The organism is Myxococcales bacterium (genome assembly GCA_016720545.1).
Classification (GTDB): domain Bacteria; phylum Myxococcota_A; class Polyangia; order Polyangiales; family Polyangiaceae; genus JAAFHV01.
Window position 1 is genome coordinate 1 of sequence record JADKKK010000033.1, and the last position, 57671, is coordinate 57671.

The 57671-nt window shown below is 72.6% G+C and carries 36 protein-coding genes and 1 tRNA gene (1 of these 37 running past the window's edge); 19 read left to right on the forward strand and 18 right to left on the reverse strand.

The genetic code is table 11. The features are described from left to right. Window positions 1–2113: 2113 nt before the first annotated feature. Window positions 2114–2458, forward strand: coding sequence for a hypothetical protein (locus IPQ09_26500; protein ID MBL0197699.1), 345 nt, complete (start codon window positions 2114–2116; stop codon window positions 2456–2458). Between the two features lie 2658 nt (window positions 2459–5116). Here IPQ09_26500 and IPQ09_26505 read toward each other — a convergent pair. The 4 genes from IPQ09_26505 to IPQ09_26520 all read right to left on the reverse strand — a co-directional run bounded on the left by IPQ09_26505 (window position 5117) and on the right by IPQ09_26520 (window position 13109). After that, the gene (locus tag IPQ09_26505) at window positions 5117–6214 is read right to left on the reverse strand and encodes a phosphatidylserine decarboxylase (protein MBL0197700.1); all 1098 of its coding nucleotides are present in this window, start codon (window positions 6212–6214) and stop codon (window positions 5117–5119) included. A gap of 3780 nt (window positions 6215–9994) precedes the next feature. Next, the gene (locus IPQ09_26510; protein MBL0197701.1) at window positions 9995–10840 is read right to left on the reverse strand and encodes a hypothetical protein; all 846 of its coding nucleotides are present in this window, start codon (window positions 10838–10840) and stop codon (window positions 9995–9997) included. Window positions 10841–11818: 978 nt separating this feature from the next. Then, complete coding sequence (locus IPQ09_26515) at window positions 11819–12391, reverse strand: serine/threonine protein kinase (GenBank protein ID MBL0197702.1); 573 nt, start codon at window positions 12389–12391, stop codon at window positions 11819–11821. 373 nt (window positions 12392–12764) lie between these two features. Next, a complete protein-coding gene (locus IPQ09_26520) occupies window positions 12765–13109 on the reverse strand; it encodes a hypothetical protein (GenBank protein ID MBL0197703.1) in 345 nt (114 codons plus the stop codon). A gap of 939 nt (window positions 13110–14048) precedes the next feature. Between IPQ09_26520 and IPQ09_26525 the strand changes: the two genes are divergently transcribed. Beyond that, window positions 14049–14363, forward strand: a complete 315-nt coding sequence (locus IPQ09_26525; protein ID MBL0197704.1) for an Rrf2 family transcriptional regulator — start codon at window positions 14049–14051, stop codon at window positions 14361–14363. Beyond that, window positions 14311–14460, forward strand: a complete 150-nt coding sequence (locus tag IPQ09_26530; protein MBL0197705.1) for a hypothetical protein — start codon at window positions 14311–14313, stop codon at window positions 14458–14460. The genes IPQ09_26525 and IPQ09_26530 overlap by 53 nt, the downstream gene beginning before the upstream one ends. Here the strand turns inward: IPQ09_26530 and IPQ09_26535 are convergent. Further along, entirely contained in the window at window positions 14422–15033 is a 612-nt protein-coding gene (locus IPQ09_26535) for a Crp/Fnr family transcriptional regulator (GenBank protein ID MBL0197706.1), read from the reverse strand. The genes IPQ09_26530 and IPQ09_26535 overlap by 39 nt on opposite strands. Window positions 15034–15343: 310 nt before the next feature. On the opposite strand from IPQ09_26535, the gene IPQ09_26540 reads away from it, so the two are divergent. After that, window positions 15344–17425, forward strand: coding sequence for a DUF2071 domain-containing protein (locus IPQ09_26540; GenBank protein MBL0197707.1), 2082 nt, complete (start codon window positions 15344–15346; stop codon window positions 17423–17425). Between the two features lie 19 nt (window positions 17426–17444). Here the strand turns inward: IPQ09_26540 and IPQ09_26545 are convergent, their stop codons facing one another. After that, a complete protein-coding gene (locus IPQ09_26545; GenBank protein MBL0197708.1) occupies window positions 17445–18257 on the reverse strand; it encodes a hypothetical protein in 813 nt (270 codons plus the stop codon). Between the two features lie 201 nt (window positions 18258–18458). Here IPQ09_26545 and IPQ09_26550 point away from each other — a divergent pair, with 201 nt between their 5' ends. Further along, complete coding sequence (locus IPQ09_26550) at window positions 18459–20063, forward strand: hypothetical protein (GenBank protein MBL0197709.1); 1605 nt, start codon at window positions 18459–18461, stop codon at window positions 20061–20063. A 68-nt stretch (window positions 20064–20131) separates the two neighbouring features. On the opposite strand, the gene IPQ09_26555 is transcribed toward IPQ09_26550, so the two are convergent. The 4 genes from IPQ09_26555 to IPQ09_26570 form a co-directional block, all read right to left on the reverse strand. After that, on the reverse strand, window positions 20132–21478 hold the full coding sequence (locus tag IPQ09_26555; GenBank protein MBL0197710.1) for an alpha/beta hydrolase: 1347 nt from the start codon (window positions 21476–21478) through the stop codon (window positions 20132–20134). 117 nt (window positions 21479–21595) lie between these two features. Next, window positions 21596–23035: a DEAD/DEAH box helicase gene (locus IPQ09_26560; GenBank protein MBL0197711.1), complete on the reverse strand. Its 1440-nt coding sequence runs from the start codon at window positions 23033–23035 to the stop codon at window positions 21596–21598. A 249-nt stretch (window positions 23036–23284) separates the two neighbouring features. Further along, window positions 23285–24934 (reverse strand): glycoside hydrolase family 44 protein, encoded by a 1650-nt coding sequence (locus tag IPQ09_26565; GenBank protein ID MBL0197712.1) that lies wholly within the window; start codon window positions 24932–24934, stop codon window positions 23285–23287. Between the two features lie 183 nt (window positions 24935–25117). After that, window positions 25118–27718 (reverse strand): metallophosphoesterase, encoded by a 2601-nt coding sequence (locus IPQ09_26570; protein ID MBL0197713.1) that lies wholly within the window; start codon window positions 27716–27718, stop codon window positions 25118–25120. Between the two features lie 110 nt (window positions 27719–27828). Between IPQ09_26570 and IPQ09_26575 the strand changes: the two genes are divergently transcribed. After that, window positions 27829–28302, forward strand: a complete 474-nt coding sequence (locus tag IPQ09_26575) for a hypothetical protein (protein ID MBL0197714.1) — start codon at window positions 27829–27831, stop codon at window positions 28300–28302. Between the two features lie 46 nt (window positions 28303–28348). Then, the gene (locus IPQ09_26580; GenBank protein ID MBL0197715.1) at window positions 28349–28759 is read left to right on the forward strand and encodes an OsmC family protein; all 411 of its coding nucleotides are present in this window, start codon (window positions 28349–28351) and stop codon (window positions 28757–28759) included. A gap of 206 nt (window positions 28760–28965) precedes the next feature. Here IPQ09_26580 and IPQ09_26585 read toward each other — a convergent pair whose 3' ends face one another. The 3 genes from IPQ09_26585 to IPQ09_26595 form a co-directional block, all read right to left on the reverse strand. After that, window positions 28966–30354, reverse strand: coding sequence for a hypothetical protein (locus IPQ09_26585; GenBank protein MBL0197716.1), 1389 nt, complete (start codon window positions 30352–30354; stop codon window positions 28966–28968). Between the two features lie 299 nt (window positions 30355–30653). Then, window positions 30654–30736 (reverse strand) — tRNA-Leu (locus IPQ09_26590). 12 nt (window positions 30737–30748) lie between these two features. After that, window positions 30749–31930, reverse strand: coding sequence for a hypothetical protein (locus IPQ09_26595; protein ID MBL0197717.1), 1182 nt, complete (start codon window positions 31928–31930; stop codon window positions 30749–30751). Between the two features lie 136 nt (window positions 31931–32066). On the opposite strand from IPQ09_26595, the gene IPQ09_26600 reads away from it, so the two are divergent. Continuing rightward, window positions 32067–32987, forward strand: coding sequence for an NAD-dependent protein deacetylase (locus tag IPQ09_26600; protein ID MBL0197718.1), 921 nt, complete (start codon window positions 32067–32069; stop codon window positions 32985–32987). 6 nt (window positions 32988–32993) lie between these two features. On the opposite strand, the gene IPQ09_26605 is transcribed toward IPQ09_26600, so the two are convergent. Further along, entirely contained in the window at window positions 32994–34487 is a 1494-nt protein-coding gene (locus tag IPQ09_26605; GenBank protein ID MBL0197719.1) for a serine/threonine protein kinase, read from the reverse strand. 222 nt (window positions 34488–34709) lie between these two features. On the opposite strand from IPQ09_26605, the gene polA reads away from it, so the two are divergent. Then, on the forward strand, window positions 34710–37484 hold the full coding sequence (gene polA / locus IPQ09_26610) for a DNA polymerase I (protein ID MBL0197720.1): 2775 nt from the start codon (window positions 34710–34712) through the stop codon (window positions 37482–37484). After that, window positions 37481–39772, forward strand: a complete 2292-nt coding sequence (locus IPQ09_26615; GenBank protein ID MBL0197721.1) for a hypothetical protein — start codon at window positions 37481–37483, stop codon at window positions 39770–39772. The genes polA and IPQ09_26615 overlap by 4 nt, the downstream gene beginning before the upstream one ends. 271 nt (window positions 39773–40043) lie before the next feature. Here the strand turns inward: IPQ09_26615 and boxA are convergent, their stop codons facing one another. Both boxA and boxB read right to left on the reverse strand, forming a co-directional pair. After that, window positions 40044–41270 carry a benzoyl-CoA 2,3-epoxidase subunit BoxA gene (gene boxA / locus IPQ09_26620; GenBank protein MBL0197722.1) on the reverse strand — a complete coding sequence of 409 codons (1227 nt, stop codon included), beginning with the start codon at window positions 41268–41270 and terminating at the stop codon, window positions 40044–40046. 53 nt (window positions 41271–41323) lie between these two features. After that, a complete protein-coding gene (gene boxB, locus IPQ09_26625; GenBank protein ID MBL0197723.1) occupies window positions 41324–42748 on the reverse strand; it encodes a benzoyl-CoA 2,3-epoxidase subunit BoxB in 1425 nt (474 codons plus the stop codon). A gap of 227 nt (window positions 42749–42975) precedes the next feature. On the opposite strand from boxB, the gene IPQ09_26630 reads away from it, so the two are divergent. From IPQ09_26630 to IPQ09_26650, 5 genes are all read left to right on the forward strand, one after another. Further along, complete coding sequence (locus IPQ09_26630) at window positions 42976–44532, forward strand: 4-alpha-glucanotransferase (GenBank protein ID MBL0197724.1); 1557 nt, start codon at window positions 42976–42978, stop codon at window positions 44530–44532. Window positions 44533–44562: 30 nt separating this feature from the next. Then, window positions 44563–46728, forward strand: coding sequence for a glycogen debranching protein GlgX (glgX, locus tag IPQ09_26635; GenBank protein MBL0197725.1), 2166 nt, complete (start codon window positions 44563–44565; stop codon window positions 46726–46728). Between the two features lie 38 nt (window positions 46729–46766). Beyond that, complete coding sequence (locus IPQ09_26640; GenBank protein ID MBL0197726.1) at window positions 46767–47000, forward strand: hypothetical protein; 234 nt, start codon at window positions 46767–46769, stop codon at window positions 46998–47000. A gap of 66 nt (window positions 47001–47066) precedes the next feature. Further along, window positions 47067–48806 carry a hypothetical protein gene (locus tag IPQ09_26645; protein MBL0197727.1) on the forward strand — a complete coding sequence of 580 codons (1740 nt, stop codon included), beginning with the start codon at window positions 47067–47069 and terminating at the stop codon, window positions 48804–48806. Between the two features lie 288 nt (window positions 48807–49094). Next, window positions 49095–49838 carry a sulfite exporter TauE/SafE family protein gene (locus tag IPQ09_26650; protein MBL0197728.1) on the forward strand — a complete coding sequence of 248 codons (744 nt, stop codon included), beginning with the start codon at window positions 49095–49097 and terminating at the stop codon, window positions 49836–49838. A 167-nt stretch (window positions 49839–50005) separates the two neighbouring features. On the opposite strand, the gene IPQ09_26655 is transcribed toward IPQ09_26650, so the two are convergent. Together IPQ09_26655 and IPQ09_26660 are read right to left on the reverse strand one after the other, a co-directional pair. Further along, window positions 50006–50944: a hypothetical protein gene (locus IPQ09_26655; GenBank protein MBL0197729.1), complete on the reverse strand. Its 939-nt coding sequence runs from the start codon at window positions 50942–50944 to the stop codon at window positions 50006–50008. Window positions 50945–51003: 59 nt separating this feature from the next. After that, window positions 51004–52281, reverse strand: coding sequence for a serine hydroxymethyltransferase (locus IPQ09_26660; GenBank protein MBL0197730.1), 1278 nt, complete (start codon window positions 52279–52281; stop codon window positions 51004–51006). Between the two features lie 573 nt (window positions 52282–52854). Here IPQ09_26660 and IPQ09_26665 point away from each other — a divergent pair. The 4 genes from IPQ09_26665 to IPQ09_26680 form a co-directional block, all read left to right on the forward strand. Further along, window positions 52855–53532, forward strand: a complete 678-nt coding sequence (locus IPQ09_26665; protein ID MBL0197731.1) for a hypothetical protein — start codon at window positions 52855–52857, stop codon at window positions 53530–53532. Window positions 53533–53583: 51 nt separating this feature from the next. Continuing rightward, window positions 53584–56103 (forward strand): protein kinase, encoded by a 2520-nt coding sequence (locus IPQ09_26670; protein MBL0197732.1) that lies wholly within the window; start codon window positions 53584–53586, stop codon window positions 56101–56103. A gap of 40 nt (window positions 56104–56143) precedes the next feature. Further along, window positions 56144–57427: a glutamate-1-semialdehyde 2,1-aminomutase gene (hemL, locus tag IPQ09_26675; protein ID MBL0197733.1), complete on the forward strand. Its 1284-nt coding sequence runs from the start codon at window positions 56144–56146 to the stop codon at window positions 57425–57427. A gap of 115 nt (window positions 57428–57542) precedes the next feature. After that, a protein-coding gene (locus IPQ09_26680; protein ID MBL0197734.1) for an NAD(P)H-binding protein crosses the window boundary here: on the forward strand, window positions 57543–57671 show its 5' end (the start). It continues 858 nt past the right edge of the window; the window shows 129 of its 987 coding nt (coding positions 1–129); its start codon is at window positions 57543–57545; the stop codon falls past the right edge of the window.

Here is a 57671-nt window from a genome sequence, read left to right on the forward strand (position 1 = left end):
ACGGCGGGAAACGAAAACACCACGTGGCGGTGGCTGTCAGGGTGGGTCTCCGAACGAACAGGCGGGTGCGTTACCCCGTCATGCCGCCACCCGAGGATTCTTCACACGGCCCCAGACCGAGCAAGCGGTATACTGCATGAAATCAACAGAATGAGCGTTATCGTGCGCTGCACGTTGCGCGGCGCGCGTGTCAGCGCAACTGGTCGGCCCCTCCGGGCGCGAACTACGCTCGCCCATGCCCGCGAAGGCCCCCGAGGCGCGCCGCGTCGTCGCGCGCGCTGTTGCGCTCGGCGCCGAGAGTCCGCCAGCCGCGCCGCGCCGAAGGCGCCACGTTGGCAGGTCGCGGCGCCTCCTGGGCCCTCTGCCCGGTTCCCACCAACGTCCTCTCGCTCGAAGGGGCCTCGGCAACATCTCGGTGGTGCGCCCATACTCGCCCTCGCGCGCGCTGGGGTCGCCGCCGCCGAGCGTCGTGGACACCGCCAAAACCTTTCAAATCCAGGCCCGCGGGTGGTGTCGCTCGTGGGCCTCCGCGGCGCCAGGAAGACCAGCCACCATCGGCGCGGCCCTCGCGCCGCGCGCTGCGCGTCCCGTTCGTCGAGGCTCGACGTACGCATCGCCAAGCGCGCGGCGATGAGCCTCAACATAGTCTTAAAGATGCACGGCGGGGCGTCGTTTCGCAGGCTCAGGCGAGAGGTGCTCACCGACTTCCTCGCGGAGGGCCATACCTGCCTCGCCACAGGGCGGCTCCTCGCTGACCGCACAGAGACACCACCGCCACCCTGCTTTGGGAGACCTTACGCCGTGGCTCACGCGCGCCTGGAGACCACTTTCATGGCATGGTGGCCCAGGGCGTTGGGCGCCCCATGAAGGGCCGGGACGACGCGATGAACGAGGCTCGGCGCTCCTGCGTGAGCGCGCTCCGCTGTAGGGCCGCCGAGGCGCCCGGTCGGCACCGCCAGAGCGCGACGCGAGCGCCGTGACCGCGCTGCTCGTCCCAGCGCGCTTCCCGAGCCTCCGCGCGGCGTCGGCGGCCCCGCCCGCGCTTTCGGTCGTTGACGGGCCACGCCGCCCTGCTCTACCCACGCCGCTGACCGGCTCAGCGTTATCTCTCCGGCGCGTGGACATGCAGCTCCAGGCGGCGGGGCAAAGCGGCGCTCCTGGGCCCTCCGCGAAAGAGGTGGTCGCGACCGCGTCGACCGAGGGCCTCCATTTCGGCGCGCGCTGCCCACGCCCGCGACGAGGGCGGCCGCGCTGCCTCCGCGCGATGTCGTTCGCCGAGCGCGGCAGGGCTCCCTCCGCGCGATGCTCGAAGGCCATCTCCCTCAGAGAGCGCGGCAGAAACCATCAGAATCACGATGACCAGCGGCGGGAGCTTCCAGTCCGACGCAAAGTTCGACATCGACGGCGCCACTAGGACGCTCTCCTTTTGCGCCGATCTCAGGAAGCGGGGCGACGCCCGCCCGCCAGCCGACGGCGACGGCGTACTATCCCAGGCGCAGCGCTCGGCTGTTTGGCGCGCATGTACACCCCGCCGCAGCATCGCCGTGCACGTAGACGCGTTCAACTTCGCCACCAGACCTCTCGCGGAGAAGGCCGCCACCGCGCTGCTCGCGGGGATGCCTGCTCATTACAGCCCGCGACCAGCGCGGCGCTCCGTCGCGCACATCACCGGCTGCTCATCCAGGTCAGCGCGCTCCCCACCGACGCATTCTCGCTCCCTCATGGGCAGCGCGGGCGCCCTTCCACCTCACCTCGAGGCGCAAGACGTAACTCGCGTTCACCGGCAGCAGCAGCACCGCGCGCTCCGCGCCGAGGCCTCGGTCATCGACCACGCGGTATGCGCCTGAACGTCGAGGCCGACAGCCTGAACGCAGCCAGTCCTCAGGCCCGACATCAGCTCGGCTCAAATCTCGAGACCTCTTCCCGACCGACATCGCGCGCGACATCAGCAGCAGAAGACCGGGCAGAAGTGCACGGCCGTTCGGCGCGTCTGCGTGCCGCGAGCCGCCTCACCAAGGATCGCCCGATCTCCTCGCCAAAACGCTCGCACCATCAAAGGTCAGCGTGCCGACCCGACGGCGGCGAACAGCCGGGACCGCTAGAGCGCATAGGAATGTCCGCGACGTCCGCCGAGGGCGCCAAGCGCATCCAGGCCGCCGCCAAGCTCGTCTTCAGCGATCCCGACCAGGTGGACCCGCTCGGCCGGGACAGCGACCAGGGGTTCTTCTTGGGCCCCCTGCTCTTCGTGCAGGGAATGGCCGGCGTCGTGGACGTAGTCCACTCTCACGAGGTCTTGGCCCCTGCGCGACCGTCATGCCGTACGAGCCGGCGCAGGCAGAACGCCACGCGCCTCGTCGCCGCGGGCGGCGGCCCGGAAGCTCGTCAGCAGCGTCTACTCCGACGATCCGCCTTCGCCGCAGCCGTAGTCCAGCTCCAGCGGCCTTCAATAACGGCGTAGTCCTCGGATCGCGCAAGGTCGCCTCCCGGGCGATCGCCCCAGGAGCTCGTGATGCCGCACCTCCTCCACAGCGGCCCCGGTCAGGCGGCCAGCGGCGAAAAGCTGGGCAAGCGCCATGACCTCCCATTCACCATGCAGCGCACACGGCCCGTACAGGGTGAGCCGGGCGCTCCCTCGACCCGCTCACCGGCAAGCGCACAGGGTCCCGCCCTCACGGGAGGCGTTCGGGCGCAGGCACGAGAAGGAGCCCGCGCACCTCTTTCGCCACGGCGGCGGAGCGCGTCGTCAGCCTCTCATGAACGCGGGGTCACCGCGCCCGCTGATCGAACCTTTGCCCTCGCGGCCACGGACCTGGTAGGCCGCCAGCTGCATCAGGCTCTTGTGGCCCCACGGTCTTGGTCCGCGTCACCGTCCAAGCGAGAGAGTGGCGCGGCCTTGGCTTCCAGCAGGACCTTCTCCACAGCCAGCCTCGCCGTCGTCAGGCGCGTAACAACGATGCCCGTCCCAGCGCATGACGAGGTGCCCGCCGCCGCTGCCTACCACCACGCCGCTCATCGCGGCGGCCCAGCAGCACCAGCCCGAAGACCTCCTCGTCGAAAACGGGCCGCGCCTTCAGGCTCAGCGCCGCCGTCAGCGTTCCAGCCGACCATCGTCCACGCTGCGTCGCGAAGCTACCGCGTCGCCCCCGCGAACTTTGCGAGGTGACGTCGAGCCGCGACCCGTCGCACAGGGCGCTTGTGGAAGCCGGATCGGGCGCGCAGGGCGTGGCCGAGGCGCGCAGCTCGAAGGCAGCGCCGCGCTCGCGGGCCGTCGCGCTCAGAACCCACGCAGCGCCAGGAACCGCCTCGGCGAGCGCCGGCGGTGTGGGCAGCGCGAAGCGGCGCGGACGGCGCAGGCGGCGCGGGCGGCGCCGGAGGTAGCGTGGGGCGCAAGACGTAGGCGCCCCAAGCGTCGAGCCAAGGCCCACACCGAGGCTCAGGACACAGGAGGCGGGGCGAGCGGCATGCGGGGTGACCGGCGGAGCGAGGCGGAGCTTGGCCCTGCGTAGCGCCCACTCTCGCCCCAGCTGGGGCGACCGCGGGCGTAAGCCCGCGCCACGGACCCCGTGCGTGGGAATGCACGCCCAGGGCGACTGGGCCGGGCCGACGTACCGCTCAGCGCTTCCTCGGCGAGGATGATGATCGACGGCGCCTCGCCGCCGAAGAAGACGCCCGGTCTGATGCGCCCCGAGACCTCGGCCACGCGGAACCCCGCGTCGTTCAGGAGCTTGCCGGCTCGTACAGCGAGTAAACGCGCACCGAAATCTCGATCTCCTGGAACGCCCGTCGTCCATCATCATCGTGCGCTTCCTGCCCCAGAGCGCGAGGATGGAAGTCGAGGCACTCGTCCATGCAGATACCTGTCGCCTCCGAACCAGACGAGCGACGGCACGTCGGGCGGCTTAATAAGCGCGGTTGACCACCTCGGCAGGAACTGCCGCGCCCTATCTTCAGGGCGCGGTACGTTGCCACGACCGTCGCGTTCTTCTCTTCCTCTGAAGAACCCGAAGCTCGTCTGCCAGCAGAGCCCATCGAACGCGTCCTCGGGGTCATCTCGCGCATGTCGCCCGCACGAAGTTGAGCTTCTGGTTCCGCTCCTGGCCTCGTCGGAGGCGCGCGCGCGAGCATCGCCAGCGACAGGTCGAAGCCGATCACCTGGCAGGCCGCGCGCGGGCGAGCCCGATCGCGTGCCGTCCGCTCCGCACGCGAGATCGAGCACCGTGGCCCCCTTCGCGACGCCCAGGCTCTCCTCGTGGAACGTAGCCTCGGCCGCGTCCCGATCGGTCACGGACCCGGTGGTCCGCAGGTAGTCGTCGTTGAAGGCCCCTCCACGCGGCTCGCCTCGGCGCTTGCCGTCGAGCGCGCCACCCGGCCCGAAGGCGGCGTCGCGGCGGCGCGGTGGGGGTGGCGCCCACCCGGGGCCGCCACTCCGGCGAGCACCTCATGGAGCCGGCGTCGAGACGACCGAGACGGGCTGCGGCGCGGCCGGCGTGGGGAGGGCGGCCGGGGGCAGCGACTCCATGCCGACATCCCGGGAGCGCCACGGCGAGAGAGGCGCTGAGGACGGGCACCGTGGGGAGCGCGGCGCGGACGCGGCGCCACGGGTCGGCGGCGCCGCGGCGAGCACGGGCAGCACTTGACCGGTGCGGGCGCGGCGGCGGAGCAGAATCGCGGGGACAGCTTCGCGCCCACGGCAGGCACCATCGAGGCGGTCGCCGGCTCGACGAGGAGCAGATCTCGGGCTCGACCCCGCGGTTCGTTGATGTCAGAGCCTGCGCCTTCGTCTTCCCCGTCTGGGCTCCAGGGAGTTTACCTCGACGTCGGCGGGGACCGACCTGCCTCCGCCGGGCGCCTTCGGACCGGCCGAGATTGCGCGGTGGCGGCAGGGGCGCCCTCCGCGCGTGGGGCGCTCGCCTCGCGGAGCTCGATCGCCGTCGGTTGCCACGGGTCCAGCTGTCCTCTTCGGCGTCGTCGCGAAGGCCCCCTCGGAGCTCCTCAGGCGAGGCCTCGTCGCCCAAAACGGGGGCACCGAAGGGAGGAAGGTCAGGCGCGATCAGCGGGATCGACGCGGAAGCGCTCACGGATTTCCGCTGCCGTCAGCCGGGCCCGGCGGGGGGCACTAGTGTCGGGAGGCGCTTGGGGCGCCGCCCTCCGCCACGATCTGCCGCTTTGCGAGACCGGCTGAGGTCGTCGGCTCGCTACCTCCAGGCCCTCCGCGACCTCGTCGTCGGGATCCGCAGCGTGAGCTTCGGGCGCACGCAGCTTTCTTCTGCGAGTCGGCTTCGCCTTCGCCGCCTCCGGGTCTCCGACGCCGGGCGCGACCGCGCTCGGGCGCGCTCGCCTCGACGGCGTCCGTCGAGCTCGACCGCCACTCGACCTCTTCCAACGACTGCCGGCTGGCGGCTGGGCTCGTGTCTCGTCGCCAGGGGCGCGATTTCGACCGTCTCGTCGGGTCGAAGCTCATGCGCCTGCCTCGGCGAGGGCTTGCCCCATCTTTGATGGGCCCCTCCAGCGCGACGAACCTCGCGAAGCCCCGCCGGCTCGAAGAAACACCACGGCGGTGGAGCCAAGGTGGAACATACCGAGTCCGCTGCTCGAGCTCCGAGCGGCGCTTCGAGCGTGTGCGGTGCCACGGCACGTCGCGGGCGTCGAAGTGCGTCACCGTGATGCGCCCGACGACCATGGCCGCCACCATGACGACCGTGATGCGCCCGAACGACTCGGTCTCGTCGTCGAGGGCGACCCGGCGGTTTCGGACGAACGAGTTCGGGCACGCCAGGTCGAGCCCGATGGGGTCCACCGGGAAGTAGTCGCCCGGCATCGAGCGGACGCACACGAGCTTGCCGCGGCGGGCGTGTGGACTCGGTAGTAGTCGGCGCGAGCTGCAGGCGACGACACACCCGCCCCCCCACGTAGCGCCGGGCCTCGTCCCGATCCCTACGAACTCGGCGTCGACCCGGTAGGGGCGGCCCTTCACGAGGTAGAGGGAGTCGGCGGTCACGACCCCGGGCGACTCCAGCCGGCCGTCGGCGGGGAAACCCACGTGGCGCCGTCGGCCAGCGGTCGGCGCCGTCGCGCAGTCGGCGCGTAAAATGGTCAGCTCGCCCACCGGTCGGGCGCCTCGCACTCCTCGGGGCCCGTCGTAAGCACGGCAGTACGCGCCGAGCACCGCGCGCTCGAGTGGGCGCGGCCACTGCACGTCGGCGAGCTGCCCCATGAGGAGATGTTCGCTCTCGCGGCATCACTCGCAAGAGCTGGGCGGAGGGCATACGTGAGCTTCATCGGGGAGACTTCATCGGGGGCTTCATTCGCGCACCTCACGGCAGCTCACCGGGAAAGAGCGAGGGTCACCGTCCTAACCTTCGCCCGCCGCGCGGGTCAATCCGCCGAATCGCGGGGCGGCGCCGTGCGCGCGCCCGTTGCAGAGCGGTCGACGCCATTCACGCCGGCATCACGCCGGCCGGGGCCCCGCCTTTGGGGCCACGCGACTCCTTATCGAACGGATCCTCGCCGATCCTCGGCGACAAGGACTCCGCGCCAGGCTCGTCCCCCCTTCGCCTGAGCACGCGCCCCGGAGGGCCCACCACGGCGCGAAGCTGGAGGCGACGTCTCGCGGCTCGCGCACGAGCGGCCGGCCTCGTCGAGGCGCTCGAGCGCTTGAGGATCCGCCCGCGGCGCGCGCAGCGCCGGATCGTCGGCGGTTCCTCGGCCCCGTCGACCCGATCGCCCCCCCAAGCTCCGCCGCGGCCGCCGCGGCGTGCCCTGCGCGAGCAGCAGCTCGGCGACCGCACGCGATCGCGGGCGAGGTGCCCGGGTTAGCCTCGCGGGCCTCGCCGGGCCCTCTCGCCGGTGCGGGCTCCGCGCCAGCTCCGGGAGCTGCGCTCGCCACTCCGCGTCCCACGCGGGGAGATCGCGCTGGGTGACGAACTTCAGCGCGTCATCGACTGGACTGCCCGTTCTTCGGCCGCAAGCAGCACCCTGGGAGCGTGTCTGTCGCCCCGAGGCGAAATAGCGAACGAAACTGGTCACTCCCGAGAACGCGACCTGGCCGCCTCGGCGCTCAGCATCGCGATGCTGGGCCCGAGCTTGTCAGGCGGCAGGTCAGCTTCCGGGCGACGCCGCGGACGACGATGCGCGTCCGCCGACAAGTCGTCGAACGAGGACGGCGCGCGCCAGCCTCCTGACGCTGCGAGCCCCTCCTGGAGCCAGAGCGGCGCGCGGTCGGCCGCGGCGCGGGTGATCGCGAGGTGCGTGAGCAAACGGGGCCACCGTGTCGCGCCAAGGGTAGCCGTGTCGCGCCGCCCGCGGACTGAGGGCGTCACCTTGCCCCACTTCGCGATCGCCCTTGGTCCCGGTCGTGCGCCGCCTCGTAAGGCAGGCCCGTCATCGCCGAGAGCGAGAGGTGGTCCACTCACCACCACGGAGCCCGGGTAGGGCGGGGCCAGTCGACGCCGATCCGCCGTGAGCATCGCCGGGCGCGCTCGATCGTCTCGACGAGCAGCGGGAAGAGCGTGGCGTCGTGCTCGTCTTGGAACTTCACTTCGACGCCGCGGGCAGCGTCGCGGCACGACCACGCCGGCCGTGGCTCGCACCCGCGCGCCACGTCGGCGGAGGGCCCGCGTTCTCGTCCGCTGCCTGCAGCTCGCGTCGCGCGAGGGGCGTCGTGGCGGATCGCAGTCTCCCGTGACATGGCGGCCAGCCGGGCTCGGGCCAGGCGATCTCGGGACCCTCGAGGTCGGCCCCTCGAGCTTTTGGCCGCGAGGTCGAGGTCGAGCCGCGTCGTGAGACCGAACGCCGTCCGCGCCTGCGACGGCAGCGCCAGCGAGAGCCAGCGAGCGCGGGCCCTGCGGGCAGACACCGGGCGCCGGCGCCTTCCGCGCGCACGCGCCGACCGCCCAGGCTGAGCGCGCGGACGCCGCGACGAGGAGGGCGAAGAGGAAGAGCCGCTGGCAAAGGTCATCGGAGGAGGCCCTCTGCGTACCGTGTCCGGCGTCCCGCTGGCGGCCAGCGGCGGGCTGCCCCAGCCCTCGCAGCACCCGCTTCCTGAACTCCTCAGTCCCCTTGTAGGCGTCGGCCTTGGGGGGATCGGGGGTCGCGCCGTCGGCGCCGCTTGCGGTTGAGGTCGACTTCCCCGTCGTCGTTCGAGGAGCCGAGCGCCCGCCGGGCGGCCTCGAGCTTCGCCTGCCTCCTCGCTGGGCGCTCTGCCCGCGTCGCGTCGCCGTGCTTCAGCGCCTCTGCCGCCTCCCGCGCCGCGCGAGCGGCCTCGCGGAGTCCGTCGAAGGAGGCCGGCTCGGGGAGCGCACCTCCCCATCGCCCTTCCCCCAGTTTCTCCTTTGCTTCAACAGATCCGTGGCCTTGTCCGAAAGCTGTCCCTCGGCGCTGCCGTGCCCGCGCCAGATCCGCGCGCGCTGGGCCCGCGCCTTCATCTGGGCCAGGCGATCCTCTGCCCACCGCAGCTCGGGCCGAGCTTCCTCTGGGCCTCGTCGAGGATCTTAGGAGCGCCGCTGCGGTCAGTCCGCCGCGCGAGGCGAGGCGCTTCGCCTCCTCGAGGGCAGCCATCGCGCTCCGCCGCCGGAGACGGCATCGGCCGGGCTGGCCTGCTCGAGCGGACTGGGCCATCTGCTCGCGAGGGCTCGCGGAGGCCGCGCCCCCTGCTCGTCCACAGGCCGCTCCCCCGCCGACCGAGGCAGGTCGCGCACCGCCTCGCGCACGCGTCCGCGTGCTTCTTGGCCTCTTCCATGAGCGCCTTTCGGTCTTCTTCGAGGCGCCCTCGGCGGCGCCTGCTCGACCTTGGCCCATATTCTCCGCGTGCTCTGCCGCGGGCGATCGAGCCCTGCGCGGCCTCCTTGAAGGCGCGCTCCGCGTCGCTGCCTCGCCCTTACCCCCGAGCCAGAGCCGTCGCCCTCGCCTTCGCCCTGGCCGGGCTGGCCGCTGGACTCGCCGCCTTCGCCCTTGCCACCGCCACCCCCGCGTGAGCCGAACGAGGGATCCGGCTGGCGGAGCCGGGCCGCCAGATCGCGCGCCGCGAGCTCGGCGTGGAGCAGGTCGGCCTCCTTGCGTGTGCGTGTCACGCGCAAGAGGCCCGCCGCCGTGATCTGCCGAGATCCTGCCCGAGCCAGCCGAGCCGCTCGAGCTGGGCGTTGGCCGCCACGGAGCACCGCCTCCGCCGCGTCCATTCGGGCGCCTTTCGGCCGCCGCGCTCGCCGTCTCTCGCGCGCCTGGGCCGCGCCGACCGAGAGGTCGTCGGCCACGTCGGCGAGCCCTTCGCCGAGGTGCGCGCGTCGCGATGACCCAGGCCGCGGATCCGCGTCGACGACGAGCGCCATCTGCTCGGTCGCGGCGCGCGCACCGCGTCTCGCCTCGGCGCTCTTCGAGGTGGCCTCCTTGCGCTCGGCCGCGACCACGCCGGCGCTCGCTGGTGCGGAGTCTCGCCGACAGGCGGCTGCTGACCCTGAGCCCGGAGAACGACCCCCCGAGGACCTCGGAGAGCCGCTCGGCTGCCTTGCTCGACAGCTCGTGGAGGCGCGCGGCGTCGATCGCGTCCTGGCCGGCCTCTCCGTGGCGGAGGCGGTACGCGAGCGCGTCTACGTAGGCCGCCGCACGGCCCGCAGCGCGTCGAGGCGCATCGCCTCCGGCTCGCCCACGTCGGGCGGCACCACCGTGAGGGCCTCCGCTCTCGCCCCACTTCGGGCCGGTGATCGGGTCGTTGTCCTTCGCCGCGACCCTCACCTCCACCGGCACGTGGCTCCGCTTGAAGAAGGGATCGGTGGGCCGCAGCACGTGGCCGCCGCGATCGGTGCGCGTCTCGCCGTCGAGCCGTGACAGCACGCGCCGCTCCTGCGCGCCCGGCGCGCAGGACGAGGTGGACCTCCCGCAGGCCGTGGTCGTCTTCGGCATGGTAACGTCTGGGATTTCAACGGAATCTGCGTCTCGTGCGAGCGAGATTATGCGCGGGCGCCCTCGAGGTGACCACGGCGTGGCGCGTCGGGGATCGAGGTCACGCGCGTGCGCCGGCTCTTCGATCACCACGTCGCCGAACCGCGCGACCACTCCCGGAGCTCGGCGGTGTCGGCGAGCGACCAGCGGCCACCACCGCGCCCGTGCCGTCGTCGACGAACGGGACCTCGACCTTGCCGTCGGTCATCGCGAGCCTGCGCCCGCTGTGGATGGGGGTGCCGCGAAAGGAGAGCAGCGTGCCGCGCGGCAGCTCGAGCTCCTCGCCGTAGGGCTCATGGCGCTCGCCGCGGTGGAGGTAGTCCGGCGCGCGCGCGGAGAGCTCCGGCTGCGCGAGCCACACGAGGTCGACGGGCGCGCGGCCCCCCCGGGCCACGAGCACGTCGGCGCCCTCGACGAGCCCCCACGGGTTCTGGGCGCACGAGCCCGCGGCGACCGCGACCACGAGCCCGGCGCCGACGCGGAAGCGGAACGCGAGCCGCCGCGCCCGCCCGACGACCTGGCCCTCGGGGATGGCCGCGAAGGCCCGCGCGACGTGGAGCTCGGCGAGCTCCCGGGAGGTGCCGTCGCGGGTCTCGAGCAACGTGAGCGCACGGCGGCGCGCTCCGCCTCCGGCCGGCGCCGCGGGGCGCACGATGTGGTTTAGGACCTCGCGGGGTCCGGAGGCCCGTCTGCGCGCGCGCACGTCCAGCGTGAGGAGCGCGGCGGCGAGCGCCACCAACGCGCCCAGCGCGCCGCTGCGCGCGGGCACCGTGCCACCCCGAGCGAGCAGCAGCCCCAGCACCAACGCGAGGGCGATCACCGCGTAGCGGAGGCGCGCGCGTGGGGCGGCGAGCTCCTCGCGGAAGGCGCGGAGGTGGGAAGCGAGCGCGTCGGGGAGCCCGGGCACGGAGGTGACGGTACCAGCCCCCGCGCGCGCGCGCCAAGCCGGCGAGCCCACGCGCGCGACCTCAGTAGCCCGGGGGCCCCGAGGGGACGACGGGCCCCGACGGCGCCGGGCTCGGTGGGCCCGGCGGGCTCGGTTGCAGCGGGAACGCGGGCATCGGGAAGGGCGCGCTCGGCCACGCGGTCGGGAGCTGAAAGCTGGGAGGGCCGTCGGGGGAGAGGCGGGGAGGGCGAGCGAGGCAGCGGGGGCGCGCCTGAGCTGCTGCTGGGGACGGCGGCGCGCCGCTCGGTGTTGGCGGTGCGCCGCTCAGCCTCCGGCGCCGCGGTCGCGGGCCCGGCGGCGTCTGGAGGAGGGACGTTTCCCAGCGGCGGGGTGGTGAGCGGCCGACCGGGTCCGTCGCCCGGCGCGACGGTCGGGGAGCGGGGGCACGACGCCGAGGCCGGGCGGCGGGGGCGCAGGGGTGGAGCCCGTGCCCCGTCAGCACGACCGCGGCCGCGATCCGCGCCGGGAGGAGCGAGCCCACGATCAGCCCGGGGGATGAGGCGGGAGGCTCCGCCGCCGCGCGGGTTCGGCGCGACGCCGGTCCGGAGGAGCGTGAGCGTAGGGAGCTTGTGCGCGAGGCGCGTGAGGCGCGTGAGGCGCGTGAGGCGCGTGAGGCGACGCGAGGACGGGCGCGAGCGCGGTCCCACGCGCCTCGGCCGGAGCCGCCCACGCCGCGTCGCCAGGGGGCGAGGAGGCGCGCGGGGCGGGTTGTGGAGGTGGCGCGGAGCCTTCGGTCGGTGCAGGGAGCGGGAGGGGCGCCCCCATCAACGTGCCCGTGCCCGCCTTCGCGGCGAGCTCCGCGAGTCGCGCGGAGGAGAGCGATCCGGCGCGCGCGTCCGCCGCGGCCTCGAGCGCGAGCCGCATCTCGGCGGCGGAGGCGAAGCGGAGGCTCACGAGGGAACGCCATCGCTCGGTGCACGAGGCCGGCCAGCTCGGGCTTCACGCCCGGCGCGGCGCGCACGAGCGGCACCACCTCGCCGCGCGCTCGATCTTGAGCGCGATCACGCGGCCGTCGTCGCCGGACACCGGCCGCGCCCCCGCGAGCATCTCGTAGAGCATCACGCCGACCGCGTAGATGTCGGCCCGCGCGTCCACAGCGTCGGCGGAGTACGCCTGCTCGGGCGCCATGTACTCGGCGGTGCCCATGAGCACCCCGGCGACGGTGAGGTTTCGGCCCCCCGCGCCCTCTCGTCGGAGCTTCGCGATACCGAAGTCGATGAGCTTCAGCACCGGACGGTCGCCGACGTAGGTCACGAACACGTTCTCGGGCTTCAGGTCGCGGTGCACGACGCCGTGGGCGTGCGCGGCCTCGAGCGCGAGGAGGATCTGCCGCGTGTATTCGCAGGCGGTGGAGGCATCGAGGCGGCTCTGTCGATCGAGCATGTCCGCGAGCGACTCGCCCTCGAGCAGCTCGATCACCATGAACGCGACGCCGTCGGCGGTGCGCTCGACGTCGATCACGTGGGCCACGTTCTCGCTGCGGATCCGCGCGGCGACCATCGCCTCTTGCATGGCGTTCGATCAGCCTCGCGACGCGCCAGCTCGGCGTGGAGGATCTTCACGGCCACCCGCGTGCCGAGCACGAGGTGCTCGCTTCGAAGACAGCGCCCATGCCGCCTCGCCGAGCAAGCGCCCGAGCTAGTACTTCGAGGAGAGGACCTGCCCTGAGCCGACCACGGCAGCCCTTTAGCACCCGGCGCGCGCGCCCGCCCGAGCGCGGGCGCCGGCGCTCGCCGCTCGACGTCGGTCGTGGTCGTGTCCGTGGCCTGACCGAACGGCGATCGGCTCCGTGCGGACACTCCACGGCGGGGGCGAGGTCAAGCCAAGCGGGGTCGAGTCGAAGCTCCGGCCGCGCCGGCGCCACGCAGAAACCCCGCGGCCTCGTTCACGCCGCGTCGTGCAGCGGCGGGGGCAGGGAGGGGCTCGACCGCTTCTGGAGGACCGAGAACGCGGTCTCGGCGTCGTCGATCTGGGAGAACATCGGCACGAGCTCGTCGCCCGGCGGCTGCGCCTCGCCGAACGCGCCGCTCGCCGCCAGCGCGCGCGCGCGCGGGCCATCGAGCACGAGGAAGAGATCCTCGAGGCGGCGCATCGACGAGTCCGAGGGGGCGGTGATGACGTAGGCGATGCACCCCCGATCGAGGGACAGCTCCTCGTGGCCGCGGCGGATGAGCACTCGGCGGTTCGTGACGAAATACCGGGTGACTTTCGCGAGCTGCCCCGGTTTCACCCCACGACGCGTAGGCGACCACGAGCGATGCGCCGACCGCGAGGAGCGCGCCGAGCGCCACCGAGCCCGCCAGCACGCCGAAGGTGGTGGCCGGGAGGACGTGGAGGCGGAGCACCCGGAGCAGCGCGGGGACCGACCGCATGAGGCCGCGCGCCGCCGCGAGGAAGAGCACCGCGGCGAGCGCGGAGGCGAGGGCGCGACGGACCGTCCAGCGCGCAGCCCGCGGCGTGCCGGACCACAGCACTCGCTCTCCGACGTCGAGGCGCTGGGCGAGAGGTCGTTCGCCGTCGCCGAGGGTGGCCGAGGGCATCACGCCGCGCACCGCCGCCCACACGCGATCGGGGCTCTCGAGATCGACGAGCACGAGCGTGAGCGTGCGGCGCAGCGCGCCGGTCGGGACGGCGCGTACAAGCACCAGATCGCCCACGCCGGGCGCGCGAGGGTTCCAGCGTATAATTGCGTAACTAATGGTGAATCTGTCGATCGTTCGGCGGAAGCGGCCGCGGCTCACGACCACGTGCCCCTCGGTCACCTCGTAGGTGAGACCGGCGCGGTAGAGCCTCGGCCCCTGCCACAGCGCGAGCGCGGCGGTCGCGCACCAGGCTGCGCCCAGGAGCAGGCCCGCGTAGGTGGCGTGCAGCGCGAGGGCGGACACGATGGCGAACCCGACCAGCATGGCCGCGGCCGACGCGGCGGCGGCAGCGGCGAGCAGGTAGGTCCGTGGGCGGGGCACGACCTTGGGCCGACCCGACCACAGGATGGGTTCTCCGAAGAGGGAGTCACGCGCCATGAGCCGGTGCCTCTCCCGGGCACTCCCTCGATTGTGGTGCCGCGCGAGCGCCGTGTAAAGCCCGGCTCGCGCAGCGTAGTGTCGGGCGCGACGCGCTGCTAGAGACCGCCAGAGATTGCGTAGACCCGTCGAAGAGCGGACGCGACCCGGTGATCACGAAGACAAGCGAATATGCGCTCCGCGCAGTGGTACTTCTGACCGAGAACGAGGGCGCGCGCCTCACGCTCCAGGTGATCGCGCGCCACACGCAGGTACCGTCGAGCTATCTGTCGAAGGTGCTGCAAGGCCTCGTGCACCACGGCGTCGTCACCTCCGTCCGGGGTCCCGCCGGCGGCTTCGCGCTCGCGCGGCCGCCGTCCTGCATCACCGTACGATGTCGCACAGGCGGTCGACCATCCCGCGCATCACCTCGTGCCCGTCGACCTGCCCGAGCACGCGCGGGCGCTCTGCCCGCTGCACCGTAAGCTCGACCAGGCCGCGGCGCTGCTCGAGAAGAGCTTCCGCGCCACGCCGCTCACTCAGCTACGCGAGCACGGCTCTCTCTCCGAGCGCGAGGACTGAGGCCGGAGGAGTCGTCCCAGGCGCCGCCGCCCTCGAGAGGGCGGCGCGGTCGACCAGCTCGAGTCCCTCCGAGGTGCGGCGCACCACGCCCACGCGCTCGAGGCGCCGGAGCTCACGGCACACCGACTCGTGGCGGATGGCCAGCAGCGCGCCGAGCTCTCGCTGGCGCAGGTCGCCGGGGAGAAGGTCGAGCTTCCGCGGCGCGGAGAGGCCGTCGGCGAGGGCGCAGAGGAGGGCGGCTACGCGCTCGCCTACCGTGGGGCGCCCCCGCGCGTCGGCGAGGCGCTCCATCCGCGCGAGCGCGGCCTGCTGGAGCCAGAGCAGCTCGCGGGCGAGGCCCGCCCCATCGGGCCCGGCGAGGCCTTCCTCGAGTCGCGCGGTGGGGCACGCGCAGAGCAGCGCGGGCCCCGCGGCGAACGCCGTGACGCCCGGGCGGTGAGCGAACGCGAGCGCAGAGCCGGGCCCGACGACGTCGATCACCGTGGCGCGCCCCGTCGCGTCCACGAGCTCCTTGACGATGATGCCACGCCGCACGAGCGTGAGCCCCGAGCCCGCGAGCAGGTCCGCCGGCACCGTGGCGCGGGCGACCAGGGCGCAGGAGTAGAATGGGCACGCCAGGCGCCCCCGGCAGCGCGTCGAGCAGCGAGGTCGCGCCGGGACAGTCGGGGCACCGCGTGCCGCGTTCGCGGCTGGTCAGCGTCCACGACCGCGGCGGACGATGGCCGCTCCACAGCGCTTGCTCCTCCATGGCTCCTCGGGCGCCGCGCGTGCCCACGCGTCGGCTTCGCGAGAAGCTTACCGGTCCCGCGGGCGGCGCTCGTGCGAAACGTCAAGTCCCATCGGGGGCGACCCACTCTCCACCCGGGTCGCGTACGCTTGCGCGATGGAGGCCCCCGCGAAGCGCCCCGCGTACACCCTGCGCGAGCGCGCCCTCGAGCGCTCGCTCATCTTCAATTTCTTGGTGCACGGCCTGGCGATGCTCTCGATGGCCGCGCTCCTCCTCCCGACCCTGCCGGGCGGCACGGCGACCTCCGAGGCGGCCCGCATCGCGACGATCGCGGCGCACCCGTGGCGCTTTCGCCTCGGCTGGCTCCCGTGGCAGCTCTGCGCCGTCGCCGATCTCACCATGGCGTTGGCGATGGTGCGCGTGCGCTGGCTCCCGAGCGCGGCGTCATGGAGCGTGCTCGCGCTCACGCTCGTCGCCGTCGCGCCGGACCAATACGCGCAGGCGGTGTGGGTCACTCGCGGGGTCACCCTCGCGGCCGCCGATCCGGAGGGGTACCTCGCGCTCGAGCGCGCGCTCTTCCCGCTCACCGCCGGCTGGGGCGCGCTCTTCTACACCCTCGGGGCGCTGGGGTGGACGGTGTGCTTCGCGCGCGGCGGCACGTGGTCGCGCGCGCTCACGCTCCTCAGCGGCCCAACGTGGGCGACGATGGCCGTCGCGGTGGTGTCGCCGCTGCTCCCTCCCGGCGTGCGGCCAGGCCCCGTGTTCGTGTCCGCGGCGAACGGGCTCGGGTTCTTGCAGCTCCAGGTGTGGCTCGGCCTCGTGACCGAGGCGGTGCTCTTTCGCGCCCGGCCGTACGAGGCCACGGGGCGCCTCGCGCGCTGGCGCCACCCCGGCTCAGGGCTCTTCGCCCGGCTCGCCGACGGCCTCGCCAACAGCCGCCTCGCGGGCGCGCTCCTCGAGCCGCTCCCCGAGGTCGAGATGCGCAGCGACATCCGCGATGTGGTCTATGTGAACTACCTCGTTCCGGCTGCGATGCTCGAGGCCCTGGTCCCCGAAGGGCTCGAGCTCGAGCGCCTCGGGCCGGACGGAAAGTACGCTCTCTTTACCTTTCTCAGCTACCAGCACGGCCACTTCGGCTTCGCGTTCCTGGGCCCGCTCCGGCGGCTCTTGCCGTCTCCGGTGCAGACCAACTGGCGTGTTCACGTGCGTGATCCGCGCACGGGGCACGACGGGATCGCGTTCGTGACGAACGCGATCTCGAGCGTGGTGCCCGCGCTGGGCGCGAGGCTGCTCACCGAGGGGATGCCGATGCACGTCCTCGAGCGCGCGGAGGTGACGCGCGCGGAGGACGGCGCGATCACGGTCTCGCTCCGGCCCGGCGCGGGCTCCGCGCCCGACGCCGAGCTGCGCCTCCGGCCTCGCCCCGCGCCGCACGTCCTCACGGGCGCGTGGGCCGAGTGCTGGTCGAGCTTCGACGCGTTCCTCGCGTACTGCGTGCCTCAAGATCGCGCGATGTCGAGCCAGCCGCTCCGCGGGCGCATCTCGCGCCAGGAGATCGACCTCGGCATCCCCCTCACGGCGTGCCGCTCCCTGGAGGGCACCGTGGTCTCGCGCGCGGCCAGGGCGCTCGTGGGCGACGCGGCGCCGCTCTGCTTTCACGTCGACCGCGTGAGCTTCTCGTTCTCGGTGGAGGCGCACGACCCAGGCCCCGACGCCGCCAAGGAGGCCTCCATGACTAGAGCGCCGAACCGCTCGATTCGCTCGGTTTTTCGCCGATTTACGCCGCCGTGCTCCGTGGCTCCTGCTCGCCCAAGCGCCGCGCTGCGAACCACCCACACGTGCAAGGTCGCCGGCGCGCTCGGCGTGCTCGTGCTCGTCGCGTGCGGTGCGCGCACGGGGGACACGCCCGACTGCGCGGAGCTTCAGGCCGAAGCGCTCGCCTTGATCGAACCACAGCGCGCCTGCACGGTCGACGCCGACTGCGTACTGTTCACGTCGCCGCTCACGTGCAAGGGCCAGGGCGTCCGCGTCGGGACCGACACCACGGCGCTCGAGGCCAAGGTCTTGGCCTTCACCGCGTGCGTGACCGCGTCCCGAGGCTGTGAGGCCTGCGCGAAGCCGGCCTACCGGTGCAAGCTGGACTATGTCGTCGCGGGCCGGGCGTGCAGCGGGGGTCGCTGCGTGAGCGACGTGGACGACTACGCGCACGCGCCGCGGGCGGCGTCGGGAGGCCGCTGAGGCGCCGCTGCCTCTCGTGTCATGGGCGCCCGCGCGGCGCGAACCCGTAGCGGTGCGTCACGAAGTGGAGCCCGAGGAAGCTCTGCTCGTGGCGCCCCACCAGCGAGAAGCGCACGCCGCGGGTGGCGTCCCAGTCCGCGGCCTCCTCCGGGTCACGGGGAGCGGAGAGCGCGAGCCGCTCGCCGAAGGGAGAGCGCACCGCGAGCCCCGCGAGCACGAGCCACACGCCGACGGGGCCGCGTCCGCGCGACGCGGCGGGCTCGGACGTGAGCGCCACGCAGACGATCTCTCCGACCTCCGACGTGGTCACGGCCTCGAGCCGGAGGATGCCGAGCACATGGCCTCCAGGCATGGGGAACGCGGCGCTCATGAAGCGCTCGTCGCCTCGGGTGAGCGTGGCGTACGCGACGGCCTGCATGACCTCGCCCGTGCCCGCGTAGGTGCGGAGCACGGCGCGCGCGGCGTCGCGTCCGTCGCGGCCTTCCGCGAGCCTGACGACGCGCGTGCGGATGTGCGCCTCGTGGACCGGCAGCACGAACTGCCCGATCGCCCGCAGGATCGGGCGCACGAGCCGCCACAGGCGGGGGAAGCGCCACTCGCTGCGCACGTAGAGGTCGAGCGAGGCCGTGTCCTCGAAGAAGGCCGTGATCGCCGGGTGAACCCGCTCGGGCGCGAGGCCGGGACCGGCGAGCTCGGCGATGCGGTCAACGACGCCGCGGGGAGCGTCGGCCCCGTCGCCCGCGCCGCGCGGGTCCGCGAGCGCGCCGCGCTCGCCGAAGAAGGTCGCGCCCACCCGCAGGCCTCCCGAGAAGCGGCTCGTCGGCGGGCGCATCAGCCGGGACGACCGGAAGGCATGGCGCGCGCGGCCCGAACCGGCCAGGATGGACCGCGTCCCTGAGCCAGGCGTGATCCAGCCGGGCTGGGTCGCGTGGATGACATCCCCCAAATACCCCGATAGACCCACGTGTGCGACACGCGCACACCCTGGCACCGAGCTTGCAAACTCCGCCACATCTTCCGCCCCGAGGTCCCCATGCGCATTCGACCCATCTTCGCCCTGCTCCCCGCCCTGCTCCTCGCCGCTTGCTCGGCGCAGACCGACGGAGGTGAGGAAGACCTCTCGAAGACCGGGGAGGACGACTTCACGAGCAACCAGGCGACCCTGCTCGACTTCGAGTTCGACGGCCAGGTCACCGCCACCTCGGTGTTCAACGCGCAGAGCCTCATCAACGATCAGATGCTCTACACGATCGGCCAGCTCAACGGCTCGAAGGCCGTCGGTCGGCTCGACCGCCTCGCGCTGACGAACGTGCAGAAGACCACGGCCGACGGCAAGACGACGATCAAGTACCACGCGAAGCTGCCGGTCGCGTGGGGCACCAAGACGAACCTGCCCGCGAGCTACGAGCTCATTCTCCCTGCAGACGCGAGCTTCGAAGGCCAGGAGGCGTTCACGAAGGAGTACCTGCATAGCTGTGTCGACTTCGGCGCCCACGACGTCGACGCGGGGAGCATGTGGTATTATTACCGTCCCGCGCGGAACGGCTGCCAGCTGAAGCCCGCCGACGTGCAGCGCTTCACGGCCAAGGTCACCCCCTCCACCGAGAACTCCACCGGCCGGTACCCCGAGTACAACAAGGTGTGGGAGGACGGCGCCCTCAACGTCGTCGCCATCTTCGGCAAGTACGAGGACGGCAAGACCAGCGGCGACGCCGGCATCGACGCGTACAACCGCTTCGTCCGCGAGGCGCGCGGCGCGCTCGGCGGGGCCGTCACGACCGTCCCCGAGACCGTGCCGCAGACCCCCGGGGTGGGCACGCCCGACGTCACGATCAACGCGACCCTCCCCGACGGCAAGAAGGTCTCGATCACGGCGCTCCTGGTCGACAATGTCCGCACGGCCGACGCGCGCTTCAACGAGCGCTACAACGCGCTCTCGACCGACGCCGACCTCATCGTGTACGGCGGCCACGCGGGGCTCGGCCAGAACGTCCGCGCCCTCGCGCAGAAGGGCACGTGGAAGGCTGGCAAATACGTCATCGTGTTCATGAACGGCTGCGACACGTTCGCGTACGTGGACGGCTCGCTCGCCCAGACCCGCGCGCGCATCAACCCGGACGACCCCACCGGCACGAAGTACATGGAGTTCGTCACCAACGCGCTCCCGGCCTTCTTCTCGGAGATGCCGAACTCGGCGCTCACCATGATCAAGGGCCTGCTCCGCCACGACTCGCCGATGACGTACGAGCAGATCTTCACCGGCATCGACGACTCGCAGGTCGTGGTCGTCACCGGCGAGGAGGACAACACCTTCAAGCCCGCGGACGCGCCGCCGCCTGCCGGCTGGCAGGGTGTCACCGCGCGGGTCGATGGGCTCGCCCGCGCCGCCGAGCGCCGCTTCGACACCGGCGTCGTGCAGCCGGGCCGCTACGAATTCAAGATCACCGGGACGGGCGACGCGGACCTCTACGTGAAGGTCGGCGCCGCGGTCGGTGGCCGCGTCTACGACTGCCGCCCCTACAAGTCGGGCTCGACCGAGACCTGCGTCGTGACCGTGCGGACCGCCGCCAACATCTCGAGCATGGTCCGCGGCTACGCCGCCACGTCCAGCGTCGAGTACTCGGCGAAGAAGCTGTAGCCGCGCGCCACCGCGCTCCGCGAGCCTGCCCTCCGCGGGGCGGGCTCGCGTGTTCTTGTGGCGCCCGCTCAGTCTGACGACGGCTCGTCGCGCTTGGCGGTTGCGTCAGGCGCGGGCGGCTCGACGGCCGCGCGGGGAGGGGCGTCGGCGGGCGAGGGCTCACCCGCGTCGTCGCGCGGCGCGTGGGCGAGATCCAAGGCCGCGCCCCCGGCCGCCGAGACCGCTGCGTTCACGAGGCGGATCGACGCGTACACGCTCGCGACGCTGGCGTCGTGCACGGCCCTCACGATCGCGGTAGGGGCCGCGAGGGCGGGGGAGCCGGCGGTGATCGCCGTGAGGATGTCGAAGGGTCGAGCGGCGGTGGCCTCGTGCACCTCCTGCACCGCGCGCGAGCCGTGCTCGACCACGTCGGTCGCGAGGTCGAGCAGCCCGCGGAGGCGGCGCGAGGGGCCCGGGACTGGCGGCCGATCGTTCGTCGAAGTGTCGGAAGTTGCTTCGGAAGTTGGCGTCGCGCGGTCGCCCCAACGGGCGAGCAGCGCGTCGTAGACGCGGGCGTCGTGCGCGAGCGTGACGTGGCTCATGCCAGGGAAGACCACGACGTTCTCGGGCGAGATCGGCGCGTCGTCTCGCCCCGCGAACGTGCCGCTTGGGACGGGCACGAGGGAGTCGCCGAACAGGGAAGCGAGCCACGGCTCGGCGGAGAGCGTGCCCGCGAGGAGGGTGTGGTGGATTTCCGGGAGGAGCGGCACGGGGTGCGCTGCGTCGGAGAGCCGGAGCGCGGGCTTCGGCCGCGCGCGCTCCTCGTGGCGAAGGTCGGCGTCGCCGAGGTCTTTCAAGCCGGCGCTCCGCAAATCGGCGAGCTCCCCGACGAGCCGCGTGGTGGGCTCGGGGATCGCGCCGAGCACCCGGGTGAGGAGCCGCCCCGCGCGCTCGAGCGGGGCGCCACGGTGGGGCGTGCCGACGTAGAAGCAGCGCCGGACGAGCTGGAGCCACGCGTGCTGGCCGAGGCTCGCGGTGTGGCAGGCCGCGCGCACCACGAGCCCGCCCATGCTGTACCCCACGAGGACGATCTCCGCGATGGGGCGTGGCGAGGCGGCGACGAGGCCGGAGAGCCACGCGTCGAGCGCGGCGCCGTTGTCGGGGATGGGCAACCCCGAGTTGTAGCGGAGTCGCAGCGGGATGGCGCCGACGTCGCGCGCGAGGCGCGAGCCGTAGTCGCCGCTGCCGTCGGGGAAGTCCCAGATGGTCTCCGTGCACATGAGGCCGTGCACGAAGACGGCGAGCGTGGCGGGGGCGCTCGACGCCCCGAGTACGCCACGCAAGGCCTCGGAATCGATGGGCATCTCGCGCCCGTTGTGGATGAGCCCGAGCGTGGTCGCCAGGCCGTTGCCGCGGCGCGCGAGGGTGTCGCCCACGGCGCCGTTCAGGACGGCGATCGCGAGCTCGAGCGTGTCGTTCTTGCCGCGCTTGTCGGTGCTCGTCGTTCTCGTCGGGCTCGTCGTTCTCGTCGGGCTCGTCGCTCACGGTCCGCCTCAGGTGCGCCGCGAGCCGCGGAAGCCGCGACCGCGAGACGAACCCGAGCCGCCCGCGCCTCCGCCGGGGCGCCCGCCCTGCGAGGGTCTCGCGAGCGCGGGGGCCGCGCCGGCCGGGGCCTCGGCGCGAGGGGGCAGATCGGTCGGCGCCTGCGTGATGCGCGCGCGAATGAAGCGCTCGATGTCGGCCAGGAGCGGGCGCTCTTCGCCGTCGCAGAACGAGATGGCGCGCCCCTTGGCGCCCGCGCGGCCGGTGCGGCCGATGCGGTGCACGTAGCTCTCGGGCACGTTGGGCAGCTCGAAGTTGATGACGTGGGAGATGCCGTCCACGTCGATGCCCCGGGCCGCGAGATCGGTCGCGACGAGCACGCGGGTGGTGCCTGCGCGGAAGCCCTCGAGCGCACGCTCGCGCGCGCCCTGCGACTTGTTGCCGTGGATGGCCGCCGAGCCGATGCCCGCCCGGTCGAGCTGCTCGGACAGGCGGTTGGCGCCGTGCTTCGTCCGCGTGAACACGATCGCGCGCTCGACCTCGGGGCCCGACAGCACCTTCTCGAGGAGAGCGCGCTTGTCCTCGCGGTGAACGAACATCACGGTCTGGTGGACGCCCTCGGCGGTGGTCACCGCGGGGGTGATCGACGCGCGCACCGGATCGCGGAGCATGCTGCTCGCGAGGCCCTCGATGGCCGGGGGGAAGGTGGCCGAGAAGAACAGCGTGCGGCGCTCGCGCGGCAGCTGCGCCGTGACACGGCGCACGTCGTGGACGAAGCCCATGTCGAGCATGCGGTCGGCCTCGTCGAGCACGTAGTCCGTGACGCCGTCGAGGCGGAGCTTGCCCTGACCGGTGAGGTCGAGGAGGCGGCCCGGGGTGGCGACGACGATGTCGGGGCGCTGCTCGAGGGCGATCTCCTGGCGGAGCTGGCTCACGCCGCCGTACACGACCACGTGGCGGATGTTGAGCTGCCGGCCGTACGCGCCGATGCGCTCGCCGATTTGCGCCGCGAGCTCACGCGTGGGCGTGAGGATGAGGACGCGCACCTTGCCGGTGTTCGCGGGCTCCTTCGCGAGGCGCTGCAGCAGCGGGAGCACGAACGCGGCGGTCTTGCCCGTGCCGGTCTGCGCGCACGCGATGACGTCGCGGCCCGCCAGGGACGAGGGGATGATGGCGGTCTGGATGGGGGTGGGCGTGTCGTAGCCCTCGGCGAGCACGGCCCGCACGAGCTCCGGCGCGAGGCCGAGCGCGGTGAAGGGCGACGCGGCGACGGCGGCGAGCTCCTCCGGCGAGGCGGCGGCGAGGCGCGGGGGCGCAGAGGCCGGGGCGAACGCGGCGAGCGTCGACGGCGGGAGGTGGCGCTGAGCCTGGCCGCGGGGCGCAGACGTGGACGTGGCGGACGACGAGGCAGAGGCCGACGCGGAGCGGCGGCGACGAGGACGAAAATGCATGAATGAAAGCGGGTCTCTCTCGCGGCAACGCGCGCGGAGGCGGGCGTTTGTAGGGGGCCGTCGTGCTGCCGCGTGGGCGCGGACGGGTTGCCCCGGCGCGTGGTGCAGTGGTGCGTGCGCCGAGGTTCGGCTCCACGAGGCGCAGGTGCCGCTCTCGCCGTCGGCGGAGGGTCGCGCAGCAAGAGCTGAACGGCGCAGAGGTAGCGCGCCCTCCCGCATGACGCAAGCGCCGCGACCGAAATCGGTGGGTTAGAGCTCGAGCACCGTGATGGAATACGGCGGGAGCTTCACCGACTCGGCGCTGGCTCCTTTGGCGTCGGCCGCCTCGATGAACGTCGTGCCTTTGCCGCCCGTGTAGACGAACTTGCGCTTCACGGCGGTGGTGCCGCAGCCCGACCAGTCGACGCTGGCGTCGAGCTCCTTCTCGGCCTCGAAGTTGAGCAAGATCGCCACGAGGGCGCGGGTCTTGGGATCGCGCGAGACGAAGATCGACACACCCAGCGGCGCCTCGGTCTTCACGAGCTCGTCGTGGAAGTGCGCGCCGTGGCCGTCGTAGTTGCGGTACGCGAGGAAGCCCTGGTACGCGGGCAGCTCCTTCTTGGGGGCCTGCCAATAGAACGCGGAGTCGACGCCGAACTCGGCGAAGCGCCCGAAGGCCTCGGCGATCGCGAGCGCCCCGGAGACGTGCTGCTCGGCGCCGAAGTTCCACTCGCCGATCTGCAGCTTGGTGCCCGGGTAGTTCTGGTCGATGAGCTCCTTCATCCGAGGGATGAGATAGATCCGATCTTTGATGTAGCTCTCGTCGACGTAGCTCTTGTCCCACAGCGCGCGGGTCGCGCGGAAGCGTCGCTGCGACGTGTACACGTCGTCGGCGCCCGTCATGTCGCGGTTCTGGATGTTCTCGCCCTGCGGGTAAAAGTGGACGTCCAGCACGTCGAGGTAGCGCTTCTTGTCCTTCTCGCCTTCGGCCCGCAGCTTCCGCAGGTACCATGCGAGCAGCGGCTCGCCGCCGTGGGCCTTGCGGTCGGGTGACCAGAAGAAGCCCTCCTTCGCGTCCTTCGCCGAGTAGAAATACGCGGGCCAGCCCCACGCGGAGGGCCCCGCGATCTCGCCCTCGGGATCCGCCTCGCGGATCATCTTGGCGTAGAGCAGGGTCCTCTCGAGCAGCTCGTCGTACGTGGTGGGCCACGGGTGCACGTCGCGGTGCGTGGAGTTCCAGAGGGCCGGTTCGTTGTCGAGGAGCCACTGCACCACGCGCCGCTTGCCAGCCTTCTTGTCGGCCTCGCGGAGGCGCCCGATCCACGCCTTCATCATCTCCGGCGTGCTCTTCACGTTGGCGCGCTCGGGGTTCGCGGTGAGCTCGACGCCGCCCGAGGTCTGGCCGTTGCCGCGGTCCTTGGCGGTGTCCTCGGGGTCGACCTTCGACTGCGGGCCGTACTCGGCGACGGGGAAGGAGTACGACTTCGTGTCCTTGGCGACCCACCCCAGCATGGGCACGGTGACCGCCGCGGTGCCGCCCGCTCTCTCGGCCTTGTCGAGGAAGGTCTCCGTGGAGTCGATCTTCACGTTCTGGAAAAACCAGTCGGTGGCGGTGTTCCAGGTCGCGATGTCGGGGTTGTAGCGGCTCGTCGTGTTGCCGCCCCAACGGTGTTGGGTCGCCCCGAGCTCCTTCGGCGCGTCGGCGAACGCGATGCCGTAAATGCGCGGGCTGATGGGCTTGCCCGGCTCACTGCAGAGTACACGGAGCTTCCCTCCGCTCTGCGGGCTGACACCCACCGGACGAGGTCCACCCCCCGTGGCGGACACCGGGGGCACCTTGGGGCGCGACAGGCCGTAGGCGCCGAGGCCCCCGACGACGAGCACCGCGAGCGAGATCCCAACAATCTTGGCCTTCTTCATGCTTAGGGTCCCCGAAGGGTACCAGCACGCGGCCCGTCTCCGCGACTTTCCATGCGACGAGGCTCGGCGCCGCACGCCTCGTCCGCCAGGGCCCATCGGCCCCCTCGGCGCCGCCGGCCTTCGGGAACATGGCGCCGAACCGTGAAGAGGTGGCCGGTCACGGCGCCGCGGGCGAGGAGCGCGTCAGTTCGTGAAGAGCTTGCCGACGGGGTTCTTCGGATCCTTGGTCGAGACCTTCACCGTTCGGTCGAGGTCGACCGTGCGCACGAGGTCGAAGCGATCTTTGCCGGCGTTGATGAAGAACGTGAGGCGATTCAGCTGGGGCTTGTCGTACCCGCGGGCGTCGGTCCGCTTGCTCACGCCGAGCACCGAGAAGCCGAACATCGAGCGGCCGTTGTACTTCTGGCTGGTGAGGTCGGCGTTGGAGGTGAGGCGCAGCACGGCGAGCTCGCGCGCGGTCTGGCCGGGGGCGTCGAGGGTGCGGTGGAGGGTGCCCGCGGCTCGCGCGTACTCGGCCGCGTAGGCGCGCACCGCCCGCTCGAGGGGGACCCGCTCGAGCTCGTTCGGATCGTAGTCGGGGCGCCGCGGCGTGCTCATGTGCTCACGCGCGGCCAGGGCGTCGCCCGCGAGGCTCTCCGATGCGTACGGGTGCGCGGACTCCACGGTGGAGTACCCGCGCACCGGGTTCTCGATCTCCAGGGTGGCGAACTTCTGCACGGACAGATCGTCGATCGGGAGCTGCTTCGGCAGGAGCTCGTCGCCGGCCTGCCACATCTCGTACGAGTGGTAGTGGGTGTGCCCGAAGATCAGCGTGCGGATCTGCGGGTTCTTCGCGATCCGCTCGAGCAGCGAGAGGTTCGAGAACCGGAGGGGCTTCGCGCTGGGACCCGTGAAGAGGTTTGCAAGGCACTTGCCGTCGGTGCCGCGCTCGCTCGGCTTGCAGTCGAACTCGGGATCGGGGCGCATCCACTCTTGCAGGCCGTCGTGCAGGCACGCCTCTTGTTGGTTGTTCGAGATGGCCCACCACGGGAGCTTGCACACCACGGGGTTCACCGCGGAGCTCACGATGTAGTTGATCGCGCTCTGCTGGACGCTCTGGTACTCGAGCTGCTCGAAGAGGTAGCCGAAGTCTTCGCCGTTGTGCCCGCCTCGCGGATCGTGGTGCGCGAGCATCACCACGTCGCCGCCGTCGTCGCCCGCCCGGGTGAGCTCGCGGTCGATCCAGTCGACCTGCACGTCGCTGAGGGCGCCGCCGTAGTTGACCGTGTACATGCCCCAGCCGGACCGCCGGTGCTGGCGCATCTCGTACGAGTGCAGGTTGATGTAGCGGTTTTTTCCGAATTTCCACGAGAAGTAGAGCGGCCCGTAGGTCTTCTGCCACTGCTGCAGGCCGTCGTAGAGGAACATGTTGCGCTCGGCCAGCGGGAGCGCCTTCCACCCGGCGGAGAACGTGTCGCCCGGGGCGCGGACGAACTGCCCGGTGAAGATGTCGCGGTGGAGCCCGCCGAGGACGGTCTCGGTGCGCTTCACGTACGCCGCGTAGTCGGCGAAGCCGTACCCCGGGGGCCACGCCTTGGGGGTCGCCTCGCCGACCACCTCCTCGATCGATGTGCCGAGCGCCGTGTCGAGCGCGCGCGCGGCGCCCGGGACGTGCCCGGTCGCGACGTAGCCGTCGTGGTTGCCCACGGTGAGAAAGATGGGGATCGTCAGGTTCTTCAGCGCGTTGACGATCACCTTCGCCTCTGCGGCGTACGTGGTGGCCACGTAGCGCTGCCGGAAGCCGGCGGGCGAGCCCCCGTTGTGGAGATCGCCGTTGAAGGTGATGAACGCGGAGCTGCGCACGCCCGGGTCGGGCGTGGTGTTCACGAAGTAGACGAAGTCGTCGAGCTTCGCGAGGGTCTTGGTGTCGAACAGATCGCCTACCGATACTTGGGTGTCGGTGACGTTCAGCGCGTTGTATTCGTCGGCCGCCTTGTCGAAGACGCGGAGCGCGTTGAACTGGTATTCGTAGACCGGCTTGGAGCTCTTGGTGACGAGCGCGTTGCCTTCGCGGATCTCCATTCGGAGGTCGTAGAGGCCGGCCGGCACGGCGGCCATGACGTCGGGGCGGAAGACGAACCGGTAGGTCTTGCGCGCCTTCAGCACGTCCGGCTGGTCGACGGGCTCCGGGTGCACGAGCACCTCGCTCGCCTTCAGCCGGATGTTGCCGGTGCCCGCCCCATAGAGCGCGGGGGTCTTGATCTCGGTCGAGGTGGCGCGCTGCGGCCGAGGGACGAGCAGGAACACCACGGCGCTCGCGTTGGTCTCGGAGAGGCTCACGACGCCGAGCTCGGTGCCGGGCTTCGTGCCGGTGACCTTCGGGGCGAGGTGCTTCAGCACGTCGTCCTCGAGGCGGGTGACCACCATGAACGAGTCCTGCGGGTCCGACTTCACGTAGAGGTTCGGGTTGCCGAGGGTGGGGTAGATGAGGCGATCGATCATGACGTGGCCGTCGATCGCGTAGGGCATCACCTGCTCGTTCTGCGCCGCTTCGGCGTAGAAGACGTCGGACAGGTAGGTCTCGCCGGCCTCGCTGATGACCTCCCACGGGCGCTCCTTCCGGAGGTCGAGCGGCGGCTCGGTGGGCGGGGTGGTGGTGCCCGTGGCGCTGGCGCTGGGCGTGACGCCGGGCTTCTTGCGCACCTCCGCACCGGGGTCGGGCTCGGAGCCGCACGCCTGGAGCTGGAACCCGAGGAGCCCAAGGAGGCCTATTCCGGCGAGGCGCACGTAACCACGGAGTGCCATGCGAGCAGTGTCGCACGCGGCGTGGGGGCGTCGAGGCGAATTTACCGCCCCGCGCGCCCCGCCGTTCGACCACCCGAGCCGGGCCGCCCACGGCTTGCTACGCTTGCGATATGCCGCCTCGAGAGCACCTCGTGTACACCGACGGCTCGTGCAAGGCGGGGCCCGACGGTCTGCGCCCGGGCGGGTGGGGGTACGTCGTGAAGTCTCCCACCGGTGCGGTCCTCGAGGGGCGCGGCTCGGCCGCCGCCACGCACGCCAAGGTGATGGAGGTGCGGGCCGTGGCCGAAGCGCTCGCGACCTTGCCCGAGGGCGCCCACGCGCGGGTGTTCTCGGACAACCAGGGGCTCGTCGCGACCCTGCAGGACAAGCTCGCCGACTACCGTCGCAGCGGCTTCGCCAACGTCGATCCGCTCCTGGTCGAACACCTCCGCGCGATCGACGCCAGCGTGACGGCGCGCGGGCTCCGCGTCGCGTTCCAGTGGGTGCGCGCGCACAACGGCAACGCGGGCAACGAGCGCGCCGACGCCCTCGCGGCCGAGGGGGCCCGCGCCGCGCGAGACGCCGCGCGCGGCGAGCGGAGCTGAAGAGCCGTCGTCGCGGTCGTGCTCCGGGCCGTGGTAGAGGCGGGGCATGCACGAGCGCACGGTCACGGTCACCGCCACCGCCTCCTCCAAGCTCCGCAACGCCGTGGCCTGCGGCCCGCACGCGCTCGTCGCGGACGAGCCGCTCGCGGTGGGGGGCACCGACCAGGGGCCGCCGCCGTTCGAGCTGCTCGCGGCCGCGCTCGGCGCGTGCACGAACATGACCCTACGCCTCTACGCCGACCGCAAAGGGTACGCGCTCGAGGGCCTCGAGGTGACGCTCGAGCAGCGTGAGCCGCGCGACCCGAGCCTCGTGCGGCACATCGTGCGCACCATCACGCTCCGCGGCGAGCTCGACGCGGACGCGCGCGGGCGGCTGCTCGCGATCGCCAACAAGTGCCCAGTGCATAGGGCGCTCGAGGGGTCGCGCGTGCAGGTCGAGACGCGCCTCGGCGACTGAGGCGCGTCGGCGCGCACGCGCCACCGCGGCGCGTGGGGGCCGGGCAGGTGCCCTTGCCTCCGCAGGTGGCGTAGCTCGTCGGTAGCCTCCACTCGCCGATGTTGTCGATCGAGCCCGACTCCGCACGACACTCATCGCTGCGGAGCGCCAGGCTCGTACGGCGGCACACGCTCGAGGCCTTGTGCGCGGAGGCGCCAGGCCCGCGGTCAGAGCGGGTGGCGCTGGTAGACCTGGCCGAGCGGCGTGAGGTTGCCGTCGTCGTCGAACAGCGCGGCCGGGCCACCCGGGAGCGAGCTCGGTGCGAACGAGAACCACGAGTAGCGCTCGACGAAGGGCGCGGCGTCGAGCAGCGGGAGCGCGCGACGCATGAACGCCTCGATGTCCGCGGGGGTGTAGCGGTTGGGGCGCTCCGGCGTCGCCGCCCAGTCGGCGGGCGCGAACTCGGTCAGCCACACGGGGCGCCCGTAGAGGGTGTGCACCGACTGGAGCACGTTGAGCAGGCTGTCGGCGTTGAGACCGCCGTACCAATGCACGGTCACGAAGTCGACGCGGAGGCCCTGGGCGTCGACCGCGGTCATGAACTCTCGCATCCACGCGTTCGTGGGGTTGACTGGCGCGGGGCTGCCGAGCCGGAGCCCCGTCGACTCGAACGCTGGCCAGGCCTCTAGCGCGCGAGCGACCGAGACGTTGGCCTGGTCGACGCCATCGGGCTCGTTCAGGCCGAGCAGCTCGGTGACGAAGCCCTGCGCGCGCTGCTGCGTGAGCGTGGCGATCGTCTCCTGGAAGGTCGGGGTCGGCCCGTAGTATCCCCAAATCATCGGCGCGAACGGGACCCCTTGTGGCCTCGTGGGCTGCAGGACGGCGCTCCACGAGTAGTGCCACGAGGGCTCGAGCGAGCTCACCTTCGCCTCCCACCCGGGGTTCTTCGTGGTGAGCGCGGCGCCCTTCTTGGCCGGCCACAAGGTGAACCGCTGGCTCGCGCCCGCCGGGTCGGAGAGGGGCGCGCAGGTGCGCTGTTCGATGCCGACGCCCGGCACCTGGGTGAGGCACCGCCGGCTGCGCGCGTTGATGAGCCGGAAGGTGTCCCCGGGGGCCGCGAGCACATGGAACGCCGCGCCAGGGTCCGCCGCGCCTTGGAGCACCGGGAGCCCCGCGGCGGTGCCGCCGGTCTGCAGGAGCAGGCCGCTCGCGCCGTTGCGGATCGTGAAGGTGCCGTCGGCCGCGGCGGTGAACGTGAACAGCTGCGCCGAGCCGCCGCTCTTCGCCGCGGCGCGTGCGCGCGCGGCGGGCGCGGGGCTCTCCATTTCCAGCGCGAGCCGCTCGGGCACTTGCATGACGACATACGGGACGTGCGCTTGCGGCACGAACGCCGCGCCGTCCTCGTACGTTGGCGTGGGCTCGGTCGAAGGAACTGGCGGCGGTGGCGGCGCCGTCGTCGCAGGAGGGGGCGGCGCGGTCGCGGTCGCGGTCGGCGCGCTCGACGCGGGCTCCGGCGGGGCAGGTGTCGAGGGGTCGGGCTCTCCGCCGCACGCGCTCGCGAGCGCGACAAGCCCGGCGACCACGGCGAGGAGGCTCACCAACCGCGCGCTTCTCATGTTGGCACCGTAGCCCGTCGAGCGCGGGGACGAAAGATCAAGCAGACCGAGAGGTTAGCTCGGCCTTGGCGCGCGCTGCGGGTTCAGCCTGGGCGGCAGGTGAGCTCGCCGCCGCGGACCAGGGGGAGCGTCATCGCCTCGAGCATCAACCAAGAGCGCCGAACCGCTTGATGACCGAGGATTTTCGCCGAGTTGCGAGCCGTGCGAGGCGCGACGACGAGTCCTACTGCTGCCCGGCGAGGAGGAGCAACGAAGTGCGGCGACGTAAATCGGCGAAAAGACGAGCAGAATCAACCTAGTAGCCCCTGCCGGACTCGAACCGGCACGCCCTTCCGGGCCAAGGATTTTAAATCCTCTGCGTATGCCATTCCGCCAAGGGGCCAAGGGGCCAGCGCTACTTGGGGTCCTCCGGCTTCGACTTGAAGTCGTGGTTGAAGTACCCGCCCACGCCCAAGAACACATAGGGCGTGAGCCCGAGCACGTCGTACCGCGTGGCCGTTACATCCAATCGCGGGTCGATGCGGAAGTGCGGGTTCACGGGAATGGAGAGGCCGAGGGTGCCGCCGAACGTTCCGCCGTTCACCCCGCCGCTGCCGCGCACGCCGCCGAGCGCGCCCGCCGTGAAAGCCAAGCGGTCGGGGCTCGTCAAGAACGAGATGCGCGCGGCCCCCATGTAGCCGGTGACCGAGTTGATCGACGAGACCTGCGCGGTCGCGCCCACCAGCACGACCTTGGCGAAGCGGAACATGAAGTCGGCGCCGCCGGCGAGCCCGCCGCTGCCGTCGCCCGCGGTCTCCCGCGCGATACCGATGCCGCCGACGTGCGCGCCGACGATGATGCCCGCGCTCGTGGGCGGAGGCCGCGGCGGCGTCGAGGGCTTCGCGTTGTCCGGCGGCGGGTAGAGCGGCGGAGGGGTGCCCGGCGCCCCGGGCACGGCAGCCGGCGGCGGTGGGCCCGAGCCCGGCGCAAGCGCGAGGGTGACCGAGCGGGTCTCTTTCTCCTTGATCGTGACGTCGAGGGTGCTCTGCGCGTAGCCGTCGGCCCGCGCCGAGACCTTCGCGACGCCGGGGTTCACGGGCCGCGCGACGCCGACGAGATCCAGTGGAATGATCACGTTGTTGACGACCACCTGGAGGTTCCGCAGGCCCTCGGGCTTCGGCGACAGCTCGATCTTCAGGCTCGGGATGCGCGCGCGCACCCCCGGCAGCTCGGCCGCGGCCTGGGTCTTCGCCTGCACGAACACGTCGGGGGCGCTGGGCGCGAGCTGCACGCGCTTCAGGGTCTCGTAGGTCTCCGCCGCCTCGACGAGCTTGCCCGTGAGCACCTGGCACTGCGCGATGTGCATCAAGTGGGTCGGCGCGTCGTAGAGGTTCTGCGCCTTCTGGAAGAGCACGAGCGCGTCGGCGGGGTGCCCCGCGTCTTGCGCCTTCACGCCGTCGGTGAAGAGGGCGCGGGCGGCCGCCTTCTTCTCGGCCTCGGAGAGCTGGGCCTGTGCCTCCGCGCGCCGAGGCGCGAGAGAGATCGCTGCGGTGAGGAGCGCGAGGGCGAGCGTAGCGTGACGGAGGGGGCGTCGCATGGGCATCCTGGTCGAGCGATTCGGGGAGCGCGGCCCTGACCGCGGAGACACGCGGGCGCGGCTGGTCTGGCTGGTCTGGCTGGTCTGGCTGGCCGCGCCGAGCGTACACTAGCCCGCGATGGAAGCCATGGAAGCGATGGAGCAGGAGCGTCGCGCCGCCCTCGCCGCCCTCGTCGAACGCGCCGCTGCGGCGCTCGCGTCGGCCTCGGCGCTCGTCATCGCCGCGGGCGCGGGGATGGGGGTCGACTCGGGGCTGCCCGACTTTCGGGGCGACGAGGGCTTCTGGCGCGCCTACCCTCCGTTCCGCGCGCTCGGCCTCGGGTTCGCCGACCTCGCGAACCCGCGCTGGTTCGCGTCGGACCCCGGGCTCGCGTGGGGCTTCTATGGGCACCGCCTCGCGCTCTATCGGCGGACCGCGCCGCACGCGGGCTTCGAGGTGCTGCGGCGCTGGGCCGCGCGCGCGGGCCGCGCGTTCGTCTTCACCTCGAACGTGGACGGTCAGTTTCAGCGCGCGGGCTTCGACGAGGCGCACATCGTCGAGTGCCACGGCAGCATCCATCATGTGCAGTGTACACGCGAATGTGGGATGCCGCTCCACGGGGCCGAGGGCGTGTCGATCGACCTCGACCCGGTGACCCTGCGCGCGCGCCGGCCCTGGCCCGCGTGCCCGCGGTGCGGCGGGCTCCTCCGCCCGGCGATCCTCATGTTCGGCGACGGGGCGTGGGACGGCTCGCGTACCGAGGCGCAGGAGGAGCGCCTCGCGGCCTGGCTCGAGGACGCGAAGCGTGCGCGCGCGGCCCGCGGCGCCGGAGTCAGCCGTGGCGCCGACGGACGAGGCTGGGTGATCGTCGAGTGCGGCGCGGGCACGCACGTGCCTACGGTGCGAGGTTTCTCCGAGGGGCTGGCGCGGGCGTACGAGGCGACCCTCGTGCGTATCAACGTGCGCGAGCCCGAGGTGCCTCCCGCGCGACGAGGCGCGCCGGAGCACGTGGGCCTCGCCTTGGGCGCCCGCGAGGCGCTGGCGGCCATCGACGCGGGGCTCGAGCGGCTCGGGTGACGTGGCTCAGTAGCCCGGCTGGTCGTGCTTGGGCTTGACCTGCGGCGGCGGTGGCGGCGGCTGCGGAGCGGGCTGGGGAGGCGGGGGAGGCGGCGGCGAGACCGCGGGGGGGGGCGGGGCGGAGGGCGCCGTCGACGGGGTGGGCTTGCCGGGCTTCCCGGGCTTCCCGGGCGCCGTCGACGGGCCGGGCGCGAAGGTGGGCTTCCCGGGAGTGGCCACCGAGGCGGCAGGGGCCGCGAGGGCCGCCGAGGCCGTCGCGCTCGAGGGCGCGAGGGGCTCCATGGTGGGGAGCGGCGCGGCGGCGCTCGCGGGAGGTTGCGGCGAGGCCACGACCCCGACCGACGACTGAGCGGCGGAGGCGCGGCTCCGCGCGAAGAGCGTGAGGCCGCCGGCGCCGAGGCCGAGGGCCAGCACCGCCGCGGCGACGCCGGCGATCAGGAGGCCGCTCGGCCCGCGCACGAGCTCACGCGACTCGTGATCGAGCGCGTTCGCGGTGAACGGCGCCGACGTGCCGCCGGCCGCCACCACGGAGTCCGGGCTGAGCGTGGGGGCGACGCCCATGGCCGCGGCGCCGACTGGCATGAAGGGCGTCGCCGGCGTGCCCGCGTTTCCACGCCGCACCGTGATCCCCGCCGCGAAGGCGAGGCCGTCGATCGCCTCCGCCATCGTGGAGAAGCGACGCTGGGGGTCCCGCTCGAGCGCCGTGATGAACCACGCGTCGAACGCGGGCGGCAGCTCCGGCGCGACCTGAGATGGGACGGGGAGGGGCGAGGTGCAGATCTTCACGAGCAGGTCACCGACGGACTCGCCCTCGAAGGGCAGGCGCCCGGTCACCGCGCGGAACGCGATGACGCCGATGGACCACACGTCTGTGCGGTGATCCACGTTCCGGAGCCCGCGCGCCTGCTCGGGCGACATGTAGTAGGGCGTGCCGAGCACGGCGCCCGTCTTGGTGCTCGACGTGAGCCCGGGGGAGCCGCTCGACGGCTGGACCTTGGCGATGCCGAAGTCGAGCACCTTGGCGATCTCTTCATCGTCGTCCGGCGAGGTCACGAGGAAAATGTTCTCGGGCTTCAGGTCGCGGTGGACGATGCCCTTCTCGTGCGCCTGCGCGAGCGCCCGCCCCACCTGCTGGAGGATGCGCGCGGCGTCCGCGAGCGGCAGTCGATGGAGGCGCTGGAGCCGCTTGTCGAGCGGCTCGCCCTTCAGCATTTCCATGACGATGTAGGGCTTGCCGTCCTCCGTCACGCCGTGGTCGAAGATCTGGATCGCGTGCTTCGACTGGATCGAGGCCGCCGCGCGTGCTTCGCGGTCGAAGCGCGTGCGCGCGTCGGCGTTGTCCGCGTAGTCGTTCTCGATGAACTTGATGGCGACCGTGGTGCCGAGCGACGCGTGGCGGCCCTCCCACACGGAGCCCATGCCGCCTTGGCCGATGCGGCGCACCAGCTGGTACTTGCCAGCGACGAGGGACGAGGAGGTCGGCGGGAGGGTCTGGTTCATGGGCGTCTACTTCGCTAGCAAAGCACGTGCCGACTGAGGAGGCCGCTCCACCGCCGCGCCTTGGCCCCCAGCTGCGCGTCTCAAAGCGTAGTCCCGCGCCGGGGGAGCGTCCAGCGGGGCGAGACGGGGGCTCGGGGGCGGGGTCCTCGCGCGCTATTTCCAGTGCCGGGGTGGGTGAGAACGGCGCTATACGCGGTGCATGAGCCGAGGCGCCCCGTGACGCTGGAGAAGTCGGCCGCGCTGCCCGCCGCGGGGGCGCCGGGCGTGCTGTACCTGGTCGACCTGTCCGGGTACGTGTTCCGCGCCTACCACGCGATAGCCCCCCTCTCGAGCTCCCGTGGCGAGGTCACCCACGCGGTGATGGGCACCGTGAACATGCTGCAGAAGGTGGTCAACGACCGCCGCCCGGCCATGTTCGCCGTGGCGATGGACTCGCGCACGCCGAGCTTCCGCAAGGAGATCGACCCCCGGTACAAGGCGACGCGCCCGCCCGCCCCGCCGGATCTGGCCTCGCAGATGGTGCGTTGCCGCGAGATCGTAGGGGCTTATGGCATCCCCATCTTTCAGAAAGACGGTCTGGAGGCCGACGACCTCATCGCCGCGGTGACGGCCCGGGCGCTGACCGACGGGATGTCGGTGGTGGTGGTCAGCGCCGACAAAGACCTCATGCAGCTGGTCCGGGACGATGACACCCGTGTCGTGCTGTGGGACTCGATGCGTGACCGCGTGTATGGACCCGCCGAGGTCGCGACGAAGTTCGGTGTGCCGCCGAGCCAGCTCCGCGACCTCCTGGCGCTCACCGGCGACACCTCGGACAACGTCCCCGGCGTGCCGAGCGTGGGGCCCAAGACCGCGGCCGACCTCTTGGGTCAGTTCGGCACGCTCGAGGGCGTCTATGCGCGCCTCGACGAGGTGAAGCGCGTGAAGCTCCGCGACGCGCTCCGCGAGCACGAGGCCGACGCGCGCCTCTCCCAGCGGCTCGTCACGCTCGACGCGACCGCCGAGCTCACGTGGAGCCCCTCGGAGCTCGCGTACGGCGGCGCCGATGTGGACCGACTCCGCGAGCTCTTCACCGAGCTCGAGTTCCACAGGCTCCGCGATCAGCTGGACGGTGGCGGCGGCGGCGGACGCGCGCCGACGGCGCCACGCGGGCCCTCGGCGCGCTCGGGCGCACCCAAGCCCGCGGCCCCGGCGCCCGTGGTGCGCACGACCCGCGCGCTCCTCACCGAGGCCGAGCTCGTCGCGCTCGTGGCCGACGCCACCGCCAAGGGCCGACTCGCGGTGTCGGTCGTCGTGGTCGGCGAAGACCCCATGCGGGCGGCGCTGGTCGGCCTCGGCCTCGCCGCCACCGAGGGCGACGGCCGGTACCTGCCGCTCGCCCACCGCACGCTCGGCGCTCCTTCGCAGCTCGCCCTCTCGACCGTCGTCGCCGTGCTCGGCCCCGCGCTCGCGAGCCCGGCGATCGAGAAGTGCCTCGCGCCCGGGCGCTTCATCGAGCACGTGCTCGAGCGCCACGGCATGCCCCTCGCGGGCCTCGTCTTCGATCCTGCGCTCGCTGGGTACGTGCTCGATCCCGAGACCCCGCATACGCTCGCCGACCTCGCGCGCCGCGAGCTCGGCCTCGAGCTCACGGTCCCCGGCTCGCAGGCGCGCGGGAAGGCCCGCCTCGACCCCGACGAGATCGACGTCGAGTCGTTCATCCCTTATGCGGGCGGCCTCGCCGACGCGGCGCTCTCGGTCTCGCTCCGGCTCGGACAGCGCGTCGAGCAGGAGGGCATGGGCGAGCTCCTCCAGGACCTCGAGCTGCCGCTCGCGCGCGTGCTGGTGAAGCTCGAGCGGGCCGGCGTCCTCCTCGACGAGGCCCGGCTCGCGGGCGTGGGCGAGCGCCTCACGGGGGAGCTCGCGGATCTCGAGCGCCGCGCGAAGGAGCTCGCCGGTCACGAGTTTGCGCTCCGCTCGCGCGACCAGCTCGAGACCATCCTCTTCGACGAGCTCAAGCTCCCCGTCATCAAGCGCACGCCGAAGGGCGGCCGCAGCACCGACGCGGCCGTGCTCGAGGAGCTCGCGGGCCGGCACCCGCTGCCCGAGGTGATCGTCCACCACCGCGAGCTCGACAAGCTGAAGGGCACCTACGTCGACGCCCTGCCGCGCGCCGTAAACTCCGTAACATATCGTATTCACACGCAATTCGAGCAGACCGTCGCGGCCACGGGGCGCCTGTCGTCGATCGAGCCGAACCTCCAGAACATCCCGATCCGCAGCGCCGTGGGTCGCGAGATCCGCTCGGCTTTCGTCGCGCCCGCGGGCTCGGCGATCGTGTCCGCCGACTACTCGCAGATCGAGCTCCGGCTCCTCGCGCACCTCTCCGAAGATCCGCGCCTCTGCGAGGCGTTCGCGAGCGGCGAGGACGTGCACGCCTACACCGCCTCGCTCGTCTTCGAGGTGCCCCTCGGGGAGGTCACCTCGGAGATGCGCCGCCGCGCGAAGGCCATCAACTTCGGGGTCATCTACGGGATGGGCGACTCGGCGCTCGCCAAGCAACTCGGCATCGCGCGCGCCGAGGCGGCGGCCTTCATCGAGGCCTACTTCCAGCGCTACGAGGGGGTGAAGTCCTACCTCGATCGCACCGTGGCCGACGCGAAGCGCGGCGAGACCGTGCGCACGCTGCTCGGGCGGCGGCGCTTCTTGCCGAACCTCCACTCGGCCAACCGCGGGCTCCGCTTCGAGGCCGAGCGGGTCGCGAAGAACACGCCCATCCAGGGGTCCGCAGCCGACCTCATGAAGGTCGCGCTGCTCGCCCTCGACCGCGCTCCCGTCTCGCCCGGCGCGCGCATGGTGCTCACGGTGCACGACGAGGTGGTGTTCGAGGTGCCCCTGGCCGAGCTCGCGCAGGCGAGCCTCAACGCGAAGGCGATCATGGAGGGCGTGGCCACGCTGCGCGTGCCGCTCGTGGTCGACGTGGCCCACGGGCCGAACTGGGCAGAGGCCCACGGATGAGCGCGCCCGGCGTCGCGAGGTCGACCCCGCCGAACCGGCGCCGCATGCTCGACGCCCTCGTCGCGCGGTCGTCGCGCTCGCTCGTGCTCGGCCTCGGGCTGACCCTCTTCGTGCTCGCGGCCACGCCGCTCTTCTTCACGGAGGTCCCGCCCATGCAGGACCTCCCGAACCACCTCGCGTCGATCCACGTGGTCACACATCCGGCGCTGTATCCGGAGTTCGTCTTCAACGGCCACATGAAGACCAACGGCGCGCTCTTCGCGTGGCTCCACGCGGTGGGCGGCGTCACGGGCACGTTCCTCGCGGCCAAGCTCTTCACGTTCCTCGTGCTGGCCGCGGGCGCGTTCGCGCTCCCGTGGGCCGTGCTCGTGCTCACCGAGAGCAAGGCGAAGGCGGTGCTGGCGTCTCTCTTCGCGTGGCCCATGGTGCACAACTGGTTCGTGTCGATGGGCATGCTCGATTTTGCGCTGGGCGTGCCCATCTCGCTCGCCGTGCTCGCGCTCTGCCACCTGCACCTTGGCTCGTCTCGCTCGCCTCGCGCGCCGCGCGGCCTCACGGGCGCGCTCATCGCGCTCCTCGGCGTGATCGGGTGGTACGCGCACGTGTTCGCGCTGCTCGTCATGTACCTGCTCATCCTCGTCGAGCTGGCCCGCCGCGGGCGCGCCGGGTTCGTCGCCGGTCTGCGCGCGCTGGCCCTGCCGCTCTGCCCCGCGGCCACCCTCGTGGTCCTCTCGGTCGCCGTGCACCTCGGCGAGCCGAAGGGCACCATGAGCGGCCACGTGGCGATCTTCGCCGTGCTGCCCGCGTGGGAGCTGCTCTACAACGCCTGGGCCGAGTGGCTCTGGGGCTTCACCAAGCTCGAGGTGCTGACGCTGCTCCCCACGGCGGCGCTCGTGATCTTCGCGCTGCGCGGCCGCAAGGTCGACGTGCCGTTCTTCTCGTCGTGGGCCCTCGGCGTGCTCGTGGCGGCGTACATCTTCACGCCCTACGCGGCCACGAACTGGTTTCACATGAACTCGCGGTTCCTGCCGTACCTGTGGTTCGCCGCCCTGGTCCGGGTGCCCGAGCGCCTGCCCCGCGGGGTGGTCGCGCTCGGGCTCGTCGCCGCGGTGCTCAACATGGCGGCGATGAGTGTAGACTACACGCGACTGGAGCGCGATCGGCGCGCCTTCACCGCGGGCATCGACGCGGTGCCGCGGGGCGCGCGCCTCATGCCGCTCGTGTTCCGCGCGAAGGGCGTGAGCGAGAACTCACGGAGCCTCCTGCACGCGTGGGGCTTCTACGTGGTCGCGAAGGACACGAGCGCGCCGCTGCTCTTCGCGCACTCGCGCTCGTTCCCCGTCATGTACCGCGAGGCCCCCCCCGATCGTTGGAACCACCTCGTGCTCGAGGGCTTCGCCCCGGGCATGCGCTCGGCCGACGGCATGTGCGCGTTCCTTCACCAGAACAACCTCCGCCCCGACGACTGCCCGCGCGAGTACCGCGAGCGGTGGGCCGAGTTCTGGGCGGAGGCCACCCCGCGCTTCGACCACGTGCTCATGTGGGAGGCCACGCCCGAGGCGCGGGCCAACGTGCCCCGAGCTACCGCGTGTCCTTCGAACGGGCGCCGCTCGTCATTTACGAGCGCGTCAGCGGGGGCGCACCCTGAGGTCGACGCGGCGGCCGATCGCGAGCGCGAAGAACGCCTGCCCCTCGCTCCCCGCGTAGCTGCCGCCGATCGCGAACACGTCGCCGTGGAGGCCGTCGTGCACGGTGTCGGGCGACACGGTGGCCACGAGGTGCAGCCGCGTGACCTTCCCGCGCGAGGTGAACGCGCGGCCGCCCACGAGGGCGAGGGTGCGGCGGATGCCCGCGGCGAGGGGCGCCGTGGCCCCGGGGCCCACCTGGGAGTCCACGAGCTTGCCTGTCTCGTCGAGAGTGAGCACCACGTCGACCTCGCCCGCCGCGCCGAGGGGCGCGGTGGTCCACGCGGGATCGGCGCTGGCGGCCTGGGGGAAGCCGCGCGTGAACGCCGTCGCCAGGTCGACCGCGCCGCGCTCACCCGCCGCGCCGTACACGGGCGGCCCCGAGCCGGTGGCCGACTCGGGGGAGGCGCCCGGTGGCCCCCGCGGCGGCCTGCAGGGTGGTGGGGCCGGCGGTGGGTGCGGCGCGCCCGCGAGGGCTCGCGGGGCGGCTCGGGCCGTCGCCCTCGGGGGTGGCTTTGGTGCCCGGCGCGGCGCTGGCGCTGGTGGCGGTCGGCTCGGGCGCGGGGGCCGGCGCGGCGGGCGCGACGTCGTCGGGGGGCGTGAGCGTCGGCGCGGGCAGCTCGAAGGAGTCGCCCACCAGGTTCTTGAGGCCTCCCACCGGCGCCGGGGGCTCGACGGACACGGCGGCCTGCGCCCGACGCACCGTGAGCACGGCGGCCGCGGTCACGTGCGCCGTGACCGACAGCGTGATCGCGAGAACGAGGGCGCCGGCTCTCTCCATCGCGCTTCAGTCTACCCCGAAGCTGAAAGGTTCCCGCCTGGCGCGCGCCTCCGGGCGTTTTCGCGCGACGCCCCGCGGAGGCCGCGGGCTCGCTCAGTAGGTCTCGACGTGGAACCGGCCCTCGCGTCGCAGGGAGTCGAGCGTCGAGGGCCAGTCCATAGCGTGCAGTCTGCAGATGTCGGCGAGCGCCTCGAGCACGCCCGCCTCCATTCGCTTGTGCCCGCAGATGAACACGAACGTGTCTTCGCTCGCCAGGAGGCGCGCCACGTCGTCGCCCCGCGCCCGCAGGCGGTCTTGCACGTAGGCCTTGGGGGAGCCCGGCGCGCGAGAGAACGCGAGCTCCACGTCGATGAAGTCCTTCGGGAGCTTCTGCAGCGGCCCGAAATAGGGCAGCTCCCCGGGCGCGCGCGCGCCGAAGAAGAGAGAGAGCTCGCCGCCCTCGCGGAGCGCGAGCCGCCGGCGCCGGCGCTCGGTCATCGCCCGCATCGGGGCCGAGCCCGTGCCGGTGCAGATCATGAGCAGGTTCGCGCCCGGGTGGTTCGGCATGAGGTAGCTCGCGCCGTAGGGGCCCGTGACCGCCACCGTGTCGCCGCGGGCGAGATCGCAGAGGTAGCTCGAGGCGACGCCGCGCACCGGGCGCCCCTCGTGGTCCACCGTGACGCGCTTGACCGTGAGCGCGAGGTTGTTGTGCCGCGGCCGCTCCCCGTCGCGCGGGCTCGCGACCGAGTAGAGGCGCACGTGGTGGGGGCGCCCGTGGGCGTCCTGCCCCGGCGGCAGCACGCCGATCGACTGCCCCTCCAGCACGGGGAAAGCCCGCTTGCCGAAGTCGAGCACGAGGTGCCGAATGTCGCTCTCTGCGTCGTCGTCGGTCAGGCGCAGATTGCCGACTACGGTGGCGGTCGCGGGGCGGTCGGGCGTGTAGAGCCCCACGTAGGGGTGCGCCGCGGACCACGGCGGCGGCACGTGCCCGCCGAGCGCCGTGGCCTGCTCGGTGAGCCGCAGCACGTCGGGTGGCACCTGCGCGCTGGAGGGATCCCCGGCCCCGCCGGTCGCGGCCGGGGGCGCCTCATCGTGGGGGAGCGAGTCCCACGCGAGCTGGTCTTGCACGGAGTGCGGCGTGCTCACCTGGCGCCAGCTGTCGATGGCGCCGGTGGGGCAGGGGGGCAGGCAGTCGCCGCACGCGTCGCACAGCTCGAAGGTGATGGCGTACTGCCGCTTATCGTGGAGGATGGCGCCCGTGGGACAGGCCTCTTCGCACGTGTTGCAGCGGATGCAAACGTCCGGATCGATGAGGTGCTGGCGGGCCAGCGGGAGACTCACGGAGCTCGCGCTCGTGGGGCTCGCGCCCGCGGGAGGGCTCGTCGGGGCCACGGTCAGTTGAAGCGGACGTAGGCGAAGTCGGGCGCCATGTTGTTCACGCCGCGGAGCGGCGGCGCGATGTAGCTCGCGTACTTGCCGGGCTCGATCACGCGCCCCATCAGCGACTGCACGTGGGCCTCGTCCTCCTTCGTGGGCAGCCACTCGGCCTCCCGCGCGCGCCACTCGGCCTCGGAGAGCACCTCCCCGGTCGGGCTCACGAAGGCCTTCGAGAACACGCCGATCTTTCGGTGGAACGCCTTGTGGGGCAGCGTCAGAGCGCGGGCGATCCCGGCGCGCGCGAGCACCTTGTTCCAGCGATCGACGCCCGCCTGGCAGTCGACGATGTAGTCGTCTCGGAGGCGCTCGTTCAGCGTCATGAGGGCGTTCTCGCGGCCCTCCACGAGCCTCGCGCCGTCGAACGTGAGGAGCGGGTAGTCGCGCGTCGACAGCTCGTGATCGTCGTCGATCTTGTCCTCCTCGAAGCGCCCCTTCAGGCCCTCTCGGTAGAAGGTCGAGGCGTTCGACGACACCTCCGACCCGTAGAGGTCGAGCGTCACGCTGAAGTGGAAGTTCAGATACCGCTGCAGCGTGTCGAGGTCGATCACGCCGTGCCGGCGCACCTGGTCGGGCGCCTCCACCTTGTGCTGCTTCATGATCTCGGCCGTGCGCTGGAGGATGCGGGCGATGCCCGACTCGCCGACGAAGAGGTGGTGGGCCTCCTCGGTGAGCATGAAGCGCGTGGAGCGAGCGAGCGGATCGAACGCGCTCTCGGCCAGCGCCGCGAGCTGGTACTTGCCGTCGCGGTCGGTGAGGAACGTGAACATGAAGAACGAGAGCCAGTCGGGGGTGCGCTCGTTGAACGCCCCGAGGATGCGCGGCTTGTCCTCGTCGCCCGACCGCCGCGCGAGCAGCTCGTCGCCCTCCTCGCGCCCGTCGCGGCCGAAGTACGCGTGGAGGAGGTACACCATCGCCCAGAGGTGCCGGCCCTCTTCCACGTTCACCTGGAGGAGGTTGCGGAGATCGTAGAGCGACGGCGCGGTCCTCCCGAGATGCCGCTGCTGCTCCACGCTGGCCGGCTCGGTGTCGCCCTGGGTGACGATGATGCGCCGGAGCGTGCTGCGGTACTCGCCGGGCACCTCGTTCCACACGGGCTCTCCGCGGTGCTTGCCGAAGCCTACCTTGCGGTCCGGCTCGGGCGGCGTGAGGAAGATGCCCCAGCGGTAGTCAGGCATCTTTACGTAGTCGAAGTGCGCCCACCCTTTGGGATCGACGCTCACCGCGGTGCGCAGGTACACGTCCCACGGCGTGCTGTCGACCGGGCCCATCTCGCGCCACCACGCGAGGTAGCCCGGCTGCCAGTGCTCGAGCGCGCGCTGGAGCTGCTTGTTCGACGCGAGGTCGACGTTGTTCGGGATCGTGGAGCTGTAGTCGATCGCCATGGGGCCTCTGCGCGAGCTCGGGAGCGGGAGCGCTCGCGGGTCGCGAAAGCAACGCGCGTGCTCAGCGCGCCGCTGGCCCGGCGAGCCGGATTTCGGGCGCCCGGGGCCGCGCGAAGCGCAATTCGTGCGGGTCTCATCGCAGCCCTTGCGCGTTCTCCGGGCGTGCCTCACGAAAGAGGCACGTTTCGCTTGCGGCCCGCCTTCGCCGGTGCCATGACATCGCCCGCATGAGCCCCGCACGACTCGCAGGTGTCACGTTGCCGCTCGCCGCGCTCCGCACGACGGACGACTGGGGCGTAGGTCAAGTGTCGGCGCTGGGCGCTTTTGCCGAGCTCGCGCTCCTCGCCGGGAGCCGCCTCGTGCAGATCCTGCCTCCGTACGAGCTCGCCGCCGGCGAGTCCAGCCCCTACGGCGCGCGCACCGCCTTCGGGCTCGACCCCATCTACCTCACCATCCGCGAGATCCCCGAGCTCGCGGGCGAGGCGCTCTCAGGCTTCCGAACCGCCGAGGTCGACGCAGAGATCGCCCGCCTGCGCGCGGCGCCGCGCGTCGATTTCACCGCGGCGCGGGCCCTCAAGGAGCGCGCGCTGCGCCACGCGTTCGAGCGCTACCTCGCGAACGACCACGGCCGCGGCACTCCTCGCGAGGCGGAGCTCCGCGCGTTCGCCGACCGCTCCCCCTGGGCCCGCGATCTCGCGCTTTATGTGGCCCTCCGCGACTCGCACGGCGGCTACGGCTGGTCCACCTGGCCGGAGCCCGAGCGCGACCGGGCCCCCGAGGTCGTCCGCCATGGCGACTCGCCCGACCCCGGGCACCCGCTCGGCCGCGCCGTGCTCGAGCACCTGTACCGTCAGCTCCTGCTCGAGTCGGAGTGGCGCCGCGCGCGCGCGCGCCTCGGGGAGCTCGGGGTCGAGCTCATGGGCGATCTGCCCTTCATCGTCGGGAGCGAGAGCGCCGACGTGTGGGTGAACCGCGCCGAGTTCCGGCTCGATCTCTCGCTCGGCGCCCCGCCCGACGCGTTCTCGGCCGACGGCCAAGACTGGGGCCTCCCCGCGTACGACTTCCACACGTTGGACGCGACCGATCTCCACTGGATCCGCCAGCGCACGGCCCACGCCGCTACCCTCTACGACCGCTTCCGGCTCGACCACGCGATAGGCTACTTCCGCCAGTGGGTGCGCGCGCCCGGCTCGAAGGGGGCGTTCCTGCCCGACTCCGAGCCCGCGCAGCAGGCGCGCGGTGAGAAGGTGCTCTCGGCCATCCTCGAGGCCGCGGGCCCGTCGCAGGTCATCGCGGAAGACCTCGGGGTCATCCCGGACTTCGCGCGGGAGAGCCTGGTCCGCCTCGGCATCCCTGGCTACCGCGTGCTCCCCTGGGATCGCCGCGACGGCGTGTACACCCGCCCGAGCGACCTCCCCGAGCGCAGCGTCGCGTGCTGGAGCACCCACGACACGGCGCCGATCACGGCCTGGTGGCCCGAGCTCGAGGCGTGGGAGCGCGAGGCCCTCGCCAAGAACTGGGGCCTCGCCACGCCGTTCGCGACGGACGAAGAGCGAAACCTCGCGCTCCTCGGCGCGCTCTACTCGTCGCGCTCCGAGCTCGCCCTCGTGCTGGTGCAAGAGCTCCTCTTCGAGACCACCCGCGTGAACACCCCCGGCGTGGTGGGGCCCGAGAACTGGACCTACAGGCTCCCTGCGGATCTCTCCGAGCTCCTGCGGGACCCCACGCTCCTCGCCCGCTTCGAGCGCGTCCGTGGGCTCCTCCGCGAGAGCGGCCGCCTCTAAACTCCGCGGCGCCGTGTAGACTCACGCCCCATGGAGTACACCCTCCGTCCCGGCCACCCGTTCCCGCTCGGCGCGACGCCCGACGCCCGCGGCGTCAATTTCGCCGTGTATTCGGCGCACGGCACGGGCGTGGACCTCTGCCTCTTCGACGAGGCGAACCGGGAGACACGCATCCCGCTCCGCGAGCGCACGGCGCACGTCTACCACGCACACGTCGAGGGCGTCCGCGCCGGGCAGCGCTACGGCTACCGCGTCTTCGGCCCCTACGAGCCGCGGAGCGGCCACAGGTTCAACCCCAACAAGCTGCTCGTCGACCCCTACGCCCGCGCGGTGCACGGCAAGGTCGACTACGCGGCGCCCGTGTTCGGCTACGCGCGCGAGCTCGGCCGCGACGACCTCACCCCGAGCCTCGAAGACAGCGCGGCGGGGGTGCCCCGCAGCGTGGTCGTGGACATCTCGGGCTTCGACTGGGAGGGCGACGCGCCCCCCGACGTCGCCTGGGCCGACACGGTGCTCTACGAGGCCCACGTGAAGGGGCTCACCATGCTGCACCCGGACGTGCCGCCGGAGCTCCGCGGCACGTACGAGGGCCTCGCGCACCCCGCGGTGCTGGAGCACCTCGTGAGCCTGGGCGTCACCACCGTGGAGCTGCTCCCCGTACACGAGCACGCCGACGAGCACTTCCTCTTCAAGCGCGGGCTCACCAACTACTGGGGCTATTCGACGCTCTCGTACTTCGCTCCGAGCGCGCGCTTCGCGCGGGTGCGAGGGCGGCAGGTCGACGAGTTCCGCGCGATGGTGAAGGGGCTCCACGCGGCGGGCCTCGAGGTCGTGCTCGACGTGGTCTACAACCACACGTGCGAGGGCGACAAGCTAGGCCCCACGCTCTCGCTCCGAGGGTTCGACAACCGCTCGTATTACCGCCTGAAACGCAGCGATCTGCGCGAATACGAGGACTTTACGGGCTGCGGCAACAGCCTCGACATGCAGTGTCCGCAGAGCCTGAAGCTCGTGATGGACAGCCTCCGCTACTTCGTCACTGAGCTGCACGTCGACGGCTTCCGCTTCGACCTCGCCAGCACGCTCGCGCGAGAGCTGCAGTCGGTCGACAAGATGAGCGGCTTCTTCGATATCATCCACCAGGACCCCGTGCTCTCCCGCGTGAAGCTCATCGCCGAGCCGTGGGACCTCGGCGAAGGGGGGTATCAAGTGGGCAATTTCCCGGTCCTCTGGACCGAGTGGAATGGCCGCTATCGCGACACCGTCCGCCGCTTCTGGACAGGCGACAAGCGCCAGGTGGGCGATATGGGCTTTCGCCTCACGGGCTCGAGTGATCTCTACGAGCGCGACGGCCGCCACCCGCAGGCGAGCATCAACTTCGTCACGGCGCACGACGGCTTCACGCTGCGCGATCTCGTGAGCTACGAGCGAAAGCGCAACCTCGACAATCGCGAAGAGAACCGCGACGGCACCGACGACAACGCCTCGTGGAACTGTGCGGTCGAGGGCGAGACCGAGGACCCCGAGGTCTGCGAGCTCCGCGCGCGCCAGGCGAGAAACCTCATGCTCACGCTTGGCCTCTCGCTCGGCGTGCCCATGATCACCGCGGGCGACGAGCTCTGGAAGACGCAGCGTGGAAACAACAACCCGTACGCGCAAGACAACGCGCTGTCCTGGGTCGACTGGGGCCCCACGCCGGAGGGCGACGAGCAGCTTCAGTTCTCGCGGCGGGTCTTCGAGCTCCGCGCGAGCCACCCGGTGTTCCGGCGGCGGCGGTTCCTGCGCGGGGCGAAGGTGGGGCTCGCGCCCGACGTCGCCTGGTTCCGCCCCGACGGCGCTGTGATGGTCGGCGCCGACTGGTCGAACCCGCGGCAGCCGCTCCTCGCGTGGCTCCTCGCGGGCGACGCGCTGGCCTACCAGGACGAACGCGGCGCGCCGGTCGAGGACGACACCTTCCTCGTGATCATGTCGTCGATGCGCGAGCCCGCCACCTTCACCGTGCCCGGCCCGGAGTGGGGCAGGAAGTGGTCGCTGGTGCTCGACAGCGCGGTGCCGGGCGAGCCGGAGGTCGCGATCGCGCTGGCCGGCGACGTGCTCGACCTCCTCCCTTGCCACGCGCGGGTCTTCCAGCGAGATTCGAAGGAGCGAGGCTCGCTCCTGCCCCTGCGCAGCGCGCGCCCCGCGGGCGACGTGTAGCTCGCGCGCTCCTCTGCCACGTGGAAAGGGAGGGAACCGTGACCGAAGACCCGCGAGCCCAGCTCGTCCTCGACATTGAGATCGCCCTGGTGGATTGGAAGCCGGTGGCGCAGCCGCACGAGCTCGCCGCGCTCGCCGAGCTGCTCCTCGACGCGAAGGACGCCGAGCCCGAGGAGCTGCCCCAGGTGGAGGCGCAGTTCCGCGGCCTCGAGCGGTTCGTCGAGTCGCGCCGCGCGAGCGTCGCGTTCGCCGCCGTTCGACCCAAGAGCTGACGGGCGAGAGGCGCGGGCGTCTCCGCGCGATGGAGCGCGCTGCGGCGGGCTGCTACGCTATGGACCGTGTACCGCTCCCTCGGCTCGCTCGCGGCGTTCGGCGTGCCCTCGGGCCCGTACACCGGCCCGCCCCGCCGCCTGCGCTGGAAGGACCTCCCGAGGGCCGTTCAAGACCGCCTGGAGGCCTGCATCGACGGCCGCGGCAGGCCCGCGCCCATCGCGCTGCACGTGCCCCGCCCCACCCGCCTCGCGAAGCGGCTCGTCTTCGCGGCGACCCTCGGCGTGATGGGCCTCGCGGCGCTCGTGGTGGGCTCGTGGTCCGCCGCACAGCCCTCGGCGACGAGCGGGCTCTACGCGCTCGCGGTGTTGCCCGTCGTGGGGCTCGCCGTGTTCCTTCAGGCGCGAAGGCTCGCGCGCGGCGGCACGCCGTTCGACCCCGGCGTCGCGCTGCTGCCGCTCGACCTGGTCGTCTTCGAGGGCTCCACTCTGAGGGTCGCCCCGCTCGGCGACGTGCGCGACGTGGGGGTCCTCGCGGGCGGCGGCGTGACGCGCCTCGTGCTCCGCTTCGCGTCCGGGGAGGAGGTGACCTTCCCGATGCCCAGCCAGGCCCACGCAGACCGCACCTACGCGGCCCTCGTGCATGCGCAGGGCACGCTCGAGGCGCTCTCGTATGGCGACGATCTCGAGCGCGCGATAGAGCACGATCCGTTCTTCCCGATACGCGCGGAGGGCGGCTTCGAGGCCAGCGCCGTCGCGGGCGCGACCCCCGCGGCGGCCTCTTCCGGTCGCCGCGGTCGCCGCGCCTCGACCGCGGCGTATGTCGCGCTGGCGGCGCTCCTCAGCGTCGCCCTTGGACACGTGGCCTTCCTCGCGACGAATCGGCTGTCGGACGACGTGCGCTTCCGCACCGCCTGCGAGGCCGGCACCGCCGAGGCGATGCAGCGCTACCTCGCGCTCGGGGGGCGCCGTGTGCGCGAGGCCGAGTACTTCTTCGGCCAGCGCCGGATGGCGCTCCGCAGGGACCGAGAGCTCGCCGAGATGCGCGAGCGGGTCGCCCGCAACGAGGGGCTGAAGGCTGCGACCGCCGGGCCCGAGATCGCGCAGAACCCGCCGGGCTTTCGCCGCCCGAGCTCGCCCGAGGCGTGGGGGCTCGCGCACGCGGAGTGCTTGCGAGCGTTCACCGACCGCGCCCCGGCGTCTTCGAAGGCGGGCCGCGCGCTGCCCGCGCTGGTGGTCCTCGCGGAGGAGGCGCGTCGTGGGAGCGGCGGTCCTGCCCGCCTCGACGTGCGCTTCGAGCGCGAGATCGCCCCTTCGGTCGCCTCGAGCGGCCTCCTCGCGTCGCTCGACGCCCGCGAGCGCGAGACCGCCCGGGCTCTCGCGATCGTGCTCGCCGAGGCCTGCCCTCCGGGGGTGCTCGAGCTCCGGCACGCGCGCGGGCCGAGGGCGCCGCACTCGCCCGCGCTCGTCGTGCGGTACGCCGCGCGAGGCCCTGTCGCGCGCGAGGTCGAGGGGGAGAAGCTCACGCTCGCCGAGGTCCGCTTCGACGTGACGCTCGAGGTCTGGCCCCGCCGCCCCGAGGGGTTCTCGCTGACCCTCCCGGCCCCCGAGGGCGCCCCCACGAGGACGCGTGAGCGCAGCGTCTTTCGCGTCGACGACGCGGCCAAGGCCCCGGCGCGCGCGCTCGCCGCGTTCACCGCGAGGGCGTTCGATCGCCTCTACGACGAGCTCTACGGGCTATTTTTCCGCGGCGACGTGAAGGTGCCGCTCCCGAGCTTCGCCGAGGTGGAGGCGATCTTCATGAAGTGAGCGGGCCCCGGCGCGGTGCAACTCCGCGCCCGGGCTGAAAGCCCGGGGCAGGGAGAGCCCAGGGTGGCGGCGCGCGAAGCCCGCCGCAGCGGCGGGCTCTTTCGGCTCTTGTCGCGTCTACACCGGCTCTTGATGCGGTTCGCGCTGCAGGCGACGGTATAGAGTGCCGCCGCGCGCCGTCGCGCACCACGAGCCCCTCGCCAGCCCCTGCCCGATGCCGCGCCCCCGCCGAAGCCCATGCCGCCCAGCTCTCCGTGCGTCGGTCGCGCGCGTGCGTAGGGGCCCGCCGTGACGCTCGCGCTCGCGCTCCTCGTGTTCGTCGCGTTCGCGGTCGAGGCCACGCTTGGCTTCGGGGGCACCGTGATCGTCGTCTCGTTCGGCGTGCTCCTCATGCCGCTCGACGAGCTGCTCTTCCGGGTGATCCCCGTGAACGTGACCCTCTCGGCGTTCCTCGCCGCGCGCCACGCCAAGTTCATCGACCTCCGGCTCCTGGGGCTGCGCCTCTTGCCGCTCATGCTGCTCGGTCTGCCCCTCGGCGTCCTCGCTTCGCGGGGGATCGACGGGCGGATCCTGAGGGGCGCGTTCGGGGTGTTCGTCGTGCTGCTCGCGGTGCGCGAGCTCGCGCGGCCCAAGGTGCCGGAGGAGAGCCCGCCGGCCCTGCCGACGCCGATCGCCACGGTGCTTCTGCTGCTCGCCGGGGCGATGCACGGAGCCTTCGGCGCGGGAGGGCCCGTCGCGGTCTACGTCGCCGGGCGGCGCTTCGGCGGCGACAAGGCTCGCTTCCGCGCCACCCTGAGCGCGCTGTGGCTCATCATGAACCTCGCCCTCGTCACGACCTACGTGGTCCGAGGGGCCGTGAACGGTGGCACGCTGCGGGTGAGCGCGCTGCTGCTGCCGTCGGTCGCGCTGGGGATCTTCGCGGGCGAGCAGGCGCACGTGCGCATCCCGAAGGAGCGCTTCGCGACCGGGGTCTTCGCGGTCCTCCTGGTCGCCGGCGTCGTGGTGTGTGCGCGCGCGGCGCTCGCGGGGTGAGCGCGTGGGGCCGTGCACGTCTGGCTCCTGGGGCCGCGTGCGGGGGCGAGGGCGAGGGCGGGGTCGAGGGTGCGGTCGGGGTCGAGGGTGCGGTCGGGGTCGAGGGGCGGTCGGGGTCGGGGTCGGGGCCGAGGTCAGGGGGGTCGCCAACGTTGGGCACCCGCCTCCTACGGCGTCATCGCGCCGGCCCACCGAGGGACCAAGAACTCGTGCGCGACGTCGCCTACGAGGTGCAGGTGCCGCATGTGGTCGCCGGGGCCAGCGCCCTGGAAGCCGTGGAGGTGCAGCCCACCCTCGTCCACGCGGTAGGTGCGCACCATCGCACCACGCGCCTCGCTCGTCGGGTGAAGCACCGCGCCGACGGCCGCGGCCAGCGCCGTCGCCGCCTCGGTGGTGCTCGCGTACTGCGGCGGGACGATGCTCGTGTGGGTCACGACGAGCTGCTTGCGACCGGCCATCGCCTCGCGGGCGAAGCGGATGTACGGAGCGAGCCCCGTGAGAGAGACGTGGTCGGCGCCCTGACCTACGCCGCGAGAGGGGTCCTTGTAGCCCGCCTGCAAAGCGTCGAGGAGGATGACGCTGTCGAGCTGGTCGAAGTAGCGAGGCACGGCCAGGATGCGCCCCACCGCGCCGAACCCCGCGCTCCACGCCACGAGGCCGAGGTGGCGCACGTGGAGCTTCGTGCCCGGCTTCCGCTGCGCGGCGACCGAGGCGACGACCTCGGACACCATGCGGCCAAAACGGCCGGGATCGGCCATCGCCTCTTGGTAGGCGCCGCTCCCGAAAGACCCGAACGCCGCGCTCACGATCACGGCGTTGGCCCCGCTGGTCTGCCACGAGCGGCCCGCGAGCATGGCCGCGTTGAAGTGCACCACGACGTCGATGCCGCCGTCGTCGGTCCAGAACGTGCCCGTGGGCGCGAGGTACGCCCCGAAGCTCGTGCCGTGCCACCGCTCGTACGCGACGGAGGTGACGGGGTCCGCGGACGCGACGGCCGCTCGGAGCTCGGCCTCGGCGCTCCTCGCACGCGCCGCGACGGGCGCCACGCGCGCGACCGAGGACGGCTCTCCGTGCACCGCGGCGGGCCACGACAGGGCGAAGGCCATCGTCGCGGTGGCAGCGGCCGCGAGCGGCGATCGACGCGGGGGCGAGGGTCGCCGCGCCATCACAGCCGCAGGCCCGGGGCGGGGAACCCGGCGCAGAGCTCGCGGACCTCGCCGGCGATCCGCGCGAGGAGCTCGGCGTCGCCCGGCGACGTGCAGGCCTTGTCCATCCAGTCTGCGAGGCGCTCCATCTCGGCGGTGCCCATGCCGCGCGAGGTGACCGCGGGCGTGCCGAGGCGAATGCCCGAAGGGTCGAAGGGCTTGCGCGGGTCGAACGGCACCGCGTTGTAGTTGAGGACGATGCCCGCGCGGTCGAGGGCCTTCGCCGCCACCTTGCCGGTCGTTCCCTTCGAGGTCATGTCGACCAGCATGAGGTGGTTGTCGGTGCCCCCGGTGGTGACGGCGAACCCGCGGGCGATGAGCGCCGCCGCGAGGTGCTGCGCGTTCGCGACGACGGCCTTCGCGTAGTCGACGAACGACGGCAGCAGCGCCTCGCCCGCGGCGACGGCGATGCCGGCGGTGGCGCTGTTGTGCGGGCCGCCCTGGAGGCCGGGGAACACCGCTTTGTCGATCGCGCTGGCGTGCTCCGCCTTGCAGAAGATCATGCCCCCGCGCGGACCGCGGAAGGTCTTGTGGGTCGTCGAGGTGACCACGTCGGCGACGCCGATGGGCGACGGGTGCACCCCCGCCGCGACGAGCCCCGAGATGTGCGCCATGTCCGCGGCGAGCACGGCGCCCACCTCGTCGGCGATCGAGCGGAACGCCGCCCAATCGAGCGTGCGCGGATACGCGGTGGTGCCCGCCCACAGCACGCGGGGCCGGTGCTCCTTCGCGAGCGCGCGCACCTCGTCGAGGTCGATGCGGTGGTCCGTCGCGCGCACCCCGTAGGGGACGCTCTTGAAGTACTTCCCCGTGATGCTGACCGTGTGGCCGTGCGTGAGGTGGCCGCCCGCGGGCAGGGCGAGGCCCATCACCGTGTCGCCCGGCTTGCAGAACGCCAGGTACACCGCGAGGTTCGCGGGGCTGCCGGAGTAGGGCTGCACGTTGACGTGCAGGCCCGTCGCGTCCACCGCGGTGCGACCAAACAGGGTCTTGAGCCGAGAGATCGCGAGCTCTTCGACCTGGTCGATGACCTCTTGGCCCTCGTAGTAGCGCTTGCCCGGGTACCCCTCGGAGTACTTGTTGGTGAGGCAGGAGCCGGTCGCCTCGATCACGGCGCGCGACGCGTAGTTCTCGCTCGCGATGAGGCGTAGGCTCTCGTGCTCGCGCAGGTTCTCGCGCGCGATGAGATCGGCGAGCTCGGGATCGCGCACAGCCAGGGAGGGGTCGCGCTCGGACATTCGGCGGGTCTAACCGAGAGGGCGGGGTCGAGTCACCCCGAAAACAGGCGCGCACCTTCTGCTACTTGTCGCCCGGCGGTGCGCGTGCGACGAGGCGCGTGACGCGCTCGCTTTACAGGGCGGCCTGAAGCGGGCATCCTGCCCGTGCCTCGCCCGCCACGAAGGTCCATGAAACGACGGCTCTTTTCCCCCCTCTCCACTTCGATGGCCCGCGACGGCGGCCCGCGGGTCGCGTCGCGCGGGCACCGCGCGCTCGTGGCGGCCCTCGTTGGGGCGCTCGCAGCCGTCCCTGAGGTCGTGTGGGCGCAGGCCACGGTGGACGCGCCGGCGGGGGCGCCCATGGCCTCGTCCGGCAGCGCGCCCTCGCCTGGGTCACCCGCGCCGCCCTCGCCTGGGTCACCCGCGCCCCCTGCGCCTGGGTCACCCGCGCCCCCTGCGCCTGGGTCACCCGCGCCCCCTGCGCCTGGGTCACCCGCGCCCCCTGCGCCTACCACCGGTGCCGCGCCCGCCGCCGCTCCGCCTGCCGTCGCTGCGCCCGCGCCTGGGCCCGCGCGCGAACCCGGGACGGCGATCATGGCCGTCTCCGCGCCTCCCCCGCCGCTGCCTGCGTCCGCGCTCGCACCGCTCGAGACCGACCCTGAGCGCCGGAAGGTGAAGCACCGCTACCGCAAGGGCTTCATGCTCACGCTGGCGTTCGGGCAGTCCGTTGGCGCGGCGTCGGGCTATCCGAACGACGTCCAGAAAATAGGCGTTCCCGCCTACTTCGCCAGCTCGGGGGCGATGCTCGGCGGTGGCTTCCAGATGGTCATCGGCGGAGCCCTCACCGACTACTTCAACTTCGGTGTGCTGTTCGGTGGCGGCGGCTTCAAGAACGACGACTGGGAGATCGCGGCGGGCGGCACGGGCTTCCGCGTCGAGGCCTTCCCCGCGGTGGTCGCCTTCCCCAAGATCCAAGCCCTGGCGCACCTTGGCATCGCCGCCGATCTCGGCGTCGGCAACGTGAAGATCCAGGCGAGGGTCAACGAGGAGAACAAGGAGGAGGCCAAGAACGCCCCCCGCGGCTACACGACCATCGAGGGGTTCCAGTCGGCCCTCGGCATCGGCCTCTTCTACGAGACGAGCCTGTTCTCGCTGCTCGGCGGGCACGTGTCGCTCGCGCCGGAGCTGAGCTACCGTACGGCCTACACGACGACCTCGCAGGTGAACTACGGCACGCTCGCCGCGCGGCTCACGTATTACGGCGGCCCTTGAGCGGTTGCAGGTGAGCGGGCCCACCGCGAGCGAAGCTGATACGCTCGCGGCGTGACTCCCGATCCGCTCGGACTCGTCGGCCAGATCCTCGACGGCCAGTACCGCGTCGAGCGCTTCGTGGGTGAGGGTGGGTTCGGCGTGGTGTACGCCGGCCAGCACCTCGGCCTGTCGGAGCCCATCGCGATCAAGTGCATGAAGCTGCCCCCGCAGCTCAGCGCGCCGCTCGTCGAGTCGTTCGTGCAGCGCTTCCGCGACGAGAGCCGCCTCCACTACAAGCTGTCGCAGGGAAACCTGCATATTGCACGCACCATCGCGGCGGGGACCACCGTGGCGCCCGCGACGCGAGAGCTCGTGCCGTACATGATCCTCGAGTGGCTCGACGGCCGCTCGCTCGCCGCCGAGTTCGAGGCCCACGAGCCGCGCTCCCTCGCCGAGGTCCTCGACCTGTTCGCGACGGCGGCCGACGCCCTGAGCTACGCGCAGTCCCAGGGGGTCATTCATCGAGATTTGAACCCCGGGAACTTCTTCCTCACGAACACCATCGCCGGGCCTCGCCTGAAGGTGCTCGACTTTGGCGTCGCGAAGGTGCTCGACGAGTCGCGCCTCGCGGTGGGGCCGCGCGCCCAGACCCTCGGGCAGATACGCATCTTCGCGCCGGCCTACGGCGCCCCGGAGCAGTTCGACGACCGCCTCGGGCCGGTGGGCCCCTACACCGACGTGTACTCGCTCGCGCTCGTGCTCCTCGAGGCGCTGGCGGGGCGCGGGGTCATGACCGGGCAGCACCTCGGCGACTTCGCGAACGGAGCGCTCGATCCCACCACGCGCCCGTCGCCGTCGGGTGTGGGCCTCTCGCTGCCGGCGGAGGTCACCGCCGTCTTCGCGCGCGCGCTGTGTCTGCGCCCGGCCGAGCGATGGCCCGGGGTGACGGAGTTCTGGGCCGCGCTCCGAGTGGCCGCGCGGCTGCCGAGCGACGACGGGGCCAAGCCGACCCAGCTGCTGGCGTCGATGGAGCTCGGGGGCGGCGCGCCGTCGTCGGGGCCGCGCTCCGAGAGCACGATCGTCGACGCGATCGAGGCGGAGAGCGAGCGCACGGCGCTCGGCATCGGACCCGACCTGGGCGGCCCTGCGGCTCCCGCCGCGCGGCCCGAACCGCCCATGACCGCGAGACTAGGCCCGGCGCCCGACGCCGCGCGTGCGGCGGCCCCGTCGGGCGTCGCGACGTTCCTTGGCCAGGGGCCCGCGCCGCCGTCGGTTCACGAGCCGGGCGTCCAGGGTGGTCCGAGACCCGCTCACGTTCCAAGCGCGGACGCCACGCCGTGGAGCCCTCCGGCGCCACAGCCGCCGCCCGCGCCGCCCGTGGCCGCGCCGCCCGTGGCCGCGCCGCCCGTGGCCGAGGCGCGCCCGCGCCCACCCGCCGCGCACAGCGCGACGCTCGCGATGTCGAGCCGTCCGAGCCTCGAGCCTCCCCAGCCGGTGCTTCACGCCACACGTCCGCCGGCACATTCGGCCACACAGCCGCCGGCACATTCGGCCGCACACCCGACCGCACCCCAGCCCACGTCGCAGGGCGCGATGGCCGCCTCGCAGGGCACGCCCCACGTTCCGGCGCCGGTGCTGGCCCGGCAGGGGCCGCTGGCGGCGACCATGGCGATGCCGGCGTCCGCGACGGCGGCGCTCGGAGCGAGGTCGTCGTCGCTCCCCCACGCGCCCGCGCAGGCGGCGACCCAGGCGCTCGCGGTCGTCCCGCCGGGCGGCGTCGCCTCGCACGCCTCGCAGGTCTCGCACGCGCCGCGCGAGAGCGAGGGCGGGCAGCGCGCGGCGGTCTCGGTGGGCCGCGCGAGCGCGCCGGCGTGGGGCCCCGCGCTCCCTCCTCAGCCGTTCGTGCCCGCGGAGCCGGCCGCGGTCGTCGAGGAGCCGGTCGAGGTGCCGAAGTCCCGCGCGGGGCTCCTCGTGGTGGGCGCGGTCGTCGTCGCGGCCCTGCTCGGCCTCGGGATCTTCCTTGGGCTCCGCGTGAGCAAGCCGCCGGCCCACGTCGAGCCCGACGCCGCGTCGATCTTCGCGGTCCCTGACGCGGCGACGTCTCCGACGAGCAGCGCGCCGAGCAGCGCGACCGCCGAGCCGAGCGCGGTCCCCGCAGCGAGCGTCCCCGCGCCGAGCGCGACCGCGGAGCCGAGCGCGGATCCAAGCGCGCCCGCGCGCCCCGCGGCGTCGACGCCCGGCGGCCGCGGCCCGACCACGCCGACCACGCCGACCACGCCGACCACGCCGACCACGAAGCCATCGGCGGCGCCGGTTGGCCCGGGCGCCTTCAGCCCCTCGGTCGCGCGCGCGAAGCTCGACGCCGCCAACGGCGTGCTCGTCATCTGCAAGCGGGCCGGTGGGCCGTCGGGGCGGGGGTCCGCGGCGGTCACGTTCGCGCCCGCCGGGCACGTGAGCGCGGTCACGCTCACGGTGCCGTTCGTCGGTACGCCGGTGGGCGCGTGCGTCACCGGGCAGTTTCTCCGGGTCAAGGTGCCGGCGTTCACGGGCGGGCCGCAGCCCATGGCCTACACGTTCACGGTGCCGAAGTAGCGACTCCCTACGTTCGGGAAGGCGGCTAAGCTGCGCGCTCATGGCCGACCCGATCTCCCAAGCCCTGTTCGAGCGCGCCGCGCGCGTCATCCCTGGGGGCGTCAACAGCCCCGTTCGCGCCTTCCGCGCCGTGGGCGGCAGCCCCGTCTTCATCGCGCGCGCCGAGGGCGCGTACCTCTACGGCGCGGACGGCGCGCGCTACACCGACTACATCGGCTCCTGGGGCCCCATGATCGTGGGGCACGCGCACCCCGCGGTGCGCGCCGAGATCGCCCTGGCGGTCGCGAACGGCACGAGCTACGGCGCGCCGACCGAGCTCGAGGTCCGCTTCGCCGAGGAGCTCATCGCGCGGTACCCGAGCATGGAAATGCTGCGGTGCGTGTCGAGCGGCACCGAGGCCACGATGGCCGCGCTCCGCGTCGCCCGCGGGCACACCGGGCGCGAGCTCGTCCTGAAGTTCGAGGGCTGCTACCACGGCCACGCCGATTTTCTGCTGGTGAAGGCGGGCTCCGGCGCCGCCACCTTCGGCGTGCCCGACTCCGCGGGCGTCCCCGCCGGCACCGCCAAGAACACCCTCACCGCGGGCTACAACGACGAGGCCGGCCTGCGCCGGCTGTTCGCCGAGCGCGGCGGCGAGATCGCGGCCGTGATCGTGGAGCCGGTCGTGGGGAACATGGGCCTCGTGCCGCCGGAGCCCGGATTTCTCGAGGCGATCCTTGCGCTCTGCAAGGAACACGGCGCCGTCTCGATCTTCGACGAGGTCATGACCGGCTCGCGCCTCTCGGCGGGTGGCTACCAGGGACGCGTGGGCCTCTCGCCCGACATGACCTGCCTCGGCAAGGTGGTGGGCGGCGGCATGCCGCTCGCGGTGTACGGCGGCAAGCGCGCGATCATGGAGAAGGTCGCGCCCCTCGGGCCCGTGTACCAAGCGGGGACGCTGAGCGGGAACCCCGTCGCGGTGAGCGCGGGCCTCGCGACCCTCGCGCTGCTCGACGCCGCCCTCTACGCGAAGCTCGAGCGCCTCGGCGCGCGCCTCGAGGCGGGCCTCCACGCGGCGATCGACGGCGCGGGCGCCGACGCGTGCGTGCAGCGCGTGGGCTCGATGCTCACTGTGTTCTTCCGCAAGGGGCCGGTCACGTGCTGGGAGGACGCGAAGGCCTCCGACACCGCGCGCTTCGGGCGCTTCCATGGTGAGCTGCTGAAGCGCGGCGTGTACTGGCCGCCGGCGCAATACGAGGCGGCGTTCGTCAGCGGCGCGCACACCGAAGCCGACATCGACGCGACCGTGGTCGCCGCCCGCCAGGCGCTCGAGGCGTCCGCGTAGTCGCGCGATCGTCGCCGGCCGGCCTCTCGGAGTCGGCGCAGGTGCGGGCGGGCGGAGCGGGCGTCCAAGGCGAAGCGACCGCGCGGCCGAGTCGTCGGCATGGTAGGGATGTCGCGTGACGACCGAGCCGACGCGTCTAGTCCTCGTCACAGGAGCGACGGGCTTCGTGGGCGCCGCGCTGGTCCCCGCGCTCACGGCCGCGGGGCTGCGCGTCCGCGCCACCACCCGCGATCTCCGGCGCGCC

What these genes read in the sequence shown, in the direction of transcription:
- IPQ09_26600 (MBL0197718.1), top strand. Translation starts at nt 32,067, where the DNA reads ATGGAGCAGGAGCGTCGCGCCGCCCTCGCCGCCCTCGTCGAACGCGCC.
- IPQ09_26655 (MBL0197729.1), bottom strand. Translation starts at nt 50,944, where the DNA reads ATGGCCTTCGCCCTGTCGTGGCCCGCCGCGGTGCACGGAGAGCCGTCC.
- boxB (MBL0197723.1), bottom strand. Translation starts at nt 42,748, where the DNA reads ATGGCGATCGACTACAGCTCCACGATCCCGAACAACGTCGACCTCGCG.
- IPQ09_26545 (MBL0197708.1), bottom strand. Translation starts at nt 18,257, where the DNA reads ATGCGCCCGCCGACGAGCCGCTTCTCGGGAGGCCTGCGGGTGGGCGCG.
- IPQ09_26585 (MBL0197716.1), bottom strand. Translation starts at nt 30,354, where the DNA reads ATGAGAAGCGCGCGGTTGGTGAGCCTCCTCGCCGTGGTCGCCGGGCTT.
- IPQ09_26515 (MBL0197702.1), bottom strand. Translation starts at nt 12,391, where the DNA reads ATGCAAGAGGCGATGGTCGCCGCGCGGATCCGCAGCGAGAACGTGGCC.
- IPQ09_26580 (MBL0197715.1), top strand. Translation starts at nt 28,349, where the DNA reads ATGCACGAGCGCACGGTCACGGTCACCGCCACCGCCTCCTCCAAGCTC.
- hemL (MBL0197733.1), top strand. Translation starts at nt 56,144, where the DNA reads ATGGCCGACCCGATCTCCCAAGCCCTGTTCGAGCGCGCCGCGCGCGTC.
- IPQ09_26505 (MBL0197700.1), bottom strand. Translation starts at nt 6,214, where the DNA reads ATGGGGCAGCTCGCCGACGTGCAGTGGCCGCGCCCACTCGAGCGCGCG.
- IPQ09_26595 (MBL0197717.1), bottom strand. Translation starts at nt 31,930, where the DNA reads ATGCGACGCCCCCTCCGTCACGCTACGCTCGCCCTCGCGCTCCTCACC.
- IPQ09_26630 (MBL0197724.1), top strand. Translation starts at nt 42,976, where the DNA reads ATGAGCCCCGCACGACTCGCAGGTGTCACGTTGCCGCTCGCCGCGCTC.
- IPQ09_26560 (MBL0197711.1), bottom strand. Translation starts at nt 23,035, where the DNA reads ATGCATTTTCGTCCTCGTCGCCGCCGCTCCGCGTCGGCCTCTGCCTCG.
- glgX (MBL0197725.1), top strand. Translation starts at nt 44,563, where the DNA reads ATGGAGTACACCCTCCGTCCCGGCCACCCGTTCCCGCTCGGCGCGACG.
- IPQ09_26665 (MBL0197731.1), top strand. Translation starts at nt 52,855, where the DNA reads ATGGCCGTCTCCGCGCCTCCCCCGCCGCTGCCTGCGTCCGCGCTCGCA.
- IPQ09_26575 (MBL0197714.1), top strand. Translation starts at nt 27,829, where the DNA reads ATGCCGCCTCGAGAGCACCTCGTGTACACCGACGGCTCGTGCAAGGCG.
- IPQ09_26605 (MBL0197719.1), bottom strand. Translation starts at nt 34,487, where the DNA reads ATGAACCAGACCCTCCCGCCGACCTCCTCGTCCCTCGTCGCTGGCAAG.
- IPQ09_26565 (MBL0197712.1), bottom strand. Translation starts at nt 24,934, where the DNA reads ATGAAGAAGGCCAAGATTGTTGGGATCTCGCTCGCGGTGCTCGTCGTC.
- IPQ09_26660 (MBL0197730.1), bottom strand. Translation starts at nt 52,281, where the DNA reads ATGTCCGAGCGCGACCCCTCCCTGGCTGTGCGCGATCCCGAGCTCGCC.
- IPQ09_26540 (MBL0197707.1), top strand. Translation starts at nt 15,344, where the DNA reads ATGGAGGCCCCCGCGAAGCGCCCCGCGTACACCCTGCGCGAGCGCGCC.
- IPQ09_26550 (MBL0197709.1), top strand. Translation starts at nt 18,459, where the DNA reads ATGCGCATTCGACCCATCTTCGCCCTGCTCCCCGCCCTGCTCCTCGCC.
- IPQ09_26615 (MBL0197721.1), top strand. Translation starts at nt 37,481, where the DNA reads ATGAGCGCGCCCGGCGTCGCGAGGTCGACCCCGCCGAACCGGCGCCGC.
- IPQ09_26500 (MBL0197699.1), top strand. Translation starts at nt 2,114, where the DNA reads ATGTCCGCGACGTCCGCCGAGGGCGCCAAGCGCATCCAGGCCGCCGCC.
- IPQ09_26570 (MBL0197713.1), bottom strand. Translation starts at nt 27,718, where the DNA reads ATGGCACTCCGTGGTTACGTGCGCCTCGCCGGAATAGGCCTCCTTGGG.